51 protein-coding genes are annotated in these 56,535 nt (G+C 66.5%); 25 read left to right on the top strand and 26 right to left on the bottom strand.

All coding sequences use genetic code 11. The annotated features are described in order from the left end of the window. Window positions 1-148: 148 nt before the first annotated feature. From ACIP9X_RS09075 to ACIP9X_RS09055, 5 genes are all read right to left on the bottom strand, one after another. Window positions 149-1,570 (bottom strand): sulfate adenylyltransferase subunit 1, encoded by a 1,422-nt coding sequence (locus ACIP9X_RS09075; protein ID WP_400479384.1) that lies wholly within the window; start codon window positions 1,568-1,570, stop codon window positions 149-151. Next, on the bottom strand, window positions 1,570-2,517 hold the full coding sequence (cysD, locus tag ACIP9X_RS09070; RefSeq protein WP_400479383.1) for a sulfate adenylyltransferase subunit CysD: 948 nt from the start codon (window positions 2,515-2,517) through the stop codon (window positions 1,570-1,572). Before cysD ends, ACIP9X_RS09075 begins: the two co-directional genes overlap by 1 nt. Next, on the bottom strand, window positions 2,514-3,242 hold the full coding sequence (locus ACIP9X_RS09065; RefSeq protein WP_400479504.1) for a phosphoadenylyl-sulfate reductase: 729 nt from the start codon (window positions 3,240-3,242) through the stop codon (window positions 2,514-2,516). The genes cysD and ACIP9X_RS09065 overlap by 4 nt, the downstream gene beginning before the upstream one ends. A 68-nt stretch (window positions 3,243-3,310) precedes the next feature. Continuing rightward, window positions 3,311-5,050 (bottom strand): nitrite/sulfite reductase, encoded by a 1,740-nt coding sequence (locus ACIP9X_RS09060; RefSeq protein ID WP_400479382.1) that lies wholly within the window; start codon window positions 5,048-5,050, stop codon window positions 3,311-3,313. Window positions 5,051-5,208: 158 nt separating this feature from the next. Then, on the bottom strand, window positions 5,209-5,973 hold the full coding sequence (locus tag ACIP9X_RS09055; RefSeq protein ID WP_400479381.1) for a sirohydrochlorin chelatase: 765 nt from the start codon (window positions 5,971-5,973) through the stop codon (window positions 5,209-5,211). Window positions 5,974-6,033: 60 nt separating this feature from the next. Between ACIP9X_RS09055 and ACIP9X_RS09050 the strand changes: the two genes are divergently transcribed. Together ACIP9X_RS09050 and ACIP9X_RS09045 are read left to right on the top strand one after the other, a co-directional pair. Next, complete coding sequence (locus tag ACIP9X_RS09050; protein ID WP_400479380.1) at window positions 6,034-6,705, top strand: trimeric intracellular cation channel family protein; 672 nt, start codon at window positions 6,034-6,036, stop codon at window positions 6,703-6,705. Window positions 6,706-6,719: 14 nt separating this feature from the next. Continuing rightward, window positions 6,720-7,145 carry a hypothetical protein gene (locus ACIP9X_RS09045; RefSeq protein ID WP_400479379.1) on the top strand — a complete coding sequence of 142 codons (426 nt, stop codon included), beginning with the start codon at window positions 6,720-6,722 and terminating at the stop codon, window positions 7,143-7,145. Window positions 7,146-7,314: 169 nt separating this feature from the next. Here ACIP9X_RS09045 and ACIP9X_RS09040 read toward each other — a convergent pair whose 3' ends face one another. The 4 genes from ACIP9X_RS09040 to ACIP9X_RS09025 all read right to left on the bottom strand — a co-directional run bounded on the left by ACIP9X_RS09040 (window position 7,315) and on the right by ACIP9X_RS09025 (window position 11,734). After that, a complete protein-coding gene (locus ACIP9X_RS09040; RefSeq protein WP_400479378.1) occupies window positions 7,315-8,136 on the bottom strand; it encodes a DUF559 domain-containing protein in 822 nt (273 codons plus the stop codon). Between the two features lie 372 nt (window positions 8,137-8,508). Next, window positions 8,509-9,609 carry a polyprenyl synthetase family protein gene (locus tag ACIP9X_RS09035; protein WP_400479377.1) on the bottom strand — a complete coding sequence of 367 codons (1,101 nt, stop codon included), beginning with the start codon at window positions 9,607-9,609 and terminating at the stop codon, window positions 8,509-8,511. Window positions 9,610-9,618: 9 nt separating this feature from the next. Next, complete coding sequence (locus ACIP9X_RS09030; RefSeq protein ID WP_400479376.1) at window positions 9,619-10,950, bottom strand: geranylgeranyl reductase family protein; 1,332 nt, start codon at window positions 10,948-10,950, stop codon at window positions 9,619-9,621. Between the two features lie 4 nt (window positions 10,951-10,954). Continuing rightward, window positions 10,955-11,734 carry a demethylmenaquinone methyltransferase gene (locus ACIP9X_RS09025; RefSeq protein ID WP_400479375.1) on the bottom strand — a complete coding sequence of 260 codons (780 nt, stop codon included), beginning with the start codon at window positions 11,732-11,734 and terminating at the stop codon, window positions 10,955-10,957. Between the two features lie 106 nt (window positions 11,735-11,840). Here ACIP9X_RS09025 and ACIP9X_RS09020 point away from each other — a divergent pair, with 106 nt between their 5' ends. The 4 genes from ACIP9X_RS09020 (at window position 11,841) to ACIP9X_RS09005 (ending at window position 15,946) form a co-directional block, all read left to right on the top strand. Next, entirely contained in the window at window positions 11,841-13,250 is a 1,410-nt protein-coding gene (locus ACIP9X_RS09020; protein WP_400479374.1) for an isochorismate synthase MenF, read from the top strand. 173 nt (window positions 13,251-13,423) lie between these two features. Continuing rightward, entirely contained in the window at window positions 13,424-14,233 is an 810-nt protein-coding gene (locus tag ACIP9X_RS09015; protein ID WP_400479373.1) for an ABC transporter substrate-binding protein, read from the top strand. 103 nt (window positions 14,234-14,336) lie between these two features. Then, a complete protein-coding gene (locus tag ACIP9X_RS09010) occupies window positions 14,337-15,131 on the top strand; it encodes an amino acid ABC transporter permease (RefSeq protein WP_400479372.1) in 795 nt (264 codons plus the stop codon). 11 nt (window positions 15,132-15,142) lie between these two features. Then, entirely contained in the window at window positions 15,143-15,946 is an 804-nt protein-coding gene (locus ACIP9X_RS09005) for an amino acid ABC transporter ATP-binding protein (RefSeq protein ID WP_400479371.1), read from the top strand. A 40-nt stretch (window positions 15,947-15,986) separates the two neighbouring features. On the opposite strand, the gene ACIP9X_RS09000 is transcribed toward ACIP9X_RS09005, so the two are convergent. The 7 genes from ACIP9X_RS09000 to ACIP9X_RS08970 all read right to left on the bottom strand — a co-directional run bounded on the left by ACIP9X_RS09000 (window position 15,987) and on the right by ACIP9X_RS08970 (window position 26,560). Then, the gene (locus tag ACIP9X_RS09000; RefSeq protein WP_400479370.1) at window positions 15,987-16,982 is read right to left on the bottom strand and encodes a hypothetical protein; all 996 of its coding nucleotides are present in this window, start codon (window positions 16,980-16,982) and stop codon (window positions 15,987-15,989) included. Window positions 16,983-17,183: 201 nt separating this feature from the next. Then, window positions 17,184-18,863, bottom strand: a complete 1,680-nt coding sequence (menD, locus tag ACIP9X_RS08995) for a 2-succinyl-5-enolpyruvyl-6-hydroxy-3-cyclohexene-1-carboxylic-acid synthase (RefSeq protein ID WP_400479503.1) — start codon at window positions 18,861-18,863, stop codon at window positions 17,184-17,186. Between the two features lie 330 nt (window positions 18,864-19,193). Next, window positions 19,194-21,287 carry a PhoX family protein gene (locus ACIP9X_RS08990; RefSeq protein ID WP_400479369.1) on the bottom strand — a complete coding sequence of 698 codons (2,094 nt, stop codon included), beginning with the start codon at window positions 21,285-21,287 and terminating at the stop codon, window positions 19,194-19,196. A gap of 122 nt (window positions 21,288-21,409) precedes the next feature. Beyond that, window positions 21,410-22,480, bottom strand: coding sequence for an o-succinylbenzoate synthase (locus ACIP9X_RS08985; protein WP_400479368.1), 1,071 nt, complete (start codon window positions 22,478-22,480; stop codon window positions 21,410-21,412). A gap of 127 nt (window positions 22,481-22,607) precedes the next feature. Then, a complete protein-coding gene (locus ACIP9X_RS08980; protein WP_400479367.1) occupies window positions 22,608-23,264 on the bottom strand; it encodes a class I SAM-dependent methyltransferase in 657 nt (218 codons plus the stop codon). 121 nt (window positions 23,265-23,385) lie between these two features. Next, window positions 23,386-24,885 (bottom strand): sensor histidine kinase, encoded by a 1,500-nt coding sequence (locus ACIP9X_RS08975; protein ID WP_400479366.1) that lies wholly within the window; start codon window positions 24,883-24,885, stop codon window positions 23,386-23,388. A 94-nt stretch (window positions 24,886-24,979) separates the two neighbouring features. Then, the gene (locus ACIP9X_RS08970; protein WP_400479365.1) at window positions 24,980-26,560 is read right to left on the bottom strand and encodes a response regulator; all 1,581 of its coding nucleotides are present in this window, start codon (window positions 26,558-26,560) and stop codon (window positions 24,980-24,982) included. 448 nt (window positions 26,561-27,008) lie between these two features. On the opposite strand from ACIP9X_RS08970, the gene ACIP9X_RS08965 reads away from it, so the two are divergent. From ACIP9X_RS08965 to ACIP9X_RS08950, 4 genes are all read left to right on the top strand, one after another. Further along, entirely contained in the window at window positions 27,009-28,607 is a 1,599-nt protein-coding gene (locus ACIP9X_RS08965; protein ID WP_400479364.1) for a sensor histidine kinase, read from the top strand. After that, window positions 28,604-29,290: a response regulator transcription factor gene (locus tag ACIP9X_RS08960; RefSeq protein ID WP_400479363.1), complete on the top strand. Its 687-nt coding sequence runs from the start codon at window positions 28,604-28,606 to the stop codon at window positions 29,288-29,290. Before ACIP9X_RS08965 ends, ACIP9X_RS08960 begins: the two co-directional genes overlap by 4 nt. 164 nt (window positions 29,291-29,454) lie before the next feature. After that, on the top strand, window positions 29,455-29,988 hold the full coding sequence (locus ACIP9X_RS08955; RefSeq protein WP_400479362.1) for a hypothetical protein: 534 nt from the start codon (window positions 29,455-29,457) through the stop codon (window positions 29,986-29,988). A gap of 43 nt (window positions 29,989-30,031) precedes the next feature. Next, window positions 30,032-30,358 (top strand): hypothetical protein, encoded by a 327-nt coding sequence (locus ACIP9X_RS08950; protein ID WP_400479361.1) that lies wholly within the window; start codon window positions 30,032-30,034, stop codon window positions 30,356-30,358. A 6-nt stretch (window positions 30,359-30,364) separates the two neighbouring features. On the opposite strand, the gene ACIP9X_RS08945 is transcribed toward ACIP9X_RS08950, so the two are convergent. Together ACIP9X_RS08945 and ACIP9X_RS08940 are read right to left on the bottom strand one after the other, a co-directional pair. Beyond that, the gene (locus tag ACIP9X_RS08945; RefSeq protein ID WP_400479360.1) at window positions 30,365-30,760 is read right to left on the bottom strand and encodes a hypothetical protein; all 396 of its coding nucleotides are present in this window, start codon (window positions 30,758-30,760) and stop codon (window positions 30,365-30,367) included. Window positions 30,761-30,811: 51 nt separating this feature from the next. Further along, window positions 30,812-31,093: a hypothetical protein gene (locus ACIP9X_RS08940; protein ID WP_400479359.1), complete on the bottom strand. Its 282-nt coding sequence runs from the start codon at window positions 31,091-31,093 to the stop codon at window positions 30,812-30,814. Window positions 31,094-31,258: 165 nt separating this feature from the next. Here ACIP9X_RS08940 and ACIP9X_RS08935 point away from each other — a divergent pair, with 165 nt between their 5' ends. The 5 genes from ACIP9X_RS08935 to ACIP9X_RS08915 all read left to right on the top strand — a co-directional run bounded on the left by ACIP9X_RS08935 (window position 31,259) and on the right by ACIP9X_RS08915 (window position 36,946). Further along, the gene (locus ACIP9X_RS08935) at window positions 31,259-32,194 is read left to right on the top strand and encodes a phosphatase PAP2 family protein (protein ID WP_400479358.1); all 936 of its coding nucleotides are present in this window, start codon (window positions 31,259-31,261) and stop codon (window positions 32,192-32,194) included. A 121-nt stretch (window positions 32,195-32,315) separates the two neighbouring features. Then, entirely contained in the window at window positions 32,316-33,287 is a 972-nt protein-coding gene (locus ACIP9X_RS08930) for a D-glucuronyl C5-epimerase family protein (protein ID WP_400479357.1), read from the top strand. Between the two features lie 185 nt (window positions 33,288-33,472). After that, a complete protein-coding gene (locus tag ACIP9X_RS08925) occupies window positions 33,473-34,390 on the top strand; it encodes a class I SAM-dependent methyltransferase (RefSeq protein ID WP_400479356.1) in 918 nt (305 codons plus the stop codon). Continuing rightward, a complete protein-coding gene (locus ACIP9X_RS08920; protein WP_400479355.1) occupies window positions 34,387-35,661 on the top strand; it encodes an aminotransferase class I/II-fold pyridoxal phosphate-dependent enzyme in 1,275 nt (424 codons plus the stop codon). The genes ACIP9X_RS08925 and ACIP9X_RS08920 overlap by 4 nt, the downstream gene beginning before the upstream one ends. A gap of 649 nt (window positions 35,662-36,310) precedes the next feature. Then, window positions 36,311-36,946 carry a hypothetical protein gene (locus ACIP9X_RS08915; RefSeq protein ID WP_400479354.1) on the top strand — a complete coding sequence of 212 codons (636 nt, stop codon included), beginning with the start codon at window positions 36,311-36,313 and terminating at the stop codon, window positions 36,944-36,946. 33 nt (window positions 36,947-36,979) lie between these two features. Here the strand turns inward: ACIP9X_RS08915 and ACIP9X_RS08910 are convergent, their stop codons facing one another. From ACIP9X_RS08910 to ACIP9X_RS08890, 5 genes are all read right to left on the bottom strand, one after another. After that, window positions 36,980-38,875, bottom strand: a complete 1,896-nt coding sequence (locus ACIP9X_RS08910) for an ATP-binding cassette domain-containing protein (RefSeq protein ID WP_400479353.1) — start codon at window positions 38,873-38,875, stop codon at window positions 36,980-36,982. Then, window positions 38,868-39,755 (bottom strand): ABC transporter permease, encoded by an 888-nt coding sequence (locus ACIP9X_RS08905; protein WP_400479352.1) that lies wholly within the window; start codon window positions 39,753-39,755, stop codon window positions 38,868-38,870. Before ACIP9X_RS08905 ends, ACIP9X_RS08910 begins: the two co-directional genes overlap by 8 nt. After that, the gene (locus ACIP9X_RS08900) at window positions 39,748-40,692 is read right to left on the bottom strand and encodes an ABC transporter permease (RefSeq protein WP_400479351.1); all 945 of its coding nucleotides are present in this window, start codon (window positions 40,690-40,692) and stop codon (window positions 39,748-39,750) included. Before ACIP9X_RS08900 ends, ACIP9X_RS08905 begins: the two co-directional genes overlap by 8 nt. Window positions 40,693-40,735: 43 nt before the next feature. Then, on the bottom strand, window positions 40,736-42,280 hold the full coding sequence (locus ACIP9X_RS08895; protein WP_400479350.1) for an ABC transporter substrate-binding protein: 1,545 nt from the start codon (window positions 42,278-42,280) through the stop codon (window positions 40,736-40,738). A 179-nt stretch (window positions 42,281-42,459) separates the two neighbouring features. Then, a complete protein-coding gene (locus ACIP9X_RS08890; protein WP_400479349.1) occupies window positions 42,460-43,674 on the bottom strand; it encodes an MFS transporter in 1,215 nt (404 codons plus the stop codon). Window positions 43,675-43,874: 200 nt separating this feature from the next. Here ACIP9X_RS08890 and glgX point away from each other — a divergent pair, with 200 nt between their 5' ends. The 4 genes from glgX (at window position 43,875) to ACIP9X_RS08870 (ending at window position 49,187) form a co-directional block, all read left to right on the top strand. Beyond that, window positions 43,875-46,013 carry a glycogen debranching protein GlgX gene (gene glgX, locus ACIP9X_RS08885; RefSeq protein ID WP_400479348.1) on the top strand — a complete coding sequence of 713 codons (2,139 nt, stop codon included), beginning with the start codon at window positions 43,875-43,877 and terminating at the stop codon, window positions 46,011-46,013. 514 nt (window positions 46,014-46,527) lie between these two features. Next, complete coding sequence (locus ACIP9X_RS08880; RefSeq protein ID WP_400479347.1) at window positions 46,528-47,271, top strand: MBL fold metallo-hydrolase; 744 nt, start codon at window positions 46,528-46,530, stop codon at window positions 47,269-47,271. Window positions 47,272-47,525: 254 nt separating this feature from the next. After that, window positions 47,526-48,446: a hypothetical protein gene (locus tag ACIP9X_RS08875; protein ID WP_400479346.1), complete on the top strand. Its 921-nt coding sequence runs from the start codon at window positions 47,526-47,528 to the stop codon at window positions 48,444-48,446. A gap of 42 nt (window positions 48,447-48,488) precedes the next feature. Then, window positions 48,489-49,187: a class F sortase gene (locus ACIP9X_RS08870; protein ID WP_400479345.1), complete on the top strand. Its 699-nt coding sequence runs from the start codon at window positions 48,489-48,491 to the stop codon at window positions 49,185-49,187. Between the two features lie 24 nt (window positions 49,188-49,211). On the opposite strand, the gene ACIP9X_RS08865 is transcribed toward ACIP9X_RS08870, so the two are convergent. Next, entirely contained in the window at window positions 49,212-50,060 is an 849-nt protein-coding gene (locus ACIP9X_RS08865) for a phosphatidylinositol-specific phospholipase C/glycerophosphodiester phosphodiesterase family protein (RefSeq protein WP_400479344.1), read from the bottom strand. 307 nt (window positions 50,061-50,367) lie between these two features. On the opposite strand from ACIP9X_RS08865, the gene ACIP9X_RS08860 reads away from it, so the two are divergent. Together ACIP9X_RS08860 and ACIP9X_RS08855 are read left to right on the top strand one after the other, a co-directional pair. Continuing rightward, a complete protein-coding gene (locus tag ACIP9X_RS08860; protein WP_400479343.1) occupies window positions 50,368-51,900 on the top strand; it encodes a TrkH family potassium uptake protein in 1,533 nt (510 codons plus the stop codon). Next, window positions 51,893-52,585, top strand: coding sequence for a potassium channel family protein (locus tag ACIP9X_RS08855; protein WP_400479342.1), 693 nt, complete (start codon window positions 51,893-51,895; stop codon window positions 52,583-52,585). The genes ACIP9X_RS08860 and ACIP9X_RS08855 overlap by 8 nt, the downstream gene beginning before the upstream one ends. 3 nt (window positions 52,586-52,588) lie before the next feature. Here the strand turns inward: ACIP9X_RS08855 and ACIP9X_RS08850 are convergent, their stop codons facing one another. Further along, window positions 52,589-52,882 carry a hypothetical protein gene (locus ACIP9X_RS08850; protein WP_400479341.1) on the bottom strand — a complete coding sequence of 98 codons (294 nt, stop codon included), beginning with the start codon at window positions 52,880-52,882 and terminating at the stop codon, window positions 52,589-52,591. A gap of 269 nt (window positions 52,883-53,151) precedes the next feature. On the opposite strand from ACIP9X_RS08850, the gene ACIP9X_RS08845 reads away from it, so the two are divergent. The 4 genes from ACIP9X_RS08845 (at window position 53,152) to ACIP9X_RS08830 (ending at window position 55,828) form a co-directional block, all read left to right on the top strand. Beyond that, on the top strand, window positions 53,152-53,328 hold the full coding sequence (locus ACIP9X_RS08845) for a CsbD family protein (protein ID WP_400479502.1): 177 nt from the start codon (window positions 53,152-53,154) through the stop codon (window positions 53,326-53,328). A 196-nt stretch (window positions 53,329-53,524) separates the two neighbouring features. Further along, the gene (locus tag ACIP9X_RS08840) at window positions 53,525-54,304 is read left to right on the top strand and encodes a hypothetical protein (protein ID WP_400479340.1); all 780 of its coding nucleotides are present in this window, start codon (window positions 53,525-53,527) and stop codon (window positions 54,302-54,304) included. Window positions 54,305-54,453: 149 nt separating this feature from the next. Next, window positions 54,454-55,107, top strand: a complete 654-nt coding sequence (locus ACIP9X_RS08835) for a hypothetical protein (RefSeq protein WP_400479339.1) — start codon at window positions 54,454-54,456, stop codon at window positions 55,105-55,107. A gap of 4 nt (window positions 55,108-55,111) precedes the next feature. After that, window positions 55,112-55,828 carry a class F sortase gene (locus ACIP9X_RS08830; RefSeq protein WP_400479338.1) on the top strand — a complete coding sequence of 239 codons (717 nt, stop codon included), beginning with the start codon at window positions 55,112-55,114 and terminating at the stop codon, window positions 55,826-55,828. Window positions 55,829-56,245: 417 nt separating this feature from the next. On the opposite strand, the gene ACIP9X_RS08825 is transcribed toward ACIP9X_RS08830, so the two are convergent. Next, window positions 56,246-56,535 (bottom strand): Ig-like domain-containing protein (locus ACIP9X_RS08825; RefSeq protein ID WP_400479337.1); only part of this gene is annotated, 290 nt, incomplete at its 5' end.

Raw genomic sequence — 56,535 nt, 5'->3', positions numbered from 1 at the left:
CTCGTGCCGGTGCAGGGCCGCCCGTGCGGGGCAGGGCCGCGCGTGCGCGTGCCGGTGCAGGGCCAAGCTCGCGCGTGCCGGGAACGCCGACGGCCCCGGTCCGGAAACGTCCGGGCCGGGGCCTTCTTCGCGGCCAAGGCAAGCGGGATCAGATGCTGTAGCGCTCGTCCTCGTGGTCGCCCGGGTGGTCCTTGACCAGGCCCGCGGCGAGGGTGTTGCCGTCCAGCGGGTCGATCACCAGGAACGCGCCTGTGCGGCGGTGGTGCAGGTAGTTCTCCAGCGGCAGCGGGGCGGCGAGCCGGAGCTGCGCGTGCCCGATGTCGTTGAGCTCCAGGTTGGAAGCACCCTCGAGCTTGAAGGTGGCCAGGTCCAGCTTGCCGCTGACGCTGCGGACCAGTGCCTGGACGGTGCGGCTGCCGTGCTTGACCAGGACCTTGGCGCCCTCGCGGAGCGGCTTCGGGGACAGCCAGCACAGGGCCGCGTATAGGTCGGCCGACGCTTCACGGACGGTGCCGGCTGCGGCGATGGTGTCACCGCGGGCGACGTCGAACTCGTCAGCCAGGCGGATCGCCACCGACTGCGGCGCTGCTGCTTCCTCCAGCGAGGTACCGGCGAAGTCGATGCCCACCACGGTGGTGGTGCGCGGGTCCTGGCCGGGGGTCAGCACGCTGACCTTGTCCCCCACCTTCACGGAGCCCTCGGTGATCTGCCCGGCGTAGGCGCGGTAGTCGCGGTATGCCTCCGGGTCGAGCCCGCCTGCAACGGCGTCGGGTGCCAGCGCGCCCTGCGGCCGGATCACCAGCTGCACCGGGAAACGGAAGCTCTCCAGGTGGCTTTCGAGCTCGTCGGCAGCCGGCAGCGTCTCGAGCACCTCGAGCAGCGCAGGCCCGGTGTACCAGGGGGTGCGCTCCGAGCGCTCCACCACGTTGTCGCCGTCGAGCGCGGAAACCGGAACCACCAGCAGATCGGTGATGCCGTCAGAACCGAGCCCCAGTTCGCGGCCGACCTGCTGCACGTCGGCCTCGATCTCGCGGAACACGGACTCGCTGAAGTCAACGAGGTCGATCTTGTTCACGGCCACGATCACGTGGGCAACACGCAGCAGCTGCAGCACGGACAGGTGCCGGCGGGTCTGCTCCAGGACACCCTTGCGGGCGTCAATGAGTACGACGACGGCATCCGCAGTGGACGCGCCGGTCACCGTGTTCTTGGTGTACTGCACATGGCCGGGGCAGTCCGCGAGGATGAAGCTGCGGCGGTCCGTGGCGAAGTACCGGTAGGCAACGTCGATGGTGATGCCCTGCTCGCGCTCGGCACGCAGGCCGTCGGTCAGCAGCGCCAGGTCGATGCCGCCGGCCGAGCCGCCAAAACCGCGGTCCGCGGAGGTGCGGGCAACGGCGTCGAGCTGGTCGGCAAGGATCGCCTTGGAGTCGTGAAGGAGGCGGCCCACCAGGGTGGACTTGCCGTCGTCGACCGATCCCGCGGTGGCGAAGCGGAAAAGGGAGGCTGAGGCGAGCGGCGCCTCGTCAAGAAGTGCGGCCGCGCGGGCGGTGTCGATTTCGGTGCTCATTAGAAATAGCCATCCTTCTTGCGGTCTTCCATGGCAGCCTCGGAGATGCGGTCATCTGCACGGGTGGCGCCACGCTCGGTGATGGTGGAGGCGGCAACTTCGATCACGACGTCGCGCACGGTGGCGGCAGCCGATTCCACGGCGCCGGTGCAGGACATGTCGCCGACGGTCCGGTAGCGGACGGTCTTGGTGATGACTTCCTCGTGCGGCAGCGGCTGGGAAACCTCGCCCACCGCGCGCCACATGCCGTCGCGGGCGAAGACCTCGCGCTCGTGGGCGTAGTACAGGCCCGGCAGCTCGATGTTTTCACGCTCGATGTAGCGCCACACGTCCAGCTCGGTCCAGTTGCTGATGGGGAACGCGCGGACGTGCTGACCGACGGTGTGGCGGCCGTTGTACAGGTTCCACAGTTCGGGGCGCTGGTTGCGCGGGTCCCACTGGCCGAACTCGTCACGGAGGCTCAGGATGCGCTCCTTGGCGCGGGCCTTGTCCTCGTCACGGCGGCCGCCGCCGAAGACGGCGCCGAACTTGTTCGACTGGATGGCGTCCAGCAGCGGAACGGTCTGCAGCGGGTTGCGGGTGCCGTCGGCGCGCTCGGCCAGCTCGCCGCGGTCGATGAACTCCTGGACGCTGCCGACGACGAGCTTCAGGCCCAGCCGTTCGACGGTGCGGTCGCGGAAGTCGATGACCTCGGGGAAGTTGTGGCCGGTGTCCACGTGGAGCACCGGGAACGGGACCTTGCCCGGCCAAAATGCCTTGGTGGCCAGGTGCAGCATGACCACGGAGTCCTTGCCGCCGGAGAACAGCAGCGCAGGCTTCTCGAACTCGGCAACAACCTCGCGGATGATGTGGATCGCCTCAGACTCGAGCGTGTCCAGGCTGGAGAGGCGCGTGGAAGCAGCGACGTCGGTCACCTGGGTGGGCTCCTCGGTTATGAAAGTGCTCATACGTGTAGTCCGCATTCTGTCTTGTTGGTTCCTGCCCAGCGGCCGGCGCGGGGGTCCTCGCCGGGAGCCACCTTGCGGGTGCAGGGCTGGCAACCGATGGACGGGTAGCCCTGGGACAGGAGCGGGTTGACGGGCAGGAGGTTGTCGTCGGAGTACTGGACCAGCTGGTCGAAAGTCCAGGCAGCCATCGGGTTGACCTTGACCAGGCCATTGGCTTCGTCCCACGTGACCAGCGGCGTGTTGGTGCGCGTGGGGGCCTCGTCGCGGCGGACGCCGGTGAACCAGAGTTCGTAGCCGGCGAGCGTGCGGCGGAGCGGGGCAACCTTGCGGAGGGCGCAGCACTGGGCGGCGTCGCGGGCGAACAGGTCCTTGCCCAGGAGCCGGTCCTGCTGCTCAACCGTGTTCTCGGGGAGCACGTCCACCACGTTGATGCGGAGGTTCGCGGCCACCTCGTCGCGCGTGGCGTACGTTTCCGGGAAGTGGTAGCCGGTCTCCAGGAACAGGACGTCGACGCCGGGCAGCTGGTCCGCGACGAGCGCCGGCAGGACGGCGTCGGCCATGGAGCAGGCGACGGCGACGGCAGGCATCTCGAAGTTGCGCTCCACCCAGGCGATCACTTCGCGGGCGGGGGCGTCCCAGCCGAGCTCGGCTGCGCCGGCGTCCGCCAGTGCCTTGAGCTCCTCAACGGAGCGCTTCGCCGGCGTCTCTGCCGCCACCGGATCAATTCCTGAAGAGGGGCCACGGACACCGGGGTTCCCGGCCGAGCTTGCGAGGTTGGGGAGTGGCTGGGGATTCACTGGAGTGCCTCTTCATCTGCTGCGTGGGCCCACTCGGCGAAGGTCTGGCCCTCGGCGCGGTCCGCTACGAAGCGGCGGACAACCCGCTCGACGTAGTCGGGCAGGTCCGCGACGTAGACCTTCAGTCCGCGGACGGTACGTCCGAGGCCAGCCTCTTCACGATCGGAGGAAGCCAGCCCGCCGCCGAGGTGGACCTGGAAACCCGGGGTGGGGTCGCCGTCGGGCGTGGGGAGCATCATGCCCTTGAGTCCGATGTCCGCGGTCTGGATGCGGGCGCAGGAGTTGGGGCAGCCGTTGATGTGGAGGGAGAGTGCCTGCGGGAGCTGGCCGCTGTCCGCCAGGTCCGCGAGGCGGCGCTCCAACTCAGCCACGGCTGTAGCCGCAGTGACCTTGGTTTCGACGATGGCCAGCTTGCAGTACTCGATGCCGGTGCAGGCGATGGTGCCGCGGCGGAACACGGACGGGCGGGCGGAGAGGCCCAGGGCGTCCAGTTCGGCGACCAGCGGCTCCACTTCGTCCCTGGCAACGTCGAGGACCACGAGCTTCTGGTGCGGCGTGGTGCGGAGACGGTAGGAGCCGCGAAACTCGAGGGTGTCCGCGAGCTTCACCAGCTGGGACCCGGAGAGGCGGCCCGCGATCGGAGTCGCGCCGATGAAGAACTTGCCGTCCTTCTGCTCGTGCACGCCCACGTGGTCGCCCGGGGTGGACGGCTTGGGGGCGGCGGGACCGTCGGCCAGCTTGTAGCCGAGGTATTCGTCCTCAAGGATCTGTCGGAACTTCTCCGGACCCCAGTCGGCCATGAGGAACTTCAGGCGCGCCTTGGTGCGCATGCGGCGGTAGCCGTAGTCGCGGAAGATGCTGGTGACGCCGAGCCACACGTCGGCAGCCTGCTCCGGCGTGACGAATGCGCCGAGGCGCTTGCCAAGCATCGGGTTGGTGGAGAGAGCGCCGCCGGCCCAGAGGTCGTAGCCCACGCCGAGCTCAGGGTGTTTGACGCCCACGAGCGCGAAGTCGTTGATCTCGTGCACCACGTCCTGGCTCGGGTGGCCGGTGATGGCGGTCTTGTACTTGCGGGGGAGGTTGGACAGGATCGGGTTGCCGATGAACCGCTCCCCCAGCTCTTCGATGAGCGGGGTGGGGTCGATGATCTCGTCCTTGGCAATGCCGGCCACCGGGGAGCCGAGGATGACGCGGGGGACGTCGCCGCAGGCTTCGGTGGTGGACAGGCCGATGGCTTCGAGGCGGCGCCAGATCTCCGGCACGTCCTCGACGCGGATCCAGTGCAGCTGGATGTTCTGGCGGTCGGTGAGGTCGGCGGAATCCCGGGCGAAGTCGACCGAGATCTGGCCGATGACGCGCAGCTGCTCGGTGGTGAGCGCGCCGCCGTCGATCCTCACGCGCAGCATGAAGTACTTGTCCTCAAGCTCATGCGGTTCGAGTGTGGCGGTCTTGCCGCCGTCGATCCCGGGCTTGCGCTGGGTGTAGAGCCCCCACCAGCGGAAGCGGCCGTGCAGGTCCTGGCCGGGGATGGCGTCGAAGCCTTCCTTGGAATAGATGGACTCGATACGCTCGCGGACGTTGAGGCCGTCGTCTTCCTGCTTCCAGGTTTCGTTGGCGTTCAGCGGGGTGGTTCCGTCCACCTTCCACTGGCCATGAGGCTTTGCGGCGGGGCGGGAGGCACGGGCCGGGCGCGCGGGCTTGTCCGTGGCCGCTCCGGCTAGAGCTGTATCAGTCATGCATCGACTGTAGAGCCGCCTGGAAACCCGTCACAAAGGCCCGGAAACGCTAGGTCACCTAGGGAAATATTTCGTCATGAATCGCCGAAAGGCCTTGAACAGGCCCGGCTGCTGTGCATCGGAGCCGGCAGTTTCAGGCTCGGCCCAGGGGCGCCGATTCAGGCCTTGGCCGCAGCCGCAGCCAGTGCTGCATCGTAGCGTTCCAGGGCGATCTCGGCGAGCACCGGGGAGGGAAGCAGCGGCGCGGTGACGAGGTCGGCCCCCGCCTTGGCGAGCTGGTCGTGGAAGTATCCGGGCGCGAGGAGGTAGGACGCAATGACCACACGGCCGCCCATGTCCACGCCACCTGCGGACTCCCCTGCCCCTGCACCGCCGGCGGCTTCCTCACGGAGCATGGCGACGGCCTCGGGCACCGAGGGCTTGGCGGAGGCACCGTACGCCGGAGCGATCCGGTTGGAGCGCAGGGCCCGCAGCTGCTCTGTCAGCTCCTCAACACTCACAGCGGCATTGGGGTTGGAGGAACCCGCCGCCGCGAGGACGATCAAGTCGTTGTCCGTGACGCCTGCTTCGCGGAGCCGCTGGTCGAGCAGCGCCGCGAGCCGGGGGTCCGGGCCCAGCGGCGCCGCGGCAACGCTTCCGGGGCGGCTCTTGACGGCCCGCGCGATGTCCACCTTCACGTGATACCCCACGCTGAGCAGGAGCGGCACCACCACCGCGGAAGCGCGGGCCGATCCGCCGTCGGGATCCCCGGGAAGGCCCGCCATCACGTCCACCAGATCAGGCTGCTGGACGTCCACGTACGCTTCCCGGACGTCGAGCCCGGGGCGGAGCGCCGCGATGGCGTCGCGGAGGGCGTTTACCTCGGCCGCTCCCTGGGCGTTCGAGGTCCCGTGGGCACAAGCGATCATGATCGGGCTGTTCATAGGGGCTAGCGTAACGTTGGAGCCGCACTGTCCGCCCCTTCACATGAGCCGGGACGCTCCATGACATTCCCCTTTGACATCGCCCTGGTGTGGCTGGACCTGGCCGGCGTCTTTTTCTTCGCGGTCTCCGGATCACTGCTGGCCGCGCGGAAGCAGTTCGACATCATCGGCTCCCTCCTCCTGGCGTCCCTCGTCTCCCTCGGCGGCGGCGTGATCCGCGACATCATCCTCAACACCGGCCCGCCGGCGGCCTTCACCAACCCCGCCTACCTTGCGCCTCCCGTGCTGGCAACGGCCCTGGTGTACTTCCTGTTCTCCAGCGCCCAGCGCTTCACCTCGCTGCTCACCCTGTTCGACGCCGGCGGGCTGGCACTGTTCTGCATCACCGGCACGCTCAAGGCGCTGGCCCTGGGAATGAACCCGGTGGCGGCCGTCCTGCTGGGCGTCACCACCGCGGTGGGCGGAGGCCTGCTGCGTGACGTCACCGCCAACGAGGTGCCGCAGCTTTTTGATGCCCGTGACCTCTACGCGCTGCCGGCCTTCACCGGGGCGGCGCTCACTGCCATCCTGTGGGTTTCGGGCGTCTTCAATACCCTCTCCGCGTTCGCCGTGGCGGCCGTGGTTTTCGCGTTCCGCGTGGTGGCCTGGCGCCGTTCCTGGCGGATTCCGCTGGCAGTCCGAGGGTGGCACCGGCTGGGCCCGGATGCGGGGATTTCGAGGGGCCGGGATTAGCTAGGATAAGAGCCATGACTGACATGTTCCTCGAGAAGTTCCGCGCGCTTGTTCCAAAGTATCTCGAAGACGAATGGCAGGAAGAGGACGGGCTGCCCGAGGAGGATCTAGATAAGGCCCTCGCCGATCACCAGTTCAGCATTCCCCTGGTGCTGCGCGAGTTTTACCTGGCCCTTGGCGGCTGCGAGGACCTCATGGAGGCGTACCACTACTTCTGGGACCCCGAGGAACTCGAAGTGGACGACGAAGGCTTCCTCATGTTCCTCGAGGACGAGGAAGAAAACTTCACCTGGGGCTTCCGCGTTGGAGACCTCAGCGTCCCGGACCCCATCGTGTACCGCCGCAACAACGTCCGTGGGCAGTGGAAGAGCGAAGAAGGAACCTTCTCGGAGTTCGTCTTCGACATGTTCGAGTGGGCTTTCGAGGACGAGGACGACTAAAGGTCCTTGGTCTCAGGGTCCCTGGTTTGCGGGTCCCTGGTCTCAGGGTCCCTGGTTTGCGGGTCCCTGGTTTGCGCCGCGGAATTTCCCCGCCTTTGGAGCTCCCCAGCGGCGCGGTGCCCGGAAGCGCCGAGGCTGCCGTCGCTTATGACACCAAACGTGGGGAGTTTCAGCGCACAACGCGGCCGCGGAGCACCTGCCACACTTGGTCGATGACCTTCTGCGGGTTGTAAACCACGTCCTGGTAGCCATAGCGGAGCACCGCATAGCCTTCCAGGATGGTGGCATTGTTCCTGCGCCGGTCCTTTCTCACCTGCGCAGGCTCCAGATGACTCGCGCCGTCCAGCTCGACAATGAGAAAGCCCTCCAGCAGGAAGTCCACAATTCCGATCCTCGGCAGCTCCACTTGCGTTTCCGTGTGGATGCCCGCGGCCCGGAACGCCAGCCGCGCCACCACCTCGATTGGGGAATCCGCCGTTCCGTCCACGAGTTCCAGGACTTGGCGGGCAGCCCCGTTCCGGTTGCCAGGCAGCCTTTCCCGCAAGTAGGGCAGGCTGGTCCGGCCCTGCAGGACTGCGCTTTCGACGACGACGGCGGCCTCCAGCGCCGGCAGGCACCTCACGGCGTGGAGCAAAGTGTCTGTCAGTCCGGCCACGGGCCAGGGGGAATCGGGCGACACGACGGAGCCCCGGTGGATCACCGCGCCCTTGGTTGCCCCGTGCCGGCAGAGTAGGTGAACGCGGTCTGGTTCGTGCAGCCGCCAGATCCGGTGGTGCACGGTAGCCGAGGCACAAGTCAGGAGCCCGTTGCCCAGCACCGCAGCCACGAAGTCCGGGGCGGCACCTGGGAGGGCCACCACCCCGTGCCGAAGCCGACCGACCTCCCCCGCCGCGACGGCGTTCCTGATCCCCCGCTCTGAGAATCCTGCTCCGAGCAGGGTTGATGTCCGCGCCACCGAACCGACATGCCTGAGGTACGAAACGAGTTCCATCCGACCATCACGCCATCCCTGGGCACGCAAATACACCTGCCGACGGGTCTATGTGGACAGTCAGCCGCTGAAGTTCCCCACGTACGCGGACGGCCGACGGCAAGCCGCTGCAACACGCCACACGGGCAAGGTGCCCAGCGTCAAAAGCGGGGAAAGCCGGCGGGAGCAGCCGCCGGGGAGAGAGGGGTCAGTTGCCGTGACACGCTGTTTAACAAGAGATTTGAATAATGTGACAAACCTGTCATAGACTTATTCACGGATCCACTAAATGCCTCCGGTGGATTTGATGCGAACGGAGAAACGGCCCCGGTTCCTGGCAGTGTGGCGCTGCAGGGAACCGGGGCCGTTCCGTTTGCGCCTGAAAGGGTGAGGCTAGCTCGCGCGGTCCACCACGGCGCGGGCGAAGCTGGACAGCGAGTCCTTGACCACGCCTTCGGGCAGCGGGGCGAGGGCGGCGATCGCCTCGTCGGCCCAGGCCCGGGCAACAACCCAGGACGCGGCGGTGACGGGGTGCTCGCGCAGCCCGGCAACCGCTTCGGCAAGTGCTTCGTCGGAGGAGAGGTCGCCGTCGATCAGGGTGAGAAGCTCGACGGCGGACTGGTCGCCTTGCGCCGCGGCGTTGCGCAGGAGCAGGACCGGCAGCGTGGGAACACCTTCCCGCAGGTCGGTGCCCGGGGACTTGCCGGACTTCACCTTGACCCCGGTGACGTCAATGACGTCGTCGGCCAGCTGGAAGGCCACGCCGACCTTTTCGCCGTATTCCACCAGGACATCCTCGTAGGACTCGTCAGCGCCGGAGAAGATGGCGCCGAACTGCCCGGATGCCGCCACCAGGGATCCGGTCTTGTCCGCGATCACCGAGAGGTAGTGCTCCACGGGGTCCTCGTCCGGGCGCGGGCCCACGGTTTCGTGGAGCTGGCCCAGGCACAGCCGCTCAAAGGTGCGGGCCTGGATGCCAAGGGCGCGGCCGCCCAGCTCGGACACGAGGATGGAGGCGCGGGCGAAGATCAGGTCGCCGGTCAGGACGGCCACGGAGTTGCCCCACACCTCGTGCGCGGTAGGGGCGCCGCGGCGGAACGGAGCGGAGTCCATAACGTCGTCGTGGTACAGCGTGGCCAGGTGCGTCAGCTCCACCACGACGGCGGCCTGCACCACAGCGGGCAGCGAGGCGTCGCCGAGGTGGGCGCAGAGCAGGGTCAGCAGGGGTCGGATGCGCTTGCCGCCGGCCTCCACCAGGTGCCGCGACGTTGCGTCAGCCAGGGGGTCGGAGTTGGCGATGGCTTCGCGGAGTTTCTTCTCCACGCGGGCCAGGTTGGTGGTGATCGCAGGCCCGAGTTCGGGGTCTCCCGCGATGGCCGCGAAGCCCGCCGGCAGCTGCAGTCCGGTGGCGATGGCGGTGGTGTTGAGGCTGGGTTCGGAGTCCGGCAGGCCGTGCCCGGCGTGCGTCCAGCTGTGGTTCGCGGAGTTGGTCACGGGTTAACCCTAACTATTTGTTGCGGAAACCGCTGATTTGAGGCCGGGCGGGGCGGAGGAGGTATTGGATGTGGCCGGCACCAGCAGTTCCAGGACGCGGATCACCCGGTCTTCGAAACCCTTGGCCGACGGATCGGTGAGGTTGGCCAGCAGCCGGACCACGAAACGCATCAGAACGGGGACCGGCATTCCGGTCCGCAGCGCGAGCTTCATGACCGCGGGCTTTCCAATGAGCGCGGCAAAGGCCCGGCCGAGCGTGAAGTGCGATCCCCACTGTTCGCGCACGTAGTCCGCGTACCCGGCGAGGCGGGCATCGGCGTCGGACGCGGCCCAGCCCCCGGAAGCGGAACGCGAAGCGGCGTCAATGATGAACTCGGCCGCGAAGCGGGCGGACTCCATGGCATAGGAGATGCCCTCGCCGTTGAACGGGGACACCATGCCGCCGGCGTCACCGAGGAGCAGCAGGCCGGGCGAGTAGTGCGGGGTACGGTTGAAGCCCATGGGCAGCGCTGCGCCGCGGATCTCCCCCACCTGGTTCTCCGGCGTGAAACCCCATTCGGGAGGCATGCCGGCGGTCCATTCGCGCAGGACCTGCTTGTAGTCGAGCTTGCCGAATTCCTTCGAGGAGTTCAGGATCCCCAGGCCGACGTTGGACGTGCCGTCGCCGACACCGAACACCCATCCGTAGCCGGGCAGCAGCTTGCCGTCGCGGCCGGGGAGCTCCAGCCAGCCCTCCATCCAGTCGTCATCGTGGCGCGGCGAGGTGAAGTAGGTGCGTACGGCGACGCCAAGAGGGCGGTCATCGCGCTTCTGGATTCCGAGGGACACCGCGGTCCGCGTGGAGTTGCCGTCCGCTGCGAGCACGACGTCGGCACGGAAGTCGCGCGTCTCCCCCGTCTTGCGCCCCGACTCGTCCAGAATCGCTGCGCGCACACCGGTCACGCGGCCGTCGTCACTGCGCAGCGCCTCGGTGACGCTGTGGTGTTCCAGTACGACGGCGCCCGCGGCCTGGGCGTGCCGGGCCAACTCCTCGTCGAAACCAAGGCGCGTACGGATCAGGCCGTATTGCGGAAAATCGGAGACCTCGGGCCACGGCAGTTCGAGGCTCCGGCCGCCCGCGAGCAGGCGCAGGCCCTTGTTCCGGCGCCAGCCGTCCTCTTCGGGGTGCGGCAGGCCAAGCTTCTGGATCTCACGGACGGCGCGGGGCGTGAGGCCGTCGCCGCACACCTTTTCACGCGGGAAGCTGGTTTTCTCCAGCACCGTGACGTCGATGCCGGCCTTGGCGAGGTAATACGCGGCGGTGGATCCGGCCGGACCCGCGCCAACAATCAGTACTTTCACAGTGTCAGCGGGCGTTCCGCGGGATGTTGCGGCGCAGCTTGGCTACCGGGCCGGTGTGGGCAGCGATGGCGTCGGCCGAGCCGTTGCCGGTGACGGGCTTGTGGGCGCGGTGCACCGCCACGATGCCGCCGCTCAGGTTGCGGTACGTGACATCCTGCCAGCCGGAGTCCTGCAGCCATGCGGCCAGGTGGTCCTGGTCAGGCCAGGCACGGATCGATTCGGCGAGGTACACGTAGGCATCGGGGTTGGAGGAGACCTTGACCGCGATGGCAGGCAGCGCGCGCATGAGGTACTCGGTGTACATGGTGCGCCAGAGCGGCACCACGGGCTGGGAGAACTCGGCGATGACGATCTTGCCGCCGGGCTTGGTCACGCGCAGCATTTCAGCGAGGGCCTTCTTCGGCTCGTTGACGTTGCGCAGGCCGAAGGAGATGGTGCTGGCGTCGAAGGTGTTGTCCGCGAACGGCAGGTTGGTGGCGTCACCGGCGATGAAGTCGATGTCCGGGCGGCGGCGCTTGCCCACCTTCAGCATGCCGAGGGAGAAGTCGCAGGCCACAACGTCTATGCCTGCATCGGCATACGGCTCGCTGGACGTTCCCGTTCCTGCGGCCAGGTCGAGCACCCGCTGGCCGGGCCGGACATCCATGGCTTCCACCACAACCTTGCGCCAGCGGCGGGTCTGCCCCATCGAGAGGACATCATTGACGACATCGTATTTCGGTGCGACGTCGTCAAACATCGTGGCTACTTCGTCCGGACGCTTTTCCAGGGATGCTCGGTTCACCCAGTCATTGTCTCAAATGTTCTGCAGCCTTCGTGACCACCTGCCGCCCGGCGTGGTGGCAGCAGAACAGGAAGCTTTAGGCAGCTGAGAGTAGTGTTGATCCATCATGACCAGAACGCTCCGCACTCTGACAGTCCCTTTGGATGGAGAATCGACTCCCGGAGGGCTGCCGTCGTATCTGGTGAGGGACGACGTCCTGTGCTGGACGCGGCGCGAAGCCGGTCTGGTCGGTTTCGGCGAGGTGGCCCGCTTTACTGCCACAGGCCCGGAACGCTTCCTCGAGGCCGACATCTGGTGGCGCCACATGGTCATCGAGGCCGACATCACCGACCACGTCGAGTGCCCGGGCACCGGCCCCGTGGCTTTCGGCTCGTTCGCCTTTTCCAAGGTTTCCCGTCACGGGTCCCGACTGATTGTGCCGGAGATTGTGGTGGGCGTCCGGGACGGCCGCGCCTGGCTCACCCAGATAAAGACCGACGACGGCGAGCTCACCGAAGAGGGGGCCCTCGCCGCCCTGCGGGGCTGGCTGGAAAACCCTGCCGCGAAGCCGGGAGCGACGCCTGCTGAGGAGTTTCCCTCGGATGAGTCCGGCTCGGGCGGGCCCCCCCTAGGTGAGACAGCCGCGGAGCCAGCTGCCGGCGTCGTACAGTCTGACGCCGCGCATTCAGAAGCTGCCACGCTCCAGACCGGCTCGCTGAGCGAAGAGGACTGGATGACTGCCGTCGCTGCCGGCGTCGCGGAAATCCGCACCGGCAAGCTGGAGAAGCTCGTGCTGGCCCGCGACGTCCTGGCCACGGTGCCCGAGGGCGTCAACGCGGCCGAGGTGCTGCGGCAACTGGCCGTCCGGTACCGCGAATGCTGGACCTACGGAGTGGACGGGCTGGTCGGCGCCACGCCGGAAATGCTGATCCAGGTGGAAGGACGCACCGCCCAGGCCCGGGTGCTGGCAGGGACCCTGGACCGCCGCGATGCCGTGGGTGAGGGCGGGCTGCCGCTGGACTATGCCGAACGGGTCCTCGCCGGCTCGGAGAAGCAGCGGCACGAGCATGAGATCGCGATCCAGTCACTGACCACCCAGCTCGCGCCGTTTTCGGAGGCAATGAACGCGCACAGCGAACCGTTCATTCTGGAACTGCCGAACGTGTGGCACCTGGCGTCGGACGTAAAGGCCGAACTGACCGAGGTGGAGGGCCACGTTCCGACGTGCCTTGCCCTGATCAACGCCCTCCACCCCACCGCGGCGGTCTGCGGTACACCGACAACGGTGGCAGGAGCCCTGATCCGGAAGCTCGAGCACATGGACCGCGGACCGTACGCCGGGCCGGTGGGCTGGCTGGACGCCGCGGGCAATGGTGAATGGGGCATTGCGCTGCGCGGCGCCGTCATCGAATCCCCCACGACGGTCCGGTTATATGCCGGATGTGGAATAGTCGAAGGTTCGCACCCCGAGGCGGAGCTGGCCGAGACGTGGGCGAAGTTTCGGCCGATGCTCGAATCGCTGGGCATCAGCCACTAGCAGCAAGGGGCGGTCCGGAATTCCAGACATCCACCGCCGTTTCCGGCTTGCCAAGGAGGCCTAATTAGTTATCCAATGGTGAAACTTAGTTTTCTGTGATGCACATCTCACAATCAGCGTTACACTATAAGCCGTCTTAGTCCCGCATACTCCTGCAACAAAAGGTAAGAAACATGCAGCTCAAGTCCCTTGCCACGGCCAAACTCAGTGCCAAGGCAGCCGCGCTCCTCGCCGTTGGGGCCCTCAGCCTCACCGCGTGCGGCGGCGGCAACACCGCTCCCGCAGCCACAAGCAGCGAAGGCGGCGTGCAGCTCATCAATGCCGGCAAGCTCACGGTTTGCTCGGACATCCCCTACGAGCCCTTCGAGTTCCAGAAGGACGGCCAGATCGTCGGCTTCGACATGGACATCGCCGGCGAGCTGGCCAAGGACATGAAGGCCGAGCTCAACGTGGTGGACAGCTCCTTCGAGGCAATCGAGACTGGCACAGCGCTGACGCAGTGCGACGTTTCCATCTCCTCGGTGTCCATCACCGACACCCGCAAGGCCGTCATGGACTTCTCGGACCCGTACCTGAACGACGACCTGACCCTGGTGGCATCCGAGGCTTCCGGCATCACCAACCTGGACAGCGCCAAGGGCAAGAAGGTCGGCGTGCAGCAGGCCACCACGGGCGCCAAGTATGCCAAGGACCAGGGCCTCGACGCCCAGCAGTTTGAGGACACAGGCCTCCTCGTCCAGGCGCTCAAGGCCGGCACCATCGAGGCTGCCCTGGGCAACCAGTCGGTTCTCGGGTACGCCATCAAGGACGACGCCAAGTACAAGCGCGTGGAGGACTTCGCCACCGGTGAAAAGCTCGGTATCGCCGTCAAGAAGGGCAACACAGCCGTGCTCGAGCAGGTCAACACCACGCTGAAGCGCCTGACGGACGACGGAAGCCTCAAGAAGTTCGAGACCGCCTGGTTCGGCGAAGCCACCAAGTAACCGGCGCGCCGGAAACCTACGCAGCTGGGGCCCCGTTCAGGATCTGTACAGCAGTCCGTTCGGGGCCTCAACTGCGCAAAATGAATGTGAGACAACGATGGCAATGACCGCAATGACCGCACGACAGCGGGCCAGGGTAAGCCTGTACGTGCAGGCAGGAATCTTTGTAGTGGCCATGGCCGCGCTGATTCTGGCCACCGACTGGGAGACCATCGGGAACAGCGTCTTCAACTTCGCCAAGATCGGCCCGATATTCCCGGACATCTTCGTCACCGGCCTGACGAACACCCTGCTTTACACGGCACTCGGCTTCATCGTCGGCCTCTCCGGCGGCCTGCTGCTGGCCCTGATGAAGCTCTCCAGCTTCCCCCTCTACCGCTGGATCGCCACCGGCTACATCGAGTTCTTCCGCGGCATCCCGGCGCTGCTGGTGTTCATTGCCTTTGGCTACGGCGTTCCGCTCGCCTTCGGCGTCCAGTGGAACGTGACCGTCATCGTGATGGTTTCCCTTGGCATGGTTGCTGCGGCCTACATCGCGGAAACGCTCCGCGCCGGCCTGCAGGCTGTCCCCAAGGGCCAGATGGAGGCGGCCCGGTCCCTTGGCATGCCGCAGTGGCGGGCGATGGTCACCATCGTCATCCCGCAGGCATTCAAGATCGTTCTCCCGCCGCTCACCAACGAGATCATCCTGCTGACCAAGGACTCCTCGCTGATCTACGTTCTCGGTCTGACTGCCTCGCAGTACGAGCTCACCAAGTTCGGCCGTGACGGCATCTCCAGCCTCGGTGCGGGCCTCACGCCGCTCCTGGTGGCCGGTGCGTTCTACCTGGTGATCACCATCCCGCTGAGCCTCCTGGCCCGGAAGTTCGAAAGCCGCTCCGCGCGGACCAAGCGATAGGCAGAGAAGTCATGAACGACGTCGTAATTCACTCCCGCAACCACACCGGGCAGGTCAAGGCCGCCGGGGTGGCCATCAAGGACCTCCGCAAGTCGTATGGTTCCAACGAGGTCCTCAAGGGCATCAGCCTGGACGTGGCCCCCGGCGAAGTGGTCTGCCTGATTGGCCCGTCCGGCTCCGGCAAGTCGACTCTGCTGCGGTGCGTCAACCTGCTGGAGCAGCCGAACCAGGGCACCATCCACGTGGGTGGCTTTGACGCCACGGACCCGGACGTGGACATCGACCGGATGCGCCGCAAGGTGGGCATGGTGTTCCAGCAGTTCAACCTGTTTCCGCATCTGAGCGCGCTGCGAAACTGCACCATCGCGCAGACGAAGGTCCTCAAGCGTTCCCAAGCCGAGGCGGACAGGGTGGCGAAGGCCAACCTGGAGCGCGTGGGGCTGGGGCACCTCGCCGACCGCTACCCGGACCAGCTTTCCGGCGGCCAGCAGCAGCGCGTCGCCATCGCCCGGGCGCTCAGCATGGACCCGGAGCTGATGCTCTTCGACGAGCCCACGTCCGCTTTAGACCCCGAGACCGTGGGCGATGTCCTGTCGGTAATGCGCAACCTGGCCAAGGAAGGCATGACCATGCTGGTGGTCACGCACGAGATGGGCTTCGCCCGCGAAGTGGCCGACCGCGTGGTCTTCATGGACGGCGGCGTGGTGGTGGAGGAAGGCGACGCCGAGAACGTCATCGGCGCACCCACCCAGGCCCGCACCAAGGAGTTCCTGCGCCGCGTCCTGGACCCGACGCACATCGACCTCTCGGAGTAGACGGTCTTCGGACGCGCAAACGGTCCGAGGACACCGAAATTCAGGTGTCCCCGGACCGTTTCCGTGTCCTGGCACTTTTCGCGGATCCTGAGGAGAACCGACGACGGCGCGGCACCCCCGCCTCTGCAAGCTTGCGCTCGAGTTCACCTGCCTTCCAGAGATCGGTCCACACCCATCTCACGACATTCCTGCCCGTCGCCCGGATCCGGTCCTCGCGCAACTTTTCGTCGACCACCACCTGACCCGGTGTCCGGCCGTTGAGATACTCTGCCCGCTGGTACTTGGCGATGCCGTCGAACTCCCCTACCGTCCGGGTTTCCTCCCAGTAGAAGTCCGAGTAGCCTACCCGACCGGTTGAGCTGCGCACCTCGTACTGCAGTTCCGGGCATGCAAACCCGGCTGCCAGGATCAATCCGCGGCTATACGATTCGCCCGCAGAGCCGGAGGCAGGGTCCGCATTTTCGATGGCCGCGCGCACCCGCCGTTCGGCAGCCATCACATAACGGCCCGGTAATGCCCTGAGCAGCTCCTCCTTGGTGAGCGCGGGAAGTCCATGGACGGGGTCTGGCTTCAGCACGTGGTCGAGCGGAACCAGAGCCTCGGCGAACGGCACGAAGGCGGCGAGATCCAGGACTGTCTGCATACGGGAAGTAACGAGGAGGCCGTCCAGTTCGTGGGCGTTTATGCAGGCGGGATCAATCAGGTGCCGCCGGACACCTGCCCGGGATCTGCCACCGCCCCGATAGGTGGTCAGGGCATGCACCGGCTGTGCCCGCTGGATGGTGGGAATGTCCCACGCCGAGGCAGCCGAATGATGGGAAAAGATCGTGGGGGCACCGCAGGTTTCTGCCACGGCCTCGATGCGGAGCCTGTACTGCTGCCAGCTGCCTAGGTCCTTCCACTCGGCTGCCTCCACATACACGCCATGGCGGACGCGCACCAGGCTGCCGGCCTTTAGGGCGGAGGACAGCGGGCGCACACTTGCACCAATTTCTGTGCGGTTTCTGGCCAGGATCAGCGGGGGAAGGTCTCTCATGGTGACAACATCGCACCAATGCCTCGGCCCCTGAAGAGCGAATAGTGGCTATGTGGGCAATTGGGACGCGGCTGAGGACACGCTTCTCACCCCGGGACGCGCATCCGGGCGTAGGACGCGGGAATATCCCTGTCCTAGGGCCGTATCCGTGTCCCAGAGCCGGATGGGTGTCCCGGTCCGCAGCCCGGCTACGCCGACCCCCTACTTGGCGAGGACCCCGGCCACGGCCGCGCTTACCGCCGCCTTGATCCGGCGGTGCAGGTCCCGGAGCCCGTGCCGGTCCGTGCGCACCTCGATGATGGTGCGCCCAGCGAATGGTGCGGCGAGCGCTTCGGCGAGTCCCGCCGTCGTACTTACCGAGCAGTGCCCGACGCCGTACGCTGCGGCGAGTGCCGCAATGTCCACTGAGTGGGGCGTGCCGAAGAGGCGTTCGACGGCGTCTCCGTAGCCACCTGCCTCGGCCACGGCCCCGTGCTCCAGGAGGCTGAAGATGGCACCGCCGGAATCGTTGAGCACCACGATGCGCAGCTGCGGCTGGTCCTCCCCGGCGCCGAGGAGGAGGCCGCCGGCGTCGTGCAGGAAGGTGACGTCACCGAGCAGCAGGGTGGTTTCCTGGTGGCCGCCGAGTGCGATGCCCGTGGCGGTGGAGATGGTGCCGTCAATGCCGGCGAGGCCGCGGTTGGCGAAGACGGTGGCCGAGGGTTCGGGGGCGGGCTGGCCGGCGAGGTCCACGTCGCGGATCCCGTTGGAGGAGCCGAGGACGAGCTGGCCGCGCGAGTGCTGCCAGACGAGGGCGCCCACGGCCGGGCCGGTCGCCGCCTCTCCGCTGGCGAGCGCGCCGTCGAGCGCATGCTGGGCAGCGGCACCGGCAAGCAGCCACGCGTCCAGCCATGCAGCGGAGCCGCGGCCGGCGAACTCGGCGAGCCCGGTCAGGCTGGCCACGGGAGTTTCGCGGCGGCGCCCGGGCTCGTGCCAGGCAACCGGGACGGGCTCATAAAGGGCCGCCGGAACATCGGTCCTGGCCAGCAGCGCGGAGACGGGCCGCGACAGCGTGGGCCGGCCGAACACCACCACGCGCTCGATCGGCAGCGCAGCGTCAGCGCCGAAGTGCTCCAGCAGCAGCCGGTAGGGGCCCACGGCGTTCGGGCCGAACCGCGAGTTGGAGGACGGCTCCGCGAGCAGCGGCAGGCCGTGGGCCCGGGCGAACGCCTCGGCGACCGGCCCGGCGTCGTGCCCGGCGAGGACAACGGTGCGCCGCTCGGGCAGGTCGGCCGTGGTGTGCGTCAGGTTCATGGTGAGCGGGTCGGTGCCGATGCGGAACGGGCCGCGGCCGCGCTGCTCGGTGAGCCGCTCCCCCTCTTCCGGAACAAGCGGATCGCGGAAGGCGAGGTTGAGCTGCACCGGCCCGGGCGGCGTGTCCTCGAACGCGCCGGTGGCGGCAGCGAGCGCTGTATCGACCGCACGCTTGGGGCTCTCGCCGGCGGGGACGTCGACGGCGAAGCGCACGTGGTCGCCGAAAAGGTCCAGCTGGATGGTGGTCTGGTTCGCGCCGGTGCCGCGCAGCTCTTCCGGGCGGTCCGCGGACAGCACCACCAGCGGGACGGCGGCGTGGTTGGCTTCCATGACGGCCGGCAGGAGATTCCCGACGGCGGTCCCCGACGTGGTCAGGACGGCTACCGGGGCGCCGGTCACCAGGGCCAGGCCAAGGGCGGTGAAGGCGGCGGAGCGTTCGTCGATCCGGACCAGCAGTTCCACACGCCCCGCCGCCGACGCCTCGGCCAGCGCGTAGGCCATGGGAGCTGAGCGTGAACCCGGGGCGACCACCACATAGCGGACGCCGCCGTCGAGCAGCGCCGAAACAGCAATCCGCGCGGCCGCCATCGAGGTCAGCGAACTATGGTCTTGGCTGTGTTCGGCTGAAGAGGAGGCGGGAAAAGCTGGGGCGGAAGGCTGCATTGGATCCTCGGAAGTCACCGAACCAGTCTGCCACCATCCGACGCTCCCTCACTTTTCGCCGCGAATTCCGAAACGCCCCCTCACATCCTGCCGCCAAAATGCCAACGCTCTCTCACAGTGACCGTGAGAGAGCGTCGCCGAAAACCCCGCAGGATCTGCAGGAGCGTCGGTAAGAAACCCGCGAGATCTGCAGGAGCGTCCGGGAAAACGTGCAGGAAGTGAGGGAGCGTCGGGGGGTGGGTGAGGGTGGCGGGGTTAGTCGTCCGTGCGGAAGACCTGGATCACTGAGGGGCGCGGGGCCCTTGCCTGGCCGGTCTTTACCGGAGCACCGGCGCGGACGTAGTCCGGGAACAGGGAGTTCGGTGCCTCGAACGTGCCTTCCTCGCCCGGGTGCTGCACGGAGACGAACACGGTGCGCTCGTCGTCGTGAATGATCGGGCCGCAGGTCTCGGCATCGCGGGGAACGGCGAGGAACTGCTCCACGCGGCCGCGCTCTACACCTTCAAGCGTGACCTTGAACAGGCCGTCGTTCTTGCCGATGCCCGAGGGGGCGCCGTCGGTGGAGATCCACAGGTTGCCCACGGAATCAAACGCCAGGTTGTCCGGGCAGGAGATCGGCGAGACCTTGTCCGTCGGGAAGCCGGAGAAGTAAGTGACATCGCCCTGGGCCGGGTCGCCGCAGACCATCAGGAGGTTCCAGGTGAACTTCCTTGAGGTCTGGTCGCCGATCTCGGTGATTTCCACGATGTGGCCATCGCGGTTTTCGTTGCGCGGGTTGACCTCAGTGGCGCCTTCCTTGCCGATTTTGCCGCGATCCGAGTTGTTGGTGCACGCGACGTAGACCTTGCCGGTGAAGGGGCTCGGCTCAACGTCCTCGCAGCGGTCCATCTTGGTGGGACCCACTTTGTCGGCGGCGAGACGGGTGTAGACGAGGACTTCCTCAACGGACATGCCCTTGACCTTCGACTTGCCGTTGACAACGAGGGGCAGCCATTCGCCCCTGCCGTCAAAGGCGCCGTCAGTGGGTACCGTGCCCTTGCCGTCGATTTCCGAGGCCGGGGAGTCACCCGTGAACTTGGCCACGTACAGGTCACCCTCAGAGAGGAGCGTCATGTTGTGCTTGCGGTCGCCCTCGCGGTACTTGGCCTTCGAGACAAACTTGTAGAGGTAGTCGAAACGCTCGTCGTCGCCGGAGTAGGCCACGGCGTGCCCCGACTTGGCCACAATCACGTTGGCACCCTCGTGCTTGAAGCGGCCCAGCATGGAGTGCTTCTTCGGCGTAGAGGTGGGGTCGAACGGATCAACCTCGACGATGTAGCCGAAGCGGTTGGCCTCGTTTTCGTAGCCCGAATTGTTGGTGTTGAAGCGCGGGTCATCCAGTTCCCACTTGCGTGCCGTCGCCTTGTTGGTGAGACCGTAGCGCCTGTCCCCGGCGGAGGTTCCGGGCGCAACGAAGTAGCCCTGGAAGTTCTCCTCGCCGGAGAGGATGGTGCCCCACGGCGTGGTGCCGCCGGCGCAGTTGCCAAGGGTGCCCTTGATCCAGCGGCCTTCAGGGTCGTCAACGGTCTTGACCAGAGACGAGCCAGCGGCCGGACCGGTCAGCTCATAGGTGGTGCTGTTGAGGAACCGGCGGTTCAGCGGTGCACCCTGCACGTAGCTCCACGGCGTGCTCTTATCCTTGCGCTCCAATTCCACCACCGTGAGCCCGTGGGCCGCCTGGCTGACGGCGCGCTCCTCGTCCTCAGGCATGGACGGCGGGAACATGATGGCGTCGTTGGTGTACTCGTGGTTGGCGAAGAGCACCGCGCGGCGGCCCTTGCTGCCGGGGATTTCGAGGATGTCGGTGTAGTCGTTGTTGTACCCGAACTGCTTCTCCTGCTTGGCGGCAGTCTGGGAGTAGAGGTCGAACTCCGGGACGCCGTTAAAGATTGGGTCACCCCACCGGATGACCGGCTGCCAGGTGAAGCCAGCGGGCACGGTGACGGCATCGACGTCAGCGGGGACGGCCGGGATGGCCGTGAACTGCAGCTTGGAGGCGCCCGCACGGCCGTAGCCGTTCTTCGCGGCGGCCGAGAGGCCTGTGCCGCCGTCGGCTACTGCCGTTTCGGAAGATGCCAGGGAACCGCCGAGCACGACGGCAAGGGCTCCGGCCGCGCCGAAGCCCAGGGCGGCGCGGCGGGACATCGTGGTGGATGCGATGTCGCGGAAGTAGCTGTTGGAGCTGGTGTTGCAGACGTCGCCCGAGCAGGCGTTGTCGCACTTGAGCGCGCAGGTGACGGGGCTGCGCTTGCCTTTGGTGTGGCCGAGCATGGGCAGCAGGGCAAACTTGCGCCCGGGGATTTCAGACATGGAGGGACCTTCCAAGGGATGTGTTGCGGTCCCGCCCACCCTGTCAGCGAAAACCAAATGTGAGAGGTCACTCTGGTTAAGTTCGGGTGAACTTACATCCCTGTAAGTTAACCTCGCCAAGTTCACTTTCGGACGAGCTCTCCGTAGGCCCGGCGGAGCCGGTCCAGCCACCAGTTCTTGCGGTCGTCAGCACCGGCGTACCGCTCTAACAGTCCCTCGTCCGGCACAGCGTCACGCAGCCTGATGGCGCCGTCGTCCGCCACCAGCGGATCCGTGGTGACGTCCCCCGCGAGCAGGGAGACGGTCCCCAGTCCGCAGGCGTACGGCAGTTCCGGAAGGGCGGCGGCGAGCGCCAGGCCGGCCCGGATGCCGACAGAGGTGTCAAGGGCGGAACTCACGACGGCGGGCATTCCGGCCTGCGCAACGATGTCCAGCGCACGCCGCACGCCCCCGAGCGGGGCCACCTTGACGACGATCAGGTCTGCGGCGCCGGCCCGTGCCACTTTCAGGGGGTCGTCCTCCTTGCGAACGCTTTCGTCCGCGGCAATGAGCACAGGGACTCCCGCTTCGCGCAGGAGGCGTCGCACTTCAGCCAGGGCGTCGATGCCCGGGACCGGCTGCTCCGCATATTCAAGGTCGAAGCCAGCGAGCCGCGTCAGAGCTTCCACGGCCTCCGGCACGTCCCACCCCCCGTTCGCGTCGACCCGGACGGCGGCATCAGGGAGCTCGGCACGCACGGCCGCCACCCGGGCCGCATCGTCGTCAAGGGATTGTCCGTGTTCAGCCACCTTGACCTTGACCGCGTCCACCCGCCCGAACCGCGCGAGAACGTCCGGCACACGTGCCGCGGGGACTGCAGGCACGGTTGCGTTCACCGGAATGCTGTCCCGGAGCGGCTCCGGAAATCCCTGCCAGCCTGCTTCGATGGCGGCGCGAAGCCAGCGGCTGGCTTCCGCGTCGCCATATTCAGGAAAAGCACCAAACTCTCCCCAGCCCGCGGGTCCGCGCAGCAGCAGAGTTTCGCGCTCGAGAATGCCGCGGAATTTCACGCGCATTGGAATGGACACCACGCGTGCGGCGCTCAGCAGTTCGGTAAGCGGGGGCAGCTCCTCAAGTGTCGGCAGGCTGTCCCCGGCGGACAGCCCGGACGGCTGCGGGAACCCGGAAGCCCCGGGAGGCGATGCGGCAGGCATGAATTCACTGTACCGGCGCCCCTCCCCGGACCTGCTCCGGAAGTTCAGCTATGTGGACAACGGGTTGGCGACTCAGCCATGTGGACAACGGGTGGGAACGCAACCATGTGAGAGTCTCAGGAGGAGATCAGCCAGGGCGGACGGCGTGGCCCAAAATATGCGCCATGGGCGGGGCCAGCAGCTGCGGGGCGAAGCCGAAACGTTCGTTGTCCTGCACCTGAAATCCGGCGGCAGTGATCGCTTCGAGTGTGTCCCTGTTGAGGTGGCAGCCGCCAGCGAACCGCTGCCAGCCCGGCGTCAGTGCGTCCTCCACGGAGGCGATCCACCGGCGATGGGACCGGACGTGCTCGTAGAACGCGAGCGTTCCGCCGGGGCGGAGCACCCGGTAGATTTCCGCGAGCGCCTTCCCCTGGTCCTCGACACTGCACAAGACCAGGCTGCACACCACGACGTCGGCTCCGGCACTCGGAGCGGGGAGATGCTCGGCCGATCCGGCCACCACCACGACCGGAACGGACACGGATGCTGCCCGCTGCTCGGCGAGGCCGCGCAGATAATCGTCCGGCTCCACGGCGAGAACGTCAGTGACTGCGGAGGGGTACAACCTGAACGAGGAGCCCTCGCCAGCCCCCACTTCGATGACACTGCCCTGCAGGCCGGACAGCAGGCGCCGGCGGTGTTCAGTGCCGCCGCGGCGGTTCATTCCGACGACGGCTCTTGCGTAGGCGCGGGCAAACCGCGGGTGCTGCAAGGCAGCGGGTCCGTCCGGTTTCTGGGATGGCATGACGGATGTACTTTCTCTGGAATGTGCCGGCCCCTGCGTCATTGAAGGGGCCGGCAGCTTGTTGGGGTGTTGCCCTCCGGCACCACCCTTGCACTTCCTGGAGTGCGGAAGCAACGGTCCGCTATGGCACCGGCTGGGGAACCTCGGAAGAGCCGCCGGCCACGTTGTCCTTTCCGGGTACGTTGTCCTTCCCGCCAGTCCCGTCATTCCCCCGAACGCTGTCCTTGCCGCGGACACGGTCCTTCCCGCGGACAAGGTCACCGGCACGTTTGCCAGCGGCACGCCTGCCGGTTTGGCGCCGGACAACTGCGAGTGGACCGGCAGCACGTGCTCCGGCACCCCCGGAGACATCGTCCCCGAACAGATCATCACCAAAGTCCGCCCCAATGGCTGCCCCAAACCCGGCGACGACCGTGGTCCCCCGCCCGGGAGCCGACTGCACCTGCAGGGATCCTCCGGCCTCACCGATAGTGTCCCGCATGATGCGCAGGCCGAAGTGTCCCTCAGGTGATCCGAGGCTCTGGTCAAAGCCGCGGCCGTCGTCCGAGATCCGTATTTCAGACCGGTCCCCCACCTGCCGCAGCTGCATGGTGGCATGCTGCGCCTTGGAGTGCTTGGCTGTGTTGGCCAGGGCTTCCCGTGCCACCCGGTACAGGAGGGCGGCACGGTCGCGGTCCAAGTCGCACTTGGCCGGGAGGTCCAGCGAGAGGCTGATCCCGCGTTCCTCGAGCGGATCACCCAGCCGTACCAGTGCCCCGCACAGTCCCAGCCGGTTCAAATCCGGCGGATACAGCTCGGTGGTCATAGCCCGGAGGTTCCGTACGTTGTCCTGCAGGATCCTGCGGGCGTCCGAGAAGAGCCGGCGCTGCCCCACCGGGCGGTGCAGTTCCTCCGATTCCAGGATGTAGGACAGCCCTGAAAGATCCTGGATCACTTCATCGTGCAGGTCACGGGCAATCCGCTGGCGTTCCAGTTCCGAGGCTTCGATGGCGCGGTGCAGCAGACGGGTCCGGCCTGCCTCGTAGGCCTGGATGCGGCGCGCGAGCCGCACGGCAGGCAAGAGCTGGGCCAACTGCAGGACGCCCAGCGCAAGGAGGAACGGCGGAGCCATGTCGAGCAGGACCGCGGCCTGTTCCTGGCGGACGGCGTCGTCGTCGTAATAGGCCTCAAACGCCAGCCGCTCACCGTTGGGTGCCGTCACCGGGACGTACACTTCCACCAGTTCCCCGGTGTTGACGCCGTCGGCCTGCACCTCATCCGCCTGCAGTTCCAGCGTGGCCTTGATCTCTTTGCCGGCGAGGACATCCGTTGCCTCGTGCGGCAGAGTGAACGTCTGGCCAATAAGTTTCTCGTCGTCGGAATAGACCATGCGCCCGGCAGCATCCCAGAGCCTGATCTCGAACACGGACCGCTCCCCTACCCAGGGACGCAGCCGCTCGTCGAGCCGGGCAATGCCGGCCGGATCCCCCTGCAGGACGCCCTCGTCCAGCAGGGGTGCCACGACGTTCTGGGCCAGGTTTTCCGTGGCCTGCTTCGAGTTCTCCAAGGCGTGATGTTCCGCCTCCGACCAGATCCAGAACGCCACGGGGGTGGTGACCACAACCAGGGCCACCAGTCCCATGAGCAGGAATTGCCGGACCGCTTTGTAAACCTCAGACCTCCCGGGCTGGGCCGTTTCAAGCGGGTGGAGCTGTGCAGGCCGTAGGAATGACGGCCTAGCCATCGGACGGCTGCTCGAGCATGCCGCGCCGTGAAGCTTCCATTACTGATTCCAGCTGGGAGTGCGTTCCCAGCTTGGCGAAGATCGCTTTGACATAACCCCGGCAGGTGTTGAGTGAGATGTCCAGCTTGCTGGCCACCTCCTTGGACCCGTGTCCGCCCGCCATCAGGCGGAGAACATCCAGCTCGCGCGGCGTCAGCACCGGACCGCCGGGCTCCACTTCGCGAACAACCGGTGCCGGCTTCGGAGTGCTCATGCCCAGCTGTGCCACGAGGGACGGGTGGACCACCATGTTGCCGGCCCGGGCGTACCGCAGAGTGTCCAGCAGCGTAGACAGTGAGCCGCCCTTGGGGAGGAAGGCGCAGATGCCCATCGATGCCGCGGTGCGGAGTGCTTCCGGCGTGGGATCCCCTGTGAGCATGACGATCCGCGTCTGCGGGGCGTCGGCCAGGATCCGGGCAGCAGCGGTGAGGCCGTCGCCGTCGGGCAGGTGGAAGTCCATGATGACGACGTCGGGCTTGAGCGCCATGCTCTGCTCCACGCCGCTCTTGGCGGTGGTGGCCGAGGCGACGCTCCGCAGGTCCGGCTCACGGTCCAGGGCGGCGGTCAGCAGTTCCGTGAACGTGCTGTGATCGTCGATGGTCAGAATGCTGATTTCGCGCATGCTCTGTGAACTAACGGGTGGGAGCGGTAGATCGACGTCGGAGAGATCGGACGCATCGTCGTCGCCGGCAGCCGTCGCCTGAAGCAGCCTGGCATGGGCATCGCGGAGGGCACGGCCTGGCAGGCAGCCGATTTCCTGGTCCATGACCCGACGGCACCGTCCGTATGCGCGCAGCGCTTCCATGTACTGTCCGGATTCCTCGAGGCCCAGCACCAGGGCGGTCCAGGCCTTCTCGTTGATGGAATCCTCCAGCAGGAGCTCGCTGGCCAGTGCGACGGCGCGTTCCGGCTGTCCCACTGTGACGGCGGCTTCGGCGGCGCGGGCTTTGATGCCGGCCACGCGGGCTGCGTGCAATGCCCGCTCCTCTTCGGCCCAGCCGGCCAGGAGCTCGTCGCCGAGCAGGGGCACGGAGGCGATATCCAGCGCCTTCTCGAGCATCTTGTAGGATTCCTCGGGGTTGGCGTGTCCGGCCTGCTTCAGGAGTTCGTCGAACCGGTCAAGGTCCAGGTCCACCATGCTGCGGTCCATCATGTAACCGCCGGTGACCGTCCGGAGGGCGCCGCCCTTGCCGGAACCGGGCTGCAGGTGGCGGCGCAGCACGCTCACGTAGCTTTCGAGGGTGGAGAGCGCCTCCGCCGGAGGCTGCCCGTTCCAGAGGACGTCGATCAGGTGGTTCTTGGAAACCGGAGTGCCCAGCTTGAGCAGCAGGATCTCCAGCACCTGGCGGGGCTTCGGGCCGCCCAGCTCGTGAGAGCCGATGACCACGTCGCCGCGGCGGACCTTAAGCGGACCCAGGATGTTAATGGAAAGCCGGGCCGGCGCTCCATTTACCCCCTCTGAGATTGTTGGAATGTACTCGTCTTCGCGGACTCCACGCGACCAGCGGGTTTCCTCTGCAACGGTCTGAACCATTTGTGCACCTACTATCCCCATGAACTGCATTCCCCATGAATGGCTTGGATTCATACTTGTCACTGGGGTAAGCACGGGCACGAGTAGCGAGTACTCGATTTTCGGCTGACGGACTACTTGGTTGCGTTTCCGGCAGAGTGCCCCCTTCCCGCTTCCTGGGCCGGGTACTGCCCTGCCGTCCCCCTCCAACCGCAGGGGACAGGACCGTTGAGGTTCGCAGGGTCGCCAAGTTTTTCCCAAGAATCCGGGGCTATCTTGGAATAACCGCAGTTCCCGGCGGCTTCATGCGATCCTCGATCCGCGGAGGACCGCCGGATAAGCGTGAAATGGATGAATCGATGGCGCGGATGGTGGCAGTAGCGGGTGGAACCAAGTACTCCGAGTACCCGGCTCTGAGTAGCGTGGCTGACGTGCCCGCAGCCAAAAAAAATTTTGTGGGCGAAGCGCCATGAAGCCGCCGCGGGTCCTGCTGGCCGAGCTGCGCGCCGAAGTCCACTCTGTCCGCTTCCGCGTGCTGGCCACGCTGCTGGTGTTCATGGCGATGGGCTTGGTGGTTTCCGGCACCGTGACTTCCGTGGCGCAGCTAAGGAGCCTCGACGACCGCGTTAATGAGGAACTCCAGCACCCCCGGAGGAACCTGGAGACACTGGCGAGGTCGGCTCCCAGTAATTCCGGGTTCACGTCCCTGGATGAGCTGTTCACGCTGTTCCTGCGCTCCGAGACGCCCGGCGGGCATGAGTCGCTGATGACCATGGTCCGGGATGGCAACGTTATCCTCCCCGGCGGGATCCAGCCCACCAACCTCCGCAGCGAAGCAGTCAGGGAGCGGATCTGGTCCCTGAGCCGGCCCGGCCAGACTGTAGTACAGGACACTGTGATCGACGGCAGGGTCGTGCGCCTTTCCATCACCTCGGTGAGGCTGCAGGGCCGGCCCGGGGACGGGCTCCTCGTGGCCGCCAACGAGATCGGGCGGCAGCGGGACGAGGTCATCCGGTCCATGTGGACCTACGCCCTGGCGGCTCTGGCAACGCTCGTGGTGGCCGGCTGGATGGGCTACGTGATCACGGGGCGCCTGCTCAGCCCGATCCGCCGCCTCCAGGAAGCCACGCAGAACACAACGTTCGAAGACCTGACAAAACGCGTGGAGGTCACTGCACCCACGGACGATATTGCCCAGCTGGCCATGAACTTCAACCACATGCTGGAGCGGCTCGAGTCCGGCTTCGAGAACCAGCGCCGGTTTGTGCACGACGCCGGCCACGAACTCCGTACCCCCATGACGGTGATCCGCGGCTACCTGGAACTCCTGCGCGCCGGCGACCCAGAGGATGTGGACCAGACCCGCATCCTGCTGCTGGATGAACTCGACAGGATGCAGGTGCTCGTGGAGGACCTGCTCATCCTCGCCCGCAGCGGCCGGCCGGACTTCGTCTCCCCCGAGTGGATCGAGGCGGACATCTTCCTGGAGAACATCCTGAACCGCATCAAGGTCTTCGCGCCGCGCACCTGGGAGCTGGATGCCAAGCCCGGCGGCCTGGTCCGGGCGGACCGGCACCGGCTCATGCAGGCGCTGGAGCAGCTCGCGGTGAACGCGGTAAGGCACACCTCCGAGGGGGACAGGATTTCCGTCGGCGCTGCCTGGGCAAAGAACGACGACGGCGGAACGGCGTTGGGCGGGCGGCCTCTCCTTGCGTCGGACTTGGAAATCTGGCTGTCGGACACCGGCAGCGGCATCCCTGACGAGGATCAGGAGCGCATCTTCGAGCGCTTCTTCAAGGGCCGCAATGCGGCTGGGGCATCGGAGGGCTCCGGCCTGGGACTGTCCATCGTCAAGGCGATCGCGGAGGCGCACGGCGGGACGGTGCGGGTGGAATCTGCCGTGGGCCAGGGCAGCCGCTTCATCCTGACCATCCCGGCCGGCGGCGGCGTCACCGAGGAAGAAGAGACCGGTGAGGCAAAACGATCGGGCCGCCCGGCGGGAAAAATCAAGGCGACCCGGCCGTCGTCGGGCGCGGCTATCCTCTCAAGCCCCGGCGGTAGTCAGTGACCCGCATCCTCATTGCCGACGACGAGCCGCGGATCGCCGCGTTCCTCGTCAAGGGCCTCACCGCGGCGGGATACACCACCACCCAGGTCTCTGACGGCGTGAAGGCACTGGACTATGCCTCGTCCGGCGAGTACGACCTGCTCATCCTGGACATCGGAATGCCGCGCATGGACGGGCTCGCGGTCCTCCGGAACCTCCGCGCCATGCAGTCCATCGTCCCGGTCATCGTCCTTACAGCGTCGGACAGCCTGGAGAGCACAGTCGCCGCGCTGGAGGGCGGAGCCGACGACTATATGACCAAGCCGTTCCGGTTTGAAGAGCTGCTGTCACGAGTGAAGCTGAGGCTCCGAGGCACCTCGCCCGTGACCCCCGCGCCTACGCTGGTATGCGGCGACCTGACGTTGGACATCGACCTGCGGACCGCGGAAATAGGCGGGCGCACCATCGACCTTTCAGCCCGCGAATTCGTCATGGCCCGGACCCTCATTGAAAATGCTGGCCGCGTACTGAGCCGGGAGCAACTGCTGAGCCGCGTTTGGGGCTACCACTTTGAAGGGTCCTCGAACGTGGTGGATGTCTACGTGAGGTACCTGCGGAACAAGCTCGGCCAGGACCGGATCCAGACCGTCCGGGGCGTGGGCTACCGCATCGTGTGCCAGCCCGAGGAGAACGCCCCGCTTTAGCGAGCGGGCCCGCCGTCGAGCATTCCGCCGAGCCGTCCGGCGAGCACCCCCGACGAGCACCGCCGACGAGCACTGGGGCCAGATGAGAGGATTCTCATCCGTGTCTCATGCCTGCTTCACCTTCCCGGCCGAGAGTGGAATCACCAGCTAGGGAAGGCGGAGCAGTGAAGAGGTGGTCAGTGCTCAGCATTCCCCTGATCGGCCTCGCCGGTTTTGGAATCTGGGCACAGTCGCTGGCGGCGGCGCCGGCCAGCCAGCCCAATGGAGTGGTGGTGGTCGATCCCGCTTCATCTTCCACGTCTTCTACGACGGCGCCCGGATCCGCGCCGGGTCCTGCCCCCACATCCTCCGCGCCCGCCCCCGATAGGTTCCGTTCCGCAGAGGCCCCCCGGCGCCTGGATATGGCCCAGCCGCAGACCACTGAGCAGGCCGAAACCCAGGATGCCGACGGCGACTCGGGGGTTGTCCAGCGTGTCGCACCCACGCAGGTGACGTCGCCGGCGGTGGCCGCTCCAGACGGATCCGCCTCCGCAGTGCCGGATGACAAGGATGTCCCGGACGACAACGGCGGATCAGACGACGGCCGGTCGGATGGCAGTGGACCGGATGGCAGTGGACCGGATGGCAGTGGACCGGATGACAGCGAGCCGGCTGGCCAGGCAGGCCTGGCCGAAAACGGCGGTGGCACAGATGACTAAGCGCGGCAGCACCCCCAGGTTTTCCCCGAAGAAGGAGTCAGTGATGCACACGAACTACCGCGACCTGCATGAACACATTCCGCCGGAGCGGCGGGGCTACACGGTAGGCGTGCCGAACAGCCAGCCCTCCACCATCACCATTGACGATTCGGAGCTGCACCAGCAGGTCCTGGACATCATCCAAAGCGTGCTGTCGACCACCGATGCACGCTCGGACGTCCGCCGCCGGCTGCTGCGGCACTTGGCGGAAAACCCGGGCCATCCGGAGCAGGCGCTGCTGGAACACCTGCGGGAGAGGAACCGGAACGGTGGCGCACCGCGGCGCGGCGCCGGGAGGCAGGGCGTGGGGAGCACCGCCGGCCACGAGTAGAAGCTCCTAGAACAGCAGGAGCACGAACCCGCCCGCCGTGCACAGCAGACCCAGGCCGGTGAGGATCCAGCCGAGGATCAGCACGGTGTTGTCGTGCTTCGGCGGCTTCAGCCCCCAGCGGGAGGGGTGGCAGACGTCGTAGTGGAGTTCCACGTGGTTTCCGGCCTCGAGTCCGCGGGCCACGTCGGCGTCCACGAGTGTTTGCCGCGGCATATTTTCCTGGTCAACCCAGCGGAATCCGGTGAATCCTCCGGCCGTGTAGACCTCCCCCGTGGTGGCGGTCCAGTCGCACCGCCGCTTGCTGATGACCAGGCCCCACACGAGAAGGGGCACGCCGGGAATGAACCCCACCCACGACATCAGTTCCAGGACAGGGCCCAGAACATCCGCGAGTCCGGCCATGCTCAAACTCTATCCGGCGGCGGGCCGTCAAGGGTGAACTGTGAACAGCGGTCAGCTGCCGGTTTCCTCCGGATGTTCCCGGGTTCGTTCCACTTCCGGCGTATCGCCCTGTTGAGGAATGACGTCGGGGTCCAGCTTGGTGCTCAGGTCACCTTCGGGCGAGTCGCTGCGGACGTCGTCCTTGTCGCGGACGCTCTTCTCGACGCCTATCTTCTCAGCGCCGCCCCTCTCAGCCTCGCCGCCCGTCTCGCGCCCAGTCCCAGAACCAGATCCAGATCCAGTGTCAGACCCAGGTCCAGAGCCAGCGCGTGCGTCGTCCAGGTTTTCGCTCATGGGGCCAACGTAACCGGCCCTCCGCACGCTGTCGACCCCCCGCCCGAGGAAAAGAAACTCCGGCAGCCATACCTCAAAACAACCCGCTCAGAAGCCACACCCCTGACAGACTGCAGCCACCCAATAGACAGGCAGCTCCCAGCAAACTGTGACACCCTTGTTACGATGATTTCCCAGCTCAGGAACCAGCACAGGAACCCCGGACGCAACCAGCACCGGGGCCCGATGCGCCTCGCACGGGGCACCGGGTTCCTTTTCGTGCTGGCCACCCTGGCCTGCATGGCGGGGCTCGCCGCGACTTACTACTACTTTGTCCGCACCACCACCGGCCAGTTCATCGACGAGTCGGCGCTGGTTGAAGCCGTGGCCATCCACGGGCCTGCGGGCAAGGTCACCACCCGGTTCCTGGACTGGCTGCCCACCATCTCACTGGTGATGGCCGCCGTCGTCGTTCTTTTTGTCACCCTGATCCACCGCCGCTGGCGGGCCGCGGGTATAGCGCTGGCGGCGTGCGTGGGGGCGAACGTCGCAGCGCAGGTGCTCAAGCACCTGCTGCTGGTGCGGCCGGACCGCGGCGTGGAAACGCTCGAGTTCAACTCGCTGCCGTCGGGACACACCACGCTGGCGGCGTCGGCTGCCGCGGCCGTGTTCCTGATGGCTTCCCCGCGCTGGCGGCCGCTGGCCGGGTTCGTGGGCGGCAGTTTCGCGGTCGCCTCGGGGATGTCCACGCTGGTGAACCAGTGGCACCGGCCCGCCGACGTGGTGGCGGCGTTCCTCCTGGTGGGCTGCTTCATGGTTCCCGCCGGCTGGCTGATCATCCGCACGGGCAGCCATGAGTGGAATATGTGGGACGGCTTCAACGGGCACTGGGCGTCGTCGCGGCTCTGGATCGGGCTGCCGGTGGTGATCGGGCTGGCCTCGGCTGCCGTGGCGCTGTACTCGCTGGTGAAGATCGCGCCGCTGCCAGGCCAGGAGGGGAGCACCACGAACTACTTCTGGGCAGGGATTTCGCTGATCGTGATCGCCGGGTATCTGGCAACGGTCGCCACCACTGCCCTGTTCGCTTACGCCGCACGACGGCGGGACGCACCAGGGCGGTAAGCGCACCTTATCGAAAGCGTCGGTGTCGCTCCAGTTGATAGCATGATCAGGACCCCCATCATTCTGGAAGAGGATACCTGTGCGCTCCCGCCGTTCATCGCTGCCTAAATCGTCCGCCTTAGTGGCGTTGCTTCTTGTACTTGCAACGCTGCTCGGCGCTTGCAGCCAAAGCGCTGCGGTGGAGAACAGTCCGAGCGCTGCGGTGGAGAACAATTCAGGCTCTGCGGTTGAAGTTGCCGACTACAAGCTCGACACCAGCATCGGGTCACCATATCTTTCAACCGTTGTTGCTCCCCTGTCGGATAAGACATGGGGCGAAGTGGACAGTAACGGCGTGCTGCAGGTCAAAATTCGTGGCGAGAACGTTTATCATCCCGTAAACAGCGCATGGTTTATCAGCCAAATGATTTCCTCTTATAGGGGCTCCAAGGATCCGGAATATCTTCGTCGGGCGGAGGCCACTACGCGTTATCTCATTCTTCACTCCGTGCGGGATGAAAGCGGTGCAACCTGGTTCCCCTATACCTTCAAGCACGCACCCGGTAAAGGGAAGCTGGACATGGGACGCCCCTGGTACTCCGGGATGGCGCAGGGCATGATGCTCTCGACGTTCATCAACCTGTACGAGACGACCGGCGATATTTACTGGAAAAATCATGCCGATCGGGTTTTCCTCTCCTTCAAGGTAGAAAAGCAGAACGGACAGCCGTGGTTCCGGGAAGTTGAGAAGAACGGCGATAAGAATTACGCCTGGTTTGAGGAATACGTGGGTAAAGACGTACCCTCGTCCCATGTCGTCAACGGGCACATTTATGCAGTTTACGGCGCCTACGATTACTACCGCCTGACGAAAAGCGAAGACGCTCTGTTGATGTTCAATGAAGGAGCGGCGACAATTCGCGACCACTTCGAGGACTACAGGCGGCCAGGCGGACCCTCGTGGTACGCAGTTGCCCCCTTCGCCAAGGACGTCTGGAAATACCCCGCAAGCTACCACAAGGGCGTAGCAAACCAGCTGACGATGCTGGGCAGAATGTCGGGTGACGAGACATTTACCCAACAGGCTGAGCTGTTGAGGTCAGACCACTCCTGATCCTGCCGTCCGGGCGAGGGGAATTGTCCGTGCAGCTGCCGGCCCGGTAAGCGCACCTCATCGAAAGCTCCTTTACAAGCCCCGCACCGGGGCCGACAATAAGTCGCACCACAGCCTCCACTGGATTAGCAGCGCGCTGTCAGTCAAACCTGCACCAGCAATTCCTGCAGAGCAGAGGGGCGGACATGGACGACAAGACGGAAGCCACCCAGGCGACCACAACCAACGCGACCCAAGAGGACACCACCCAGGCGGACCGGGCCCTCAAGGAGAAGCACCGGGCCATGTGGGCGCAGGGCGACTACCCGGCCCTCGCCAGCGAGCTGATCCCGGACCTCGGCGCGATTCTCGTGGAGGCGTGCGCCCTCAAACCCAAGCAGCGCGTGCTGGACATCGGGGCGGGGGCCGGCAACGCCGCCATCCCTGCAGCCATGATGGGTGCCAGCGTTGTGGCCAGCGACCTCACCCCGGAGATGTTCGACGCAGGGCGCCGCCTGGCCGCCGACCGCGGCGTTGAGCTGGAGTGGAAGGAAGCCGACGCAGAAGCGCTGCCCTTCGCGGACGGCGAGTTCGATGTGGTCATGTCCTGTGTGGGCGTCATGTTCGCCCCGCACCATCAGGCCAGTGCCGACGAACTGCTCAGGGTCTGCCGGCCGGGCGGAACCATCGGTCTGATTAGCTGGACGCCGGATGGCTTCCTAGGGAAGATGTTCGCCACCATGAAGCCGTTCGGTCCCCCGCCGCCGCCGGGCGCCCAGCCACCTCCGCTGTGGGGCAGCGAGGACCACGTGCGCGAACTCCTGGACGGCAACGTCACGGACGTCCAGACCCGGAAGCAGATGGTGACCATCACCAGCTTCCACCAGCCGGAAGACTTCCTGCATTACTTCAAGTCCCACTACGGCCCCACCATCTCGGTGTACAAGTACCTGGCCGGGGACGAGGAAAAGGTCAAGGCCCTCGACCAGGCCCTGACCGAGCTCGCCTCAGCCTACGGCGACGCCCACGGTGACTCGCCCTTCCAGATGAAATGGGAATACCTGCTCCTGACCGCCAGGAAGGCCCGGGCAGGCGAACGGGCAACCGAAGGTACCGGGCAGTGACCGGATCCCCTGCCTCGCGACGTGCGCTCGGGGTCGCGTCGATCCCGTCCTTTCAGCGGATCAATGCGTTCCTCAATGACTCCACATACTCCCGACGCCGGCACCTGCACGGCACCTGCGACTTCACCCTGGGCAACCCGCACCAGATGCCCCAGGCGGCGTACGTGGAGACCCTGGCGGATGCCGTCCACCCGCGCGACGACCAGTGGTTTGCCTACAAGACCAACGAGATCGACGCGCGGGAGGCAGCGGCAGCATCGCTGGCCCAGTGGCTCGGTGTGCCATTCCGGCCCGAGGACCTGTACCTCACCACCGGCGGCTTCACCGCGATCGCGCTGGCGCTCAAGACGGTGACGGACCCCGGCGACGAGGTCATCTACAGCATGCCGCCGTGGTTCCTCTACGAGCCGCTGGCCGTCGAGGCCGGCCTGGTCCCGGTGAAGGTCCGGATCGACCTGCGGACGTTCGACCTCGACCTGGCAGCCATCGAAGCCGCCATCACCCCGCGTACCCGCGCCGTCATCATCAATTCGCCAAACAACCCCACCGGGCGGATCTATCCGCCGGAGCTTCTCCAAAGCCTCGCCGGGCTGCTCGAGGAGGCCTCTGTCCGGAACGGCCGCCGCATCTACCTGATCTCGGACGAGCCCTATAACCGGATCGTGTTCGACGGCGCCCGCTTTCACAGCCCGACCGAGTTCTACCCGTACACGCTGCTGGCCTACTCGTACGGAAAGACGCACCTGGCGCCGGGGGAACGGGTAGGTTATCTGGCGTTGCCTTCCACCATGCCCGACCGGAAGGAACTCCGCCCTGCCATTGAAGCCCTGCAGGTGGCAATGGGCTGGATCTTTCCCAACGGCTCCCTGCAGTTCGCGCTCCCCCGGCTGGAACAGTTCACGATCGACGTGGAGCAGCTGCAGCACAAGCGCGACCGGCTCGTGGAGGAACTGTCCGGCATGGGTTACCAGCTCCGGCCGCCCGAAGGCGCGTTCTATCTGTTCATCCGTTGCCCCATTGCCGACGACGAGGCGTTCACGGAAGCCCTCGGCCATGAGGATGTCTTCGTTCTTCCCGGCGCCCTCTTCGAAACGCCCGGCTACTTCCGGATATCCCTCACCGCCAGCGAGGAGATGGTGGAGAACAGCCTGCCCCATTTCCGCGCCGCGATCGAGCGGGCGAGCCAGGACCGCCCCGAGGACGCAGAGATTATCGGCCTCCCGACGGGGCTAATCCCCGTCATTCCCCCGCCGCACGGACCGGCACACTGATCTGCAGTTTACGGAGCAACGATGACCGTTGGAATTATCTGAGCCGGACGCTGCTGACCTTAAGCGTGGAACTCGACCGCCCGCCGAGCCTGAGCAACAACCTGCAGGCGGCTCTTTTGTCACGCCTTCGCCCAACTAGGTAGCACCTCAGGTCGTTCTCAGCGCTGAGAACGACCTGAAGTGCTACTTAGTTGGGAGGGGGTGGGAGGAATTCCGATGCTGTGCCGGACGTGTTGAATTCCCGGTCTGCGCCGGCACACTCCCGTTCTGCGCAGGTGAATTGTTGGTCTGCCTTGGTGAATTTTCGGTGAATTGCATCAGGGGAATTTATTTCTTGAAACGCACTATTAAGCAATCCACTGGAGAAATGAGAAACACTTTTATTGCGTAATTCCATAATCAACCTGTATCGTATTCATTCAGGTCGGGATGTGACCTCTCCTGGGGCCACAAGCCCCCAACTGCCTGCACCGCTGCTCGTGCCTGGGCCTTTCCCCGCACCAATCACCGCGCGGCCCCCTATTTCCATACCCTGTCCCCATCTTCCTACCCAGCCCTACTATCTTTGCTGTCCGGCACTGCCCGGCCAGTAGCCGCCGCTCCCGGCAACACACTCAGGGGAGCACAACTGTGATGAAAGGCCGGCCTTATGATCGCCGACACCCGCACAACACTGACCCGCCCTGAACCCCAATCTGCACAGCCCGCTTCCGCGCCAGTCCACAATGCGCCGGATTCCCGGCGGCAGACCGTCCGTCTGGTTCTGCTCGGCATCCTCTGCACCGCCGGCTGGCTTGCCTCCGTCCTGATGGGGCACTTCGTGGAATTCGGGCCGGAACTCCACCGCCTTGGACTTTCCGTCCACATCCTGGCATTGGTGCTGTCCTTCGGCACCATCCTCGTCGTGGACTGGCTGGGCCTGCTCTGGCTGATGGGCAAGGTGCACATGCACGAATCGCCCAAGCTCGAGGCGGCCGCGAAACCGCTGATCTGGGGCGGCCTGGCGCTTCTGCTGGCCTCGGGAGCCCTCATCCAGCCCGACCTCACCAACCCGGTCACCGCCGTGAAGCTCGGCTGTGTGCTCGTCCTGATGCTGAACGGACTGAGTATCGCCCCGATGATGCACAAGCTGTTCGCGCTCCCGCCGGAAACACGCTTCGGTGAATTGGCGCACCGGCTGCGCCTCCGTCTCCTGATCGCCCTCAGCATCTCGCAGGCGTGCTGGTGGACGGCCGCGTTGATCGGCCTCGTCAACAGCACGCTCCGCCGCTGGGCCGGGGTGTAGCCGGCAAAGCCCCTACCGGTGGAACTGACGCCCTCAGGCGTTCGGGTTGCTGACGAGCTCCAGGAAACGGGACGTTCCCGCCGCGCCGGCCCCGGGATAACGGGCCGCCGTGAGTGCCGCCCGATGAGCGCAGGCCGCCAAATCGGCACAGGCCACCGGAGCAGCACAGACTGCCGGATTGGTGAGGGCCGCTGCCACCAGCTGCTTGCTGTGCCCGTGTTGGGGGTTGGCAAAGAAATCCGCCGTGGCCGCCAGTTCCACCAAGGCCCCCTGATACAGCACGGCCACCCTGTGGCTCATGTACCGGATGACGTTCATGTCGTGGGAAATCATGATCAGTGAAAGACGGCGGTCCCGGTGCAGCCGCAGCAGCAGGTCCAGGACTTTGCGTTGCGTCACGGCATCGAGCGCCGACGTGGCCTCGTCGCAGATCAGTACGTCCGGTTCCAGGAGCAGCGCGCGGGCGATCGTCAGCCGCTGCAGCTGACCTCCCGAACACTGGCTTGGATACCGGTCCAGCAGTCCGGGTTCCAGCTCAACATCCCGGACGGCCTGGTGGATGCGATCCCGGCGCTCGTCCGCCGTCCACGTCTGTTGCCGCAGCAGCGGGGCCTCAAGGCTCGCGCGCAGCTTCATTCGGGGGTCGAAGGCGTCGTGCGGTTCCTGGAAGACGAGCTGCACCTCAGTGCCGGGGCCGCTGCGGGCGGCACTGCCGCCGTCGTTCTTCCCGTCATTTTTCCCGTCCTCCGAGGGCAGCGCCCGCGTAATGCTGCCGCGGTCCGGGGCCTCGACCCCTACGAGCAGCCGGGCCAAGGTGCTCTTACCTGAGCCGGACTGGCCCAGGACGCCAAGAATCTCGCCTTCCCGGAGGCTCAGCGAGACGTTCTCCAGCGCCGGCCGGGCGCCGCGCCCGTTGCCGGCGAACCGCTTAGTGACACCGTCGAGCGTCAAAATGTCGCGGGAGGGGCCGAGTGCCTCCCCGGCCGCCTCTATCCGGCGGCGGGTGAGGGCGCATGCCTCCAGGAGCTCCCTGGCGCACGCGGTCTGGGGCGCGCCGAGGACCGCCCTGACCGGGCCTTCCTCCTGGACCCGGCCGGCGTCGAGCACCACGACCCGGTCAGCGAACGCAGCAACGGTGGCCAGGTCGTGCGTGATGTAGAGGACCCCGAGGGCGTGCTGGCGCCTCTGGGTGTCGATCAGCTCCAGGATCTGCCGCTCCAGCACCTTGTCCAGGGCGGAGGTCGGCTCGTCGGCGAGCAGCAGTTCCGGCTGGCCGGCCATGGCCAGGGCCAGCATCGCGCGCTGGGCCATGCCGCCCGAGAGCTGGTGCGCATAGGACCGCGCACACCGGGCGGGATCGTCGAATCCGGCGTCGGCGAGCAGCTCCAGCGCCTGTGCCCTCGCGGTGCGTCCGCGCAGTCCGCGGTGCAGCTTCAGCGGTTCGGCCAGGTGGCGGCCGATGGTCATCCGGGGGTTGAACATGCGCTTGGGCTGCTGGTACAGCATGCCCACGCGGCCACCGCGTATCCGGTTGAGCTGCGCGCCGTCACACCCCAGGAGGTCCGTCCCGCCCAGCCGGATGGACCCTGCCTCGGCGTGGATCTGAGGCGGCAGCAGCCCCAGGACCGACAGCGCGGTCATCGTCTTGCCGCTTCCGGAGGCTCCCACCAGGGCCACAAACTCGCCCGGTGCCACGGAGAGGTCGACGGCGGAGAGCACCGGACACTGGACCGGCGCATTGCCGGGCGCAGCCTCGCGGAACGCGGCCTTGCGGGACGCGGACTTGCCGGACGCAGCCTCGCGGAACGCGGCCTTGCCGGACGCAGCCTTGCCGGACGGAATAAGCCGCCGCTCTGCCGCGAAAGCACGTCCGGCGCCGGGTTCCCGGACACTGAGGTGCAGCCCCTTAATCACCAGTCCCTCAGACATTGCTGACCGCCGGTGCAGGCGCAGGTGCAGGTCCAGCGGACGACGCCAGCAGCAGCCTGCTGCTGGACATCCGCGCCAGGTGCTGGCCGATCAGGGAGACACACAGCGCCACGGTGAAGATCACCAGGCCGGGCGCCAGGATCGTCATCGGCGACCTCACGGCATAGGGCTGGGCGGCGGCGAGCATCGAGCCCCAGTCGGACTGCGGCGGCTGCACCCCGAGCCCCAGGTATGAGAGGGCGCCGACGCTGATCAGGAACTGCCCGAACCGGAGGGTGGCCTGCCCGAGCAGGGGCCCGGACAGGTGGGGCAGAATGTGCCGCAGGATGATGAACCAGGGCGGGCAGCCGAGGACACGGGCGGCCTCGATGAACCCGCGGGCGTTGACGTCGTACGCGAGCGCCCTGGCCAGGCGGGCGAACGGCGTCCAGCCGGTCACGGTCAGGGCCAGCAGCAGGGACGGATAGCCCGCTCCCAGCGCGGCCACCAGGAACAGGGCCACCACCATTTCCGGCATGGCCAGGAGGATGTCGTTGGTGCGGGTAAAGAACTCGTCCAGCCAGCCCCGCCGGCGGGCACTGAGCACCCCGACCGCCGTGCCGATGACCGCGGTGAGCACTGTGGCCAGGGCGGCGACGGTCAGCGAGAAGCCGCCGCCGTCAAGCAGCCGGCTCAAGGTGTCGCGGCCCAGGTGGTCGGTGCCCAGCCAGTGGGTTCCGCTCGGCGCTGCCAGCCGCAAGGCGAGGTTCTGTTCCGCTGGCGGATAGGGTGCGATCCAGCCGGCGAGAAGCACGGACAGCACGATGAGGGCCAGGACCGAGGCGGCGGCCCAGATGTGGCCCGGCAGATGTGGAAAGGGCAGATTGCGTAGCCTACGCATGGCGCATCCTTACCTGGGGGTTAAGGAGCCCGTGGACCATGTCCGCGGCGGTGGTCAGCAGGACAGCAAGCCCCACGACCACCACCACGGCTCCCTGGGCCAGCGGGATGTCGCTGTTCAGGACTCCGTCGAACAGGAGCCGCCCCATGCCGGGGATGGCGAAGATGACCTCGATGATGACTGATCCGCCCAGCAGGCCTGCGAACCATACGGCCGCGAGCGTGGTGAGGGGCAGCAGCCCGTTGGGGATCACGTGCTTCCGGAGGGTTTGGACGTAACTGAGTCCTCTCCCCCGCGCGGCGACGACGTGGTCCGCACCCAGCGCGTCGAGCATTCCGTCGCGCACGGCGGTGGTGAAGTGGCTCGCCGGGCGCAAGGCGAGAACGGCCACGGGAAGAACGGCCGACGTCGGGCCTTCCCACCCGGCGGAGGGCAGCACGGACAGCTTCAGCGCAAAGACCAGCACGAGCATCGGTGCGAGCCAGTACTCCGGCATGGCGATGAACGCCTGCGTGACGGCGGTGATGGCCTTATCAGCCGCGCGACCCTCGTTCAGGGCGGCGGTAATGCCCAGGACGGCGGCGATCACGGCGGCAATGGCGAGGGCCATGACCACGAGGCTGAGTGTGACCCAGAGGGCGGGCAGCACCTGATCCGCCACAGGCGTCCGGCTGGTGTAGGACAGGCCCATGTCGCCGCTGAGGAACCGTCCCAGCCAGCGCAGGTACTGCGTCCACAACGGATCCTGGAGTCCCAGCTGGAGGGACAGGGATTCGACGACTGAATTGTCATCGATCGCGTCACCCGCCACCCGCGAGCGGATGATCTTCCGGACCGGGTCGCCTGGGGTGACGTACGGGATGAGGAACACCACGAAAGACGCCAGAAGAACGGCGGCCACAAGGGCCGCCGCTCTCCTGGCGACGAACTGCATCATCCGCAGCCCTGCTCTAGGGCTTGTGTATCAGGGAAGGCCACGGTCAGGATCCGGACTTGGCCGTTTCAGCCCTGAGCACATAGCGGGCCAGGGGGTCCTGGACGTGGGCCTGCAGGTCGGTGCGGACGGCGTCGATGGCCTGCTCGTTGACGAGCCACACGTTCACGGCCTGGTCCTGGAGGATCTGTCCGGCCTCGGAGTAGAGGCGGTAGCGCTGCTCGGAGTCGGCGGTGGTGGCCGCCTGGGCGATCTTCTTGTCGTACTCCGCGTTGCAGAAGTGGCTGAGGTTGTAGGTGCCCTCGCAGGTGTAGTCCGCGGTGAGGAATCCGATGGGGTCCGCGATGTCGATCAGGCGGTTGCGCTGGCTCAGCACCATGTCGTAGTTGCCGGACAGCAGGTCCGGTTCCACGGCGGCGTATTCCTTGGTCACGATTTTCACCGGAACGCCCACAGCCTTCAGGTTTTCCTGGATGACGGTGGCCACGTCGGCGAACTCCGCGCGCTCCACGATGGCGACGATCTCGAGCGGCCGGCCGGCGGTGTAGCCGGCAGAGGCGAGCAGCTTCTTCGCGGCCTCGAGGTCCTGCTTCGGGGCCTCGGCGCCCTCAATGGACCAGGGTTCCGACGGGGCGAAAGGACCGGTGGACGGGGTGGCAGCACCTTCATAGACGCTTGCCGCAAGGGCATCCAGGTCGAGAGCCGAGCGGACCGCCTTGCGGAAGTCGACGTCGTCGAACGGGGCCTTTCCGTTGTTCATGTACAGGGTGGCGGTCCGCGGCGAGTCGGCTTTGAGGAGCTTGACGTTGGAATCGCCTTCCAGCGCGGCCAGGCCGGAGACCGGGATGGACAGCGAAACGTCCGCCTCGCCGGTCTGGACCTGGGTGGTGCGGGTGCCGCCGTCGGTGATGAACCGGACCTCGGCACCGGCAAGCTGCACCTTCCCGCCCCAGTAGTCCTCGTTGCGGTCCAGGGTCAGCGACTGCTTGGGCTTTTCGGAGACAGGCTTGAAGGGGCCGGTGCAGTGGCCGAACGGATCGACACTTTCACCCTTGAAGGCGGCCGGTGCCAGCACGCCGGTGTTGACGCTGGCCAGGCGGTAGGGAACCAACGGGCTCTTGGTCGGGGTGGTCACGCGGACGGTGTGCTCGTCCACGGCCTTGACACCGCTGACCACCTTGGGGCTGAAGGCCCTGGCGGGCACGTCGGCCTTGAGGACGTTCTGCAGGGAACCCACCACAGCGGCAGCCGTCAGCGGGGTGCCGTCCTGGAACTTGACGCCGTCGCGGAGGGTGAAGTCCCACTCGAGGTCGGAGACCTGCTTCCACTCGGTCGCGAGCGAGGGCACGATCTTTCCCTGCGTCTCGTCGTAGCGGGTCAGGGTTTCAAGGCATCCGGACAGGGACAGGATGTAGGCGGCGTCGCTGGCCAGGGCCCAGTCCGCAACCGGCGCGCGGAAGTTGTCGACGACGATCCGCTGGTCAGGGTCCGCAGCGCTGGTCTTTCCGGCCTCGCCGCCGAAGCCGCAGGCGGACAAGGAGAGAAGCGCCACGAGCCCCACGGACACGGACAGCGGGATTGAAGAGCGCAACGAAACCACCTAGCTTTGAGGCCTGCGACGCTGCAGGCGGAGTGAAACGGCCGGAGAGGCCATCCAAAGTGTAGGCTAACCTAACTTCTCTGCTCAAAACGGCCGTTACGGCCGCCGTAATATACCAACCGGCTATCACCGCCGCCGCCGCAGCCGGGTGCTTCGAACGTCCGACGGCGTCAGTAGTTCCGGCGGTGCTTGAGCCGTGGAAGGACGACGGCGAACACGGCTGCCGCTGCGAACCCCAGCATGCCGGTGGCCATCACGCCCGCCCCGAGGGAGGCTGCCGCCGTCACCGCGGAGAGCAGCACCGGGCCGCCGGTCTGGCCCGCGTCGGCGATGAACCGCCACAGGCCCAGAAACTGTCCGCGGCCATTGTCGGGCGAGAAGTCGGCGCCGAGGGTCATCACGAGCCCCGAGCTGATGCCGTTGCCGAACCCGATCAGCAGCACCACGAGCAGCAGTCCGGTGAACCCTGCCGTGAGCGGAATCAGCATCAGGGCGGTGCCCATGATCAGGGTGGACGGCAAGGCCACCCAGAGGCGCCCGCGCCGGTCCATGACCTTGCCGGCCGGATAGAACACCAGCATGTCGATCGCCCCGGACAGCCCGTACAGCAATGAAGCCTGGGACGCGTCGAGCCCGACATGGTCCGCCCACAGCGGGATCACCACCTGCCGCGAGGCCCGCAGCGCGGACAGCAGCAGGATCCCGGCACCCGCGCTCAGGAACACGCCGGCATGGGACACGGCCACCCCGCGCAGTGTGGGCGCAGGACCGGCCGGACCCGCGGCGCCTCCGGGAGCAGCCACGTCGGGAATGGTCACCGCGAGCGCGGCTGCCGCCGCCATGCCTGCCACACCCACCCAGTAGGCGCCGCTGATCCCGGCGAACTGCATGACGGCAGCGCCGACGAACGGGCCGATGAAGATGCCGATCCGGTTTACGCCGCCCAGCGTGGACAGCGCCCGCGCCCGGAACTCTACCGGCACGGCTTCGGTGAGGTACTTTTGCCGGGCCAGGCTGAAAACGCTGGCGGACATTCCGACGACGGCCATCGCCGCGGCGAGCAGCCAAAGTCCGTCGGGAATCACCGAGGACAGCCCTGCCGCCAGGAGGGCAAGCGCCCCGGCCGCTGCGGCGCCCACGATGGACCAGCGCTCACCGAACTTAAGGGTGATCATGGAGGCGGGCAGGTTGAAGAACCACGAACCCAGCCCGATCAGGGTGACGATCAGCGCGGCGACCGCCACGGATGCGCCCAGTTCTCGGGCGGACAGGGCCACCACCGGCAGCACCGCCCCTTCGCCGAAAGAGAACAGGAGCGCGGGCCCGAACGCCGGAACAGCGATGCCGCGGAGGCTGAAGGGCTGCGGGCCATCGGGCGGAGTCATCCCGTTCATCCTAGGGGGGCCCATGGGCGCGGCCGCGGCAAATCTGCAGCATACCCCTTGAAAGTAAACCAACATCACACCGGCCAGTGCCGTCCGTCATAAAGTGATATTGCTAGGTCACGTTACTAAGACTGCTTAGCATTGCCGTACTAAACCGGGGCCGCGAGGTTCCGGATAACTGAACAGCCGCAGGAGTAATCATGGAAGTTTGGCCGGGCAGCCCGTATCCGCTGGGTGCAACCTTTGACGGGGTGGGGACAAACTTTGCGCTGTTCAGCGAGGCGGCCACGGCCGTCCAGCTGTGCCTGATCGCCAACGACGGCACCGAGACACGCGTGGACCTCATCGAAGTGGACGGCTACGTCTGGCACTGTTACCTCCCCCAGATCCAGCCGGGCCAGAAGTACGGGTACCGGGTGCACGGGCCGTACGATCCGGCCAGGGGCAAGCGCTGCAACCCCAACAAGCTGCTCCTGGACCCCTACGCCAAGGCCATCTCCGGGCAGGTCAAGTGGGACCAGTCGATGTTTTCCTACAACTTCGGTGACCCCACGTCCCGCAATGACGAGGATTCCGCCCCGCACACGATGCTGGGCGTCGTGATCAACCCGTTCTTCGACTGGGCGGGCGACCGTCCGCCCAAGATCCCGTATCACCGCTCCGTAATTTACGAGGCCCACGTCAAGGGGCTCACCCAGCTCCACCCGGAGGTGCCCGAAGAGCAGCGCGGCACCTTTGCCGCCGTCGCGCATCCCGCCGTCATCGCGCACCTGCAGCGGCTGGGTGTCACCGCGATTGAGTTGATGCCCTGCCACCAGTTCGTCAATGACAGCACCCTGCAGGAGAAGGGCCTGAGCAACTACTGGGGCTACAACACCATCGGGTTCTTCGCGCCGCAGAACACCTACAGCTCGATCGGTGAGATGGGCCAGCAGGTTCAGGACTTCAAGGCGATGGTCCGCTCACTGCACCGTGCGGGAATCGAGGTGATTCTCGACGTCGTCTATAACCACACGGCGGAAGGGAACCACCTGGGTCCCACGCTCAGCTTCAGGGGCATTGACAACGCCGCGTACTACCGGCTGGTGGAGAACGACAAGCAGCACTACATGGATTACACCGGCACGGGCAACACCTTGAACGTGCGGCACCCGCATTCGCTGCAGCTGCTCATGGACTCGCTGCGGTACTGGGTGACGGAGATGCACGTGGACGGGTTCCGCTTCGACCTCGCCTCGGCGCTGGCCCGGGAATTTTACGACGTCGACCGGCTCTCCACGTTCTTCGAGCTGGTGCAGCAGGACCCCATCGTGTCGCAGGTGAAGCTGATCGCGGAGCCGTGGGATGTGGGGCCGGGCGGCTACCAGGTGGGGAATTTCCCGCCGCAGTGGACGGAGTGGAACGGCAAGTACCGGGACACGGTGCGGGACTTCTGGCGGGGCGAACCGGCAACGCTGGGCGAGTTCGCGTCGCGCCTCACGGGATCCGCGGACCTGTATGAGCGCTCCGGGCGGCGGCCGGTGGCGTCCATCAACTTCGTCACGGCCCACGACGGCTTCACCATGCGGGACCTGGTGTCCTACAACGGCAAGCACAATGAGGCCAACGGCGAGGGAAACCGGGACGGCGAATCGCACAACCGGTCCTGGAACTGCGGCGTCGAGGGACCCACGGATGACCCGGAGATCCTGAAGCTGAGGGCCCGGCAACAGCGGAACTTCATCGCCACCATGCTGCTCTCGCAGGGCGTGCCGATGATCGCGCATGGCGATGAGCTGGGCCGCACGCAGATGGGCAACAACAACGTGTACTGCCAGGATTCGGAGCTGAGCTGGATCAACTGGGATTCCGTGGACCAGCCGCTGATGGACTTCACGGCCGCGGTGAACAAGCTGCGGGCCCAGCACCCGACGTTCCGGCGCAGCACGTTCTTTGACGGGCGTCCGGTCCGCCGCGGCAAGGGCGAGAAGCTGCCGGACATTGTGTGGCTGAACGAGGACGGCACGGAAATGCTGCCGGAGGACTGGGGCCGCGGGTTCGGCCGGACCATCGGCGCCTTCCTGAACGGGGACGGCATCCAGGGCCAGGACGACCGCGGCCGGCGGATTTCGGACGTGAACTTCCTGCTCTACTTCAACGCGAACGACGACGACATCAAGTTCACGCTCCCCTCCGGAGAGTTCGCAGCGTCCTGGGACATGGTCATCAACACCGCCGGGACCGGAGTGGACCGCGGACCGGTCGACGCCGGCCGCGTGCTGAAGGTCTGCGCGAAGTCGATGACCGTGCTCCGCGCCCGCTCGCTGAACCAGCCCGAGCCGAACCTGTGGACGGCGTAAGCCGGGGCGCGTAACCCGGGCTTGTAAGCGGGGGCGTGAGTGTGCCGTACGGGAAAGTAGGTCACCCCGAAATGACGATTCCGAAACACGGCCGCAACGTGAGGGCCCCATCCTGAAAGTGCGCCGCAAGAGCGCGTTGCACCGGCCGGCTGCAGAGGCGCCGGCCGGTGCACAGCCCACCCCCCGACGCTCCCTCACCTCTCGCCGCCAAACCCCCAACGCCCCCTCACCTTTCGCCGCCAAACCCCCAACGCCCCCTCACCTTTCGCCGCTAAACCCCCAACGCCCCCTCACCTCTCGCCGCCAAACCCTGCCAGCCATGAAGCGCAGCGGCGATAGGGACGGATTTCCGCTTCCCGCGGCTTAGCCGAACTCTGGACAGCCCAACTGGAAGTAAGTAAGTTCGGCGCATGGTGGCAGTCCCACACGCTAAGTCGGTCCTTGACCCGTCCCGTTCCTTCGGCCCCGATGCTCCCGTCTGCGTTCGCAGCGGCTTCCCAAGGTTGGTCGGCTTATGGCGGTAACGACGGTAGCGGAGGGGGTTCACCGCATCACCGGCGCCTTCGTCAACTTCTATCTGGTCGAAGATGAGGATGGCCTGACCATAGTGGACTCAGGCCTGCCCGCGATGTGGAACGTTCTGCAGGACGCACTCAAAGGCCTTGGGTATTCTCTGGAGGATGTCAGGGCACTGGTGCTGACCCATGCCCACTTCGATCATCTGGGCCTGGCGCACCGGTTGCACAGCGAGCACCGCGTCCCGGTGTGGGTCCATCCTGAGGACGCCTTCCTGGCCCGTCACCCCTACCGGTACAGCCACGAAAAATCCCGGTTGCTCTTCTCCCTCACACATCCTGCGGGAGTGCCGGTGCTGGCCAGGATGGCCGGCGCCGGTGCCCTAAAGGTGCACGGACTGGAGGAGTTCGCCTATCTCCCTGGAACAGGCACCCTCGACGTGCCGGGAACTCCCGAGATCGTCTTTTCCCCCGGCCACACCAACGGCCATTGCGGCCTGTTCCTGCGGGACCGCAACGTGCTGTTCAGCGGCGATGCCCTCGTCACCCTCGACCCCTACACACGAAGGGCGGGGCCCCGGATCGTGGCAGGTGCGGCCACGGCAAACAGTGCACAGAACCTGGAGACTCTGACCGCATTGGCAGCCACGGGGGCCGGACTTGTCCTGCCTGGCCATGGTGAACCTTGGACTGAGGGCGTCGAAGAGGCAGTTGCCATTGCCCGGCGCAACGGGGCAGCCTGACTGGTTTCTTGGACAACACGCCACAATCATTGCCACAAAACGGATTGCTCTGTACCTTTAGCTCACAGCAATCCTTCAGGCGTTCCAGGCAGGTCTGGGGTCTCACCGCATCACACTGAGGATTAGCAGTACGAGCGTCTCACCTGCTTGGACAGTCCGGTCCCCGGAGGAAACCACGAGGGACCGTTCTACCGCGCGCTGAACTCCGTGGGGGCCGTCCCGCGGCCGCTTCGTGTTCAGGAGACGCAATTCAAATGACCTCTGTTTCCAAATGGGTCGCCGCTGGGTCGTCAGCAGCAGTTTTTGCCGGGGGGCTCTTTATCGGCATGCCGGTCGCCTCAGCAGCCCCGGGTGACGCCGCCTGTGTCGCGGCGTCGGTCCAGTACGAGGCCGCCCTGGCCGCAGCAGGAATCACGGCGGAGTCGTACGCCGAACTCGAGGCCTTGGCGGAGGCCGCTGCAGTTGCCGAGGAGACCTACTTCGAAGTACTTGAAGCCTCCATTGCCGCCGCCGACAAGGCGCTCAATGACGCCAGAGTGAGGCTAGCGGAAGCCGATGCAGCGGAGAGGGCAGCCGAGGACGTGCTGGAGAAGGCCCAGGAGTCAGGGGACGCGGCAGCGATCGAAGCCGCGCAGGCGGCCCTGACAGCGGCGGGACAAGAGGAAGATCTGGCCGAAGAGGCTCTGGAGCTCCTCGAAAAGGCTCCCGCAGATGCTGCCAACACGCCCGAGGTCCTCGCAGCATTGCAGGCCTCCGACGAAGCAGCTGCTGCATTTGATGAGAAGTTGGCGACGTTCAGCCTGGACCAGGAGACCTCGGACGCGATCACGGCCCTATTTGAGGCTTTCCTGGATGCCTGCAACCCGGACGCCATCGGTGTAGACCCGGTTGTCACTCCCCCGGCAGTCACCACTCCGATCAACACTTCCGGAGGCACGACGCCGGGAGGCACCAGCCCGGTCAACGCCAACCCCGTGGGTGCTGCTCCCGTTGGGGGCACCACTGCTGTCCCCGTGGCCGGCGTGAACAGGGGCCTGAACGTGCAGACGGCCGCCGCGGCTGAGCCTGCCGACCACCCGGGTCTGGCGCTGCTGGCCGGATTGCTTGCGGCGGGCATCGTGGTTCCCGCCGCCGTGGCGCTCCGGATGCGCCGGCTGGAGCGCAGCCGCCGCTGAGGCCACGGCAGGAACAGGAAACCGCACAGAATGACCACCAGCATGAAACCAGAAACCGAACCGGACACGGAGCCAGCCTCTGGCACCCCCTCCAGGAGGCGCGGGGGCAGGGGCTGGCTAGCCGTGCCCGCCATCGCCGCCGCCGGGCTGGCGGCCCTGCTTCTGCTCCCGCCCAATGCCGGCGGCAGCTCCGCCGTCGTTCCTTCCACAGCCGCTTCATCCGCGAGCGCGGCAGCCGCCCCAAGTCCGGCTGCCCGCCCGGTGTCCCCCGCCGCGACGGCGGCGAAGGCGGCAATGCCCGCAGCGGCGGCACCGACCAGGCTGTCGATCAAAACTGCCGGCATCGATATGAAAGTCCTGCCGCTGACGCCCAGCACCCAGGAACTCGCGGACCAGGCCCTCGTGCCGCCGCTCACGCTCGATGCTTACTGGCTCACGGCGTATGGCGTTCCGGGTGCGGGTTCGTCCAACACGACGTACATCGCCGGGCACAGCTGGGACGGCAGGGAGGCGCCCTTCAACAGGCTCAGCAGCAGCTCGCTCGTAGGCGCGGCCGTCACAGTCACGACCGCTACCGGAAAGCTGGACTACGTGGTGGACTCGGTCACGACCCACGACAAAAATTCCCTGAAGGACAGCGAGATCTGGAACGTCGTGCCCAACCGGGTGGTCCTGATCAGCTGCTACACCGAGGATCCGTGGGGCAAGAACGTGGTGGTCACCGCCTCCCCCGCCCCGTAGCAACGCTCCCTCACCTTTCGGCGCCTACTGTCCTCGGGCGGTGAGGAACGCGTCCAGAGCAGCGAGATCGTCGGTGTTGATGTGGTCCACTCCTGCCCTGTGCAGCTCCGTCCAGAGAGCTTCCCGTGCAGCGCCGGGCTGGTCCGGGGTGGCCCAGAAGCGCACCCGGTAGCCCTCGGAGTGGGCCGTTTCCACGTAGGCAAGGAGCTTCGCGCGCTCGGCTTCCGGCATCGGGCCCACTCCCTGCCAGGTGAACAGCTTGGTCCAGTTGTCGCTGACCAGCGGCATCAGCTCTGCAGGTGCGACCGAGAGAAGGTCAGCGGAGCGTCCGTCGTAAAACCCACGGCGCTTCTCCGCAGCCTGCATCGTGGCCAGCGGGCGATTGCCGCTGATGACGGCGGTAACCGGACCTTCCGTGACCTTGCCCTTCACGTACCGGGTCATGAGCTGCGGGTGTTCGGCCAGCTCCTTTTCAATTGCTGCGTAGGTGGCCTCGCCCTCGCTCTTGATGTCGATCATGAGCTGCAGGCTGCCGTCCCAGCCCGGGTACACGCTGCGGCCTTCCTGGCGCACCAGCGCGTCGAGCGGATCCAGGTACAGGCTCTCAAGAGTGACTCCGGCGCGTGTGTCCTCAAAGTCGTGGGCGACACGCAGCTCGCCCTCAACCAGCCAGACGTCCGCCTCCACACTCGTGAAACCGTGCTCCAGCGCGTCGAGCAACGGCCGGCCATGCTCGTAGTCGTTGTGGGCGTGGGCGGCAGCGTGCGGTTGCCCCAGCACGATCTCCGGCGCCTGCTTTGCCGATGAGGGGGCGGCGGTGCCGGTCAGTGCCGTGAGGGCGATGAGTGCGGTGACGGTGCTTTTGAGCAGCACAGGGTTCTCCTTCAGTGCGGTCGGGATCGCGGTCGCGCTCCCTGATTGGGACCGTCCGACGGCGTGCCCCACCACACTGCCTACCGGCAGGTAACGCCTGCCTACTGCCGGCTGACGCGCGGGTGAACAGGACATGACACGCCGTCGTTGACCCCTCACCCGTCCAAAACTGCGAGAGCCTTCCCGGAAAAGGCGACCGGAAGTGGGGGAGCGTTTTGAAAAGAGGAGCGAAACGTGAAGGAGCGTCGGGAAAAACGTTGCGAAAAGTGAGGGAGCGTCGGGATTCAGCGGTGGTAGCGTGACGCGTATGCACGACGTTCCCGGCCGCAAACCCAGACCCGCATCCCGGGGCCGGGACGGCAGGGGCCGCGGCAGGGAAAGTGCGCCGCTCGTGAAGGCCACGCGCTCCAGGGGCCGCGCGGTGAAAGGCAGGTCAGGCAGGGACGCACCGCGGGGCAAGGCAACGCTCCGAAGGCTGCGCGGGTCCAAGGCCTTCCCAAGGTTGCTGAACGTCTTCGCACCGCAGCATCCCGCCCAGCTGATTGCCCTTGGTTTCGCGGCAGCGGTTGCGGTGGGCACCGGGCTGCTGATGCTGCCCATCGCGAGGAACGGCCCCGAGGGAGCCCCGTTCCTGGATGCGCTGTTCACCTCCACGTCGGCGGTCTGCGTGACGGGGCTGAGCACCGTTGACACCCCGGTCTACTGGAGCGGCTTCGGCAAGGCCGTCATCCTGGTCCTGATCCAAGTGGGCGGGTTCGGCGTGATGTCCTTCGGCACGCTGCTGGGCGTCCTGCTGGCCCGCCGGCTGGGCCTCCGTTCCCGGCTTGCGGCGGCCGCCGAATCCCAGGCGACAGGCCTAGGCGCGGTCCGCCAGGTCATCCTGGGCGTCCTTGCCATCACGCTGATGGTGGAGGTGATCCTCGCCGGGCTGCTGGCGGCCCGGTACGTCGCCGCCTACGGCTACACCCCGGAGCGCGCGCTCTGGCACGGCGTCTTCCACTCGGTGTCGGCGTTCAACAACGCCGGATTCGCCCTGCATACCGACAATCTGATCGACTTCGCGGGCGACCCCTGGGTCTGCCTGCCGATCGCCGCCGCCGTCATCATCGGCGGCCTCGGTTTTCCGGTGCTGTTCGAACTGCACCGGCAATACGGCCGGCCCGTCCACTGGAGCATGAACACCAAACTCGTCCTGGTGGGCACCATCGCGCTCCTGGTCGGCGGCGCGGGCTTCCTGACCGCCGTCGAGTGGTCCAACCCGGCCACGCTCGGAGGCCTCAGGCCAGGCGAACGGGTGCTGGCCGGTTTCTTCCAGTCGGTCACCACGCGCACGGCGGGCTTCAACAGCATCGACATCGGCCAGATGCATCCGGTGTCGTGGCTCGGGATGGACATCCTGATGTTCATCGGCGGCGGCCCGGCAGGCACCGCGGGCGGCCTGAAAATCACCACGTTCGGCGTGCTGTTCTTCATCCTTGTCACCGAGCTGCGGGGCGGAACGGGCGTGAACGTCTTCAGCAAGCAGTTGCCCCGCGCCGTGCACCGCCAGGCCATCACCGTGGTTCTGCTGTCCATTGCCTTGGTCGTCGCTTCCACCGTGTTCCTGATGCTCATCACGGACTTCGGCCAGGAACGGATCCTGTTTGAGGTTGTGTCGGCCTTTTCGACGACGGGACTTACCACCGGGATCACCGCGGCTTTGCCGCCGGCCGGGCAGCTGGTCCTGGTGCTGCTGATGTTCGTCGGGCGCCTCGGCCCGGCCACGCTAGGTGCGGCGCTGGCATTGCGGGAGCGCCCGGTTCTGTATGAATACCCTAAGGAAAGGCCCCTCATTGGCTAAGAACATCTTCTCCCGCAGCGGTGACCTGCCCGCGCTGGCGGATTCCGTCGTCGTCATCGGCCTGGGCCGCTTCGGCGGCGCGCTGGCGCTGGAGCTTGAGGCGCAGGGCACCGAAGTGCTCGGCATCGACGCGAACGAAGAGATCGTGCAGTCCTACAACGGGCGCCTGACCCACGTGGTGCGGGCGGACTCCACGAAGGAGGAAGTGCTGCGCCAGCTCTCCGTGCACGAGTTCGACCGGGCCGTGGTGGGGATCGGCAGCGACATCGAGGCGAGCATCCTCACCACCTCCCGCCTCCTCACGTTCCGCAAACCGCAGATCTGGGCCAAGGCCATCAGCGATCCGCACGCCGAGATTCTGGAGCAGCTCGGCGTTGACCATGTGATCCGCCCGGAGCACGACATGGGCAAGCGCGTGGCCCACCTGGTCCGCGGATCCCTGCTCGACTACGTGGAGTTCGAGGACGACTTCGTGATGATCCGCACCAGCCCTCCCAGGGAGGCGCAGGACCGGCCGCTCGGTGTGCTGGGCATGCGGGACAAGTACGGCATCACGATCGTCGCGGTCAAGCGCCCCGGCGGCACGTGGGGCCACACCACGGCGCAGACCGTCCTCTACGAGGAGGACCAGATCATCGTGCAGGGCAGCAAGACCCAGGCCGAACGCTTCAGCAACATGGCCTGACGCTCACTGCGCCTCCAGGAACACCGGCACGACGGCGGCCCTCCGGGGCGGCGGGCCGGGTTTTCCGACGGCGGCCCTCGGCTTCCGGGGCGCCACCCGCCGAACGCTGAGCTGCTCGAGATCCAGCAGCCTGCGGGCGCCGGTGCGGGAATCGATGATCCAGAACAGGTCGATCCCGTCCAGCGTGCTGACGACCTTTCCCCGGTGCGCGAGCCTCCCGCGGTGCCAGGCCTCGATCTCCTCCCCCGCCGCAAGCTCTGCCAATGACCGCACCTCAAGTTCCACATCTTCGTTCACAGTCGGACCCCCTTCTTTGGACTGATTCGATGGACTCAGCCTGCACCACGATGTTTTCTACAACGTTTCGGCTGAGGGCATCCCGGGTGTCGTTTGTGTTTCCGTCAGGACAGACAACCGCACCTGTCGTCGCAGGTCAGGAGGATCTAGCGCTGAGACTGCGCCCGATGACGTCACGAATGCCAGGAGCCTTCCGGGTCCGCCGCCGATAAAATGAGAGTGGCCGCGGCGGCAGCAGCCGCCCGGCATTTCCCGAACAGGAGGTCATGATGGGCTTGGGTGACAAGATCCACAACGCCGCCGAAAAACTCCACGGCAGAAGCAAGGAAGCGGCCGGCCGCGCTACCGGAGACGAACGGCTCCGGTCGGAAGGCAGGGGCCGCCATATCAGGGCCGACCTCAAGCAGGCCGGCGAAAAGATCAAGGATGCCTTCAGGCGGCACTAAAGGTCTCGTTTTAGGGCTAGAGGCCCTGTCCGGTGAAAGCGGACAGGGCCTCGATCCGTTTCCGTCCCCGAAGCCGCACCAGGCGAAAAGTGCACCGGATCACAATTCCACCCATCCACCCCGGCAGCAGCTCCGAACTGCAGGTGTCCCTCTCAGGGGAGAACCACCAAAACTTGCACAAGGAGAATGCTTTCCGATGAACAAGACACTGCGCTTCCTGGCCGTTCCCACCCTTGCCCTGGGCGCCCTCGCCCTCTCCGGCGCACCTGCCATGGCCCATGAGGGCGACCACTCCTACCAGGCCCAGCTCGGGCAGCTCAACGGCAGCTCCGCCTCCGGCACCGTTGCGGTGCACGTGACCGGCAACCAGGCCCATGTTGCCCTGAACGTCTCCGGTCTCGCCGAAACCTTCAACAACGCCCCGTACCCGCACGTCCAGCACATCCACGTCGGCGCCAAGGGCCAGTGCCCGGCACCCGGGGCCGACGCCAACGGCGACGGCGTCATCTCCACCACCGAAGGCGGACCGTCCTACGGCAAGATCGGCACCACGCTCTCCACCAGCGGCGACACCAGCCCCGCGGCCGGCCTCGACCTGAAGCTCGCCGGCCAGGGCGGCAGCTACACCATCGACCGCACCTTCGAGCTCAACGCCGAGACCAAGCAGGCATTGCATGACGGAACCGCCGTCGTCGTGGTTCACGGCCTTGACCCCGCGACGCTGAGCGCAGCAGGCCAGGCTGCCAAGAGCGATCTCGTGCCGTCCCTGCCGCTGGCGGCCACCTCGCCGGCACTGTGCGGCACCCTCGTGGCGGGCCAGATGGCCATGCCTGAGGGCGGCGCTGACACCGGTGTTGCGCAGACTCCGGAGAAGAACGACGCCGGTGCCCTTGCCTTGGGCGGCGGCCTCGTCCTCGCTGCCGCGGCCGGCGGCACCTATGTGGTCCGCCGCCGGAAGGCAGCCCCGGCCGCCTAATCAGGATCCGGCTGGACGGCAGGCCCGGCTCCCGTTGAGCGCGAACGGACACTTGTGGCCCTGCGTTTAAGGGCCACAAGTGTCCGTTCGCGCTTGCTGAGGGCGGCCGGACACAGGGCAACGCATGTAGTGAAGGACAAAGGGCTGGGATGGACAAGACTATGAGAAACCGCAACCTGCTGGGGTCGCTGGCAGTGGCATCGCTGCTGCTGTCCGGATGCGCCGCGGCGGTGGGGGCACATGGACCCGCAACTTCTGACAGTCAGGCGGCGGCAAGCCCGACGGCGGCCGCAGCGCCGGCGTCCAACTCGCCAAGGGCCACGGAATCCACGTCAGCAGCGGCCAAGGCAGCCGTGAAAGCACCCGGCAGCCCCTCCGAAGCCTCCAAAATGATCTGCAATGACGAGACCAAGGGCGACGTTGCCCAGATCCTCGCGCTTACCGGAGCACCCCGCACCGACAGCACTTGGGCGGACACCACCTACACCTGCACCTACCGTCTCGACGTCGGTCCGCTGGTCCTCTCCGTCAAGGAATCACCGGATCCAGCGTCGGCCCGGAAGCACTTCGATGCCCTCCAAGCCGAGCTCCCCGGAGCCGAACCCATCAAGGGCCTCGCCAACCTGGGATTCCCGGCCTACCAGACGCCCGACGGCTCGGTTGTCTTCCTGAAGGACAACAGCACCCTCCACGTCGACGGCAGCGCGCTGCCGTCCGCACTCGGCCCCGAAGGCGTCACACCCGCGGCGTTTTCCTACCAGGTCGCCACCACCATCCTCGCCTGCTGGACGGAGCACCACTAGGACCATGGCAGCCTCAGCAACCCGCCCCCGCCCACCTGCCGTGCCAAGAGTTGCCCTCCCCGCAGTGTCCCTGATGGTGCTGGGTTCCCTGGCCCTGACCGGATGCGGTGCAGCAGCACCAGGCGGCGCACCGCCGTCGTCCGTTCCAACTGCCACCGCTTTCGGAAAGGCAAAAAGCCCGACGGCGGCAGCCAAGCCCGCGGTCACGTCACCTGCTCCGCCACCTTCGACGGCCAAGCCGGCAGCGGCGCCCACAACGGTCGAGATTCCGGTCATCGGCGTCCGTTCGCCACTGATCAAACTCGGGCTGCGGCCGAACCGGTCGCTCGAGGTGCCGCCGGATGGGCCGGGTGCGCCGGCCGGCTGGTACCGCGGCTCGCCGTCGCCGGGCGAGACAGGGCCTGCCGTACTGCTGGGCCACGTGAACGCGACGGGCGGCGGGCCGGGAGTCTTCGCTGGCCTGCGCGCCCTCAAGAACGGGGCCGAGATCAACGTTACCCGGGAGGACGGCAGCACGGCGCGGTTCGCGGTGTACCGGGCCGCCGCCTACAGCAAGAACAGCTTTCCCACCCTCGAGGTGTACGGCAACACCAAAGGTTCTGAACTGCGCCTCATCACCTGCGACGGGTACGATCCCGGCACCGGAGAGTTCGACGACAACTACGTGGTCTACGCAAAACTGACCAACCTGGCCACGGCCAAAGCCCCGCCAGCACAGTGACCAGCTCCAGTACGTGCCCGACTGCTCCTCAGACTCCTTGCAGGCCGTCAGGCGTGCCGATCCGGGGCCAGGACGTTAGTTGTCGGGTTTGCGGGCCTGGGCATCAGCGCCTAAGGGACGCCGCCGTCGACATGTCGACCAGCATTGGGATTCATTCCCGTTCGCGGCGGCGTTGGCTGCCGCCACTGCGTATGAGCGTCAGCGGTTTCAATTCTTACTTACGAGTTCCAGAAAAAGGTGAATAGTCCCATCGTCGCGAAGGACTACTGTGCCTTTACCGCCTTCAACTTCGGATGCCCTGGATCTCGTTCCCCGCGGAACCGTTGAGCCGTATGAGCGCAGACTTCGAGAGCGGCGGGGTTAAAAGGAAAGGGGTGGATTGGTCCCGGCCAACCCACCCCTATTCCTTGCTCAGGCTTACGCGGTGCGGCGACGCCTACGGACCATGAGTACCGTACCAGCGAGGAGGCAGACCAAGCCAAGCCCGGCAGCCATGAAGGTTACGCCGCTGGCCCCCGTAAAGGCCAGGGTGCCGGTTCCTGCAAGCGGGGCTGAAGTGGGAGCAGGCCCCCCTTCAGTTCCGTCGGCTGACCCGGCCTGCGGGTCCTCGTCGTTGACGGCCGTGACGGTGACGGTGACCGTCGCGCTGTCACAGGCGCCGGTGGTGTCGCAGACCTCGTAGGTGAAGCTGTCGGTTCCGGTGTAGC

The organism is Arthrobacter sp. NPDC093125 (assembly GCF_044754225.1).
Lineage (GTDB): Bacteria > Actinomycetota > Actinomycetes > Actinomycetales > Micrococcaceae > Arthrobacter.
This window is presented reverse-complemented; position numbering and strand designations above follow the sequence as displayed.

Bases quoted from the DNA above. Each gene is read 5' to 3' on its own strand.
- ACIP9X_RS08940 (WP_400479359.1), bottom strand. From the start codon at position 31,093: ATGAGCGAAAACCTGGACGACGCACGCGCTGGCTCTGGACCTGGGTCT.
- ACIP9X_RS08975 (WP_400479366.1), bottom strand. From the start codon at position 24,885: ATGGGACTGGTGGCCCTGGTTGTGGTCACCACCCCCGTGGCGTTCTGG.
- ACIP9X_RS08950 (WP_400479361.1), top strand. From the start codon at position 30,032: ATGCACACGAACTACCGCGACCTGCATGAACACATTCCGCCGGAGCGG.
- ACIP9X_RS09040 (WP_400479378.1), bottom strand. From the start codon at position 8,136: ATGGAACTCGTTTCGTACCTCAGGCATGTCGGTTCGGTGGCGCGGACA.
- ACIP9X_RS08890 (WP_400479349.1), bottom strand. From the start codon at position 43,674: ATGACTCCGCCCGATGGCCCGCAGCCCTTCAGCCTCCGCGGCATCGCT.
- menD (WP_400479503.1), bottom strand. From the start codon at position 18,863: ATGGCGGCCGCGCGGATTGCTGTTTCGGCGCTGCTCGACGGCGGCGTC.
- ACIP9X_RS08915 (WP_400479354.1), top strand. From the start codon at position 36,311: ATGATCGCCGACACCCGCACAACACTGACCCGCCCTGAACCCCAATCT.
- ACIP9X_RS08840 (WP_400479340.1), top strand. From the start codon at position 53,525: ATGAACAAGACACTGCGCTTCCTGGCCGTTCCCACCCTTGCCCTGGGC.
- ACIP9X_RS08985 (WP_400479368.1), bottom strand. From the start codon at position 22,480: ATGCCTGCCGCATCGCCTCCCGGGGCTTCCGGGTTCCCGCAGCCGTCC.
- ACIP9X_RS08900 (WP_400479351.1), bottom strand. From the start codon at position 40,692: ATGATGCAGTTCGTCGCCAGGAGAGCGGCGGCCCTTGTGGCCGCCGTT.
- ACIP9X_RS09050 (WP_400479380.1), top strand. From the start codon at position 6,034: ATGACATTCCCCTTTGACATCGCCCTGGTGTGGCTGGACCTGGCCGGC.
- ACIP9X_RS09045 (WP_400479379.1), top strand. From the start codon at position 6,720: ATGACTGACATGTTCCTCGAGAAGTTCCGCGCGCTTGTTCCAAAGTAT.
- ACIP9X_RS08835 (WP_400479339.1), top strand. From the start codon at position 54,454: ATGGACAAGACTATGAGAAACCGCAACCTGCTGGGGTCGCTGGCAGTG.
- cysD (WP_400479383.1), bottom strand. From the start codon at position 2,517: ATGAGCACTTTCATAACCGAGGAGCCCACCCAGGTGACCGACGTCGCT.
- ACIP9X_RS08860 (WP_400479343.1), top strand. From the start codon at position 50,368: ATGCACGACGTTCCCGGCCGCAAACCCAGACCCGCATCCCGGGGCCGG.
- ACIP9X_RS08965 (WP_400479364.1), top strand. From the start codon at position 27,009: ATGAAGCCGCCGCGGGTCCTGCTGGCCGAGCTGCGCGCCGAAGTCCAC.
- ACIP9X_RS09060 (WP_400479382.1), bottom strand. From the start codon at position 5,050: ATGACTGATACAGCTCTAGCCGGAGCGGCCACGGACAAGCCCGCGCGC.
- ACIP9X_RS09005 (WP_400479371.1), top strand. From the start codon at position 15,143: ATGAACGACGTCGTAATTCACTCCCGCAACCACACCGGGCAGGTCAAG.
- ACIP9X_RS09015 (WP_400479373.1), top strand. From the start codon at position 13,424: ATGCAGCTCAAGTCCCTTGCCACGGCCAAACTCAGTGCCAAGGCAGCC.
- ACIP9X_RS08980 (WP_400479367.1), bottom strand. From the start codon at position 23,264: ATGCCATCCCAGAAACCGGACGGACCCGCTGCCTTGCAGCACCCGCGG.
- ACIP9X_RS09000 (WP_400479370.1), bottom strand. From the start codon at position 16,982: ATGAGAGACCTTCCCCCGCTGATCCTGGCCAGAAACCGCACAGAAATT.
- glgX (WP_400479348.1), top strand. From the start codon at position 43,875: ATGGAAGTTTGGCCGGGCAGCCCGTATCCGCTGGGTGCAACCTTTGAC.
- ACIP9X_RS08830 (WP_400479338.1), top strand. From the start codon at position 55,112: ATGGCAGCCTCAGCAACCCGCCCCCGCCCACCTGCCGTGCCAAGAGTT.
- ACIP9X_RS08945 (WP_400479360.1), bottom strand. From the start codon at position 30,760: ATGGCCGGACTCGCGGATGTTCTGGGCCCTGTCCTGGAACTGATGTCG.
- ACIP9X_RS08880 (WP_400479347.1), top strand. From the start codon at position 46,528: ATGGCGGTAACGACGGTAGCGGAGGGGGTTCACCGCATCACCGGCGCC.
- ACIP9X_RS08845 (WP_400479502.1), top strand. From the start codon at position 53,152: ATGGGCTTGGGTGACAAGATCCACAACGCCGCCGAAAAACTCCACGGC.
- ACIP9X_RS08905 (WP_400479352.1), bottom strand. From the start codon at position 39,755: ATGCGTAGGCTACGCAATCTGCCCTTTCCACATCTGCCGGGCCACATC.
- ACIP9X_RS09075 (WP_400479384.1), bottom strand. From the start codon at position 1,570: ATGAGCACCGAAATCGACACCGCCCGCGCGGCCGCACTTCTTGACGAG.
- ACIP9X_RS08910 (WP_400479353.1), bottom strand. From the start codon at position 38,875: ATGTCTGAGGGACTGGTGATTAAGGGGCTGCACCTCAGTGTCCGGGAA.
- ACIP9X_RS08970 (WP_400479365.1), bottom strand. From the start codon at position 26,560: ATGGTTCAGACCGTTGCAGAGGAAACCCGCTGGTCGCGTGGAGTCCGC.
- ACIP9X_RS08935 (WP_400479358.1), top strand. From the start codon at position 31,259: ATGATTTCCCAGCTCAGGAACCAGCACAGGAACCCCGGACGCAACCAG.
- ACIP9X_RS09055 (WP_400479381.1), bottom strand. From the start codon at position 5,973: ATGAACAGCCCGATCATGATCGCTTGTGCCCACGGGACCTCGAACGCC.
- ACIP9X_RS09020 (WP_400479374.1), top strand. From the start codon at position 11,841: ATGACCAGAACGCTCCGCACTCTGACAGTCCCTTTGGATGGAGAATCG.
- ACIP9X_RS08870 (WP_400479345.1), top strand. From the start codon at position 48,489: ATGAAACCAGAAACCGAACCGGACACGGAGCCAGCCTCTGGCACCCCC.
- ACIP9X_RS08925 (WP_400479356.1), top strand. From the start codon at position 33,473: ATGGACGACAAGACGGAAGCCACCCAGGCGACCACAACCAACGCGACC.
- ACIP9X_RS09010 (WP_400479372.1), top strand. From the start codon at position 14,337: ATGACCGCAATGACCGCACGACAGCGGGCCAGGGTAAGCCTGTACGTG.
- ACIP9X_RS08875 (WP_400479346.1), top strand. From the start codon at position 47,526: ATGACCTCTGTTTCCAAATGGGTCGCCGCTGGGTCGTCAGCAGCAGTT.
- ACIP9X_RS08990 (WP_400479369.1), bottom strand. From the start codon at position 21,287: ATGTCTGAAATCCCCGGGCGCAAGTTTGCCCTGCTGCCCATGCTCGGC.